Source organism: Micromonospora sp. NPDC049081 (genome assembly GCF_040648835.1).
GTDB lineage: Bacteria > Actinomycetota > Actinomycetes > Mycobacteriales > Micromonosporaceae > Micromonospora > Micromonospora antibiotica.
Window position 1 is genome coordinate 120,067 of record NZ_JBEZEK010000005.1, and the last position, 57,671, is coordinate 177,737.

Consider the following 57,671-nt stretch of genomic DNA (forward strand, 5'->3'; position numbering starts at 1 on the left):
GACTTCCGGGTCGGTGGCGGTGGTGGCGAGGGTGGTTAGGGCGGTGATGACGGGTGGGGTGAGTGCCCCGCCGTGGGCCAGCGCCGATCCCGCGCGGGCGCGGACTTCCGGGTCGGTGGCGGTGGTGGCGAGGGTGGTTAGGGCGGTGATGACGGGTGGGGTGAGTGCCCCGCCGTGGGCCAGCGCCGATCCCGCGCGGATGCGGACTTCCGGGTCGGTGGCGGTGGTGGCGAGGGTGGTTAGGGCGGTGATGACGGGTGGGGTGAGTGCCCCGCCGTCGACCAGCGCCGATCCCGCGCGGATGCGGACTTCCGGGTCGGTGGCGGTGGTGGCGAGGGTGGTCAGTGCGGTGATGACGGGTGGGGTGAGTGCCCCGCCGTCGACCAGCGCTGATACCGCGCTGATGCGGACGTACGGGTCGGTGGCGGTGGTGGCGAGGGTGGTCAGTGCGGTGATGACGGGTGGGGTGAGTGCCCCGCCTCGGGCCAGCGCCGATCCCGCGCTGATGCGGACGTACGGGTCGGTGGCGGTGGTGGCGAGGGTGGTCAGTGCGGTGATGACGGGTGGGGTGAGTGCCCCGTCTCGGACCAGCGCCGATCCCGCGCTGATGCGGACGTACGGGTCGGTGGCGGTGGTGGCGAGGGTGGTCAGTGCGGTGATGACGGGTGCGGTGAGTGCCCCGCCTCGGACCAGCGCCGATCCCGCGCTGATGCGGACGTACGGGTCGGTGGCGGTGGTGGCGAGGGTGGTCAGTGCGGTGATGACGGGTGGGGTGAGTGCCCCGCCCCGGGCCAGTACCAATCCCGCGCTGATGCGGACGTACGGGTCGGTGGCGGTGGTGGCGAGAGTGACCAGTGTGGCGGTGGTGGCTGCGGGCAGCGGACCCAGTCGGGCGGCGACGCCAGCCAGTTCGCACCAAACCCGGTGGTTGGTGGGGGTGAGTTTGGTGGCCCGGCTGTCGAGGGCAGCATGGAATCGATCAGCGGCCTTGGTACCGCTCAACGCCGCTAACCGTTCCGCCAGGGCGCTCCGATAGGCGGCGAAACGGCATCGGCTGTTCTCTTGGTCCAACCATTCGTCGACCGCCCGGGTGATCACAGCGTCGATAGTCGCGGTCCTCAGTGGTGTGTCGTCGGCCAGCACCCGGAGCATGAACAGGAAGTCCCGGCCCAGCAGTTCCTCGTACGGGCTCGGATCGCCCTCGGCCGGATAGATCGCCTTCGCCACCACGTCGTCGATCTGTTCGATGTAGTCGGTGCCGATCAGGCCGAGCGCGAGCAGGATCGGCTCCTCGTAGCGGGGGTCGTGCAACCGGCGGCGGATTTCGCTGATCCGGTCGGTGGCCGAGCCACGGAACGCCAGCGCCCGGCCGGCGTAGTACTCCTCGAAGGTCAGGTGGGCGAACCCGTACCGACCGGGGGCACGCTCGACCAGCAGGCCGGTATGGGTGTCGGCCTTGTCGACGAAGTCGAGCACCGCCAGCCCGGCGTCGGTGCGCAGCGGGTCGGCGGCTTCCAGCATGCGTCGATCCCACCCGGTGCCCTGGTGAGTTGCCCACAATGGGCCGAGGACGTCGAGTAGTTCCAGCCGGGTGGCGGCACTCTCAGGGCGGTGCTCGTGCATCCACCAGCCCAGCTCGGTCAGCCACCGGGTCAGGATCCGCTCGTCGGGCAGGTCGGCCTCGGCGACCCCCTGGGCGCTGCGCCAGGTGCGCCCGAGCGCGTTGCACACCTCCACGTACGCCTCGACCCGGCGGTGCGGGAGTCGGCCGCTGGCCCGGTGCACCAGCACCAAGGCCGTCAGCAGCAGGGGGTTGGCGGCCAGCCGTCGTACCCCGGCGTTGGTGGTGAGGGCCTGGTCGATCGCGGTGGCCTCGCGTGTGCCGGCCAGCCGGGTCGCCTCGGCGGACCGGCCCGGGGTCTCGGCACGCTCGACCTCGCGGCAGTAGACGTCGAGGAACCGGCTGATCGTCGGGTCGTCCATGTCCTGGAGCCGCACCGCGCGGAACGGCTCCGGCAGCGGGGCGGCCTGGTAGCCGGCGATCCGGCTGGTCACCACGAACCGGTTGCCCTGCCGGGCATGGGCGGTCACGAAGTTGGCCACCGCCGCGACCACGCCCCGACGTAGCTCGGCCGAGGCGATCTCGTCCAGGCCGTCCATCAGCACCAGGCAGCGGCCGGCGTCGAGCTGGCGGCGCAGCAGGTCGGCCAGCCCCGGCAGGGTGCACTCCGCGCGGCGGAGCTGACCGGGCAGGAACTCGCCGATGCCCACCTTGGAGAATCCCTGGCGGGCGTACTCGCCGATGCGGAGGTAGATCGGGAACAGCGCGTCCCGCCCCCGGACCGGCTCGCCGGCGATCAGTGCTCGGGCGTGGGTCAGGGCCAGGTAGCGCAGCAAGGTGGTCTTGCCCGTCCCCGGATCGCCCAGGACCAGCAACTGGGCGGCGTCGCGGGCCGCGTCGAGCACCGGCTGGCTGGTCGGCTGTTCGGTCTCGGCGGCGAACCGGTGGCCGTACTGCGTCTGCAGCCGGTCGAGGGCGGCCTCGAAGCCGGTGTGGTCCAGCTTTCCCTCGGCCACCAGGGCGGCCAGCCGCTCCCGCTCGCGCTCGAACCAGGCCCGCGCCCGGTCGCCGGGCTTGCGGTCCCGACGCGCCTGCAACCCGACGAACACCTCGCCCAACGGAAGTTGCACGGTGGTGTTCCGGACCACCCCCACCGTACGCAGGTAGCGGTGCTGGTCGATCAACCAGCGCAGGTAGGCGACCCGGTCGTCGTTGGTGGCGTCGACCGCGCCCAGGTGCTCGGCGATGCGGCTGGCCGCCTGGGCGGTCGACGCGGCATCGGAGCGGCCGAGCATCCCCTGGAGGGCCGCCTCGCGGCGTACCTCGGTGTCCAACCCGTCGAGCAGGGCCTTGAACGCCGGCCGCAGCAGGCCGATCCGGTCGTACCGCTCGTCGTCGGACTCGGCCCGGCCCAGCGAGTCGACGGCCCGTTCCGCCAGCCGCACCGGCGAGGTCGGCACACCGGGCACGAGCACCTTCGCCAGTTCGGGAGCGCCCTCGTGCACCCAGAAGCCGTCGTTGACGTCGAACTCGGCGAGCCGGTCACCGTACGACCGGTTCAGCTCGGTGAGGGCGCGGCGCAACGCGCGTTCCAGGGCCTTGCGTTCCGGGTCTCCCCAGACGCGGGCCTTGATTTCCTTGGCGGCGGCGGTGCCGATCTCCTTGCCGAGCTGCGCCAGGATCGACTTTGCCAGCGCCGTGGCCAGCGCGACAGGGTCCATGGCCGGGAAGTGTAGGCGTCACCGACCACAAGGGAGGGTCACATAGCCGACGGGCTCCCGGTCGGTGCGCACGTCGATACCCGGCCGGACCGGGCATCGTGACCGGACGTCGGTCGGGACGGTCGACGCGCCGGCCAGCCGCGTCAGCGGGTCAGGTCGACGGTGACGGTGACCCGGCCCCGGTCGTCCCGGCGGGCCACCGCGTGCCCGGCCCGGTCGACCCCGTCGAGGTTCAGCGAGATCGGGCCGCCCTCGCCCAGGAAGTTGCGCCACCACTGCTTGGCGTCGGGCATCGCGACCTGGATGACCACCGCGTCGCCGGTCTGTCGGTAGGCGACCGGGGTGCTGAACGTCCGCCCGGAACGGCGACCGGTGTAGGTGACCACGACCAGGTGCCGCCGGAGGAACCGCCCCCAGCGGGGCGACGACCGCAGCGCCATGACCCGGGTGTTGAACGACCGTGCCAATCCCGAGGGGAACGATCCTCGTTGACCCATCCGGGCCTCCGTCGTCGATGTGAGAGCTCCACGCCGACCGTAACACCGACCGGTCCCCCCGGAACGTGAGGGAGAACCACGATTGCCGGCCAGGACCGGGGGGAGTGACACCGGCGTACACCGATATGCCTGTCAGTCATATTTATGCCTGTCAGGCATATCGCTCTCCATACACGGTGTGGGTCGCCGGCACCGCGCCCGGAGGGGCGAGGCGCAGGTCGCCGCCGCGCCCGGAGGGGCGGTGGGTCGCCGCCGCCGCCACCGCCGGAGGGCCGGCGGTCAGGACGGGGGACGGCGGTCACGCCGGAGGGGCGGCGGGCACGGCGGAGCCGCGCGGGAGGGTCCGACCCTGCCCGCGCGGCCCCGAACGGGACGGTCAGCAGCGACCGACCATCGTCTTCACGTCGTAGGTGGTGTTGACCCAGGTGTCGGCCACGTAGCCGGTCACGCCCGTCGCCGTGTTGGTGATCCGGTCCCAGGTGGACGACGGCCAGTAGCCACCGCTGACGTACTCGCCGAAGGTGTAGCAGGCGATCTTCACGGTGGCGCCGTAGTTGACGGAACCGGCGATGCTGTAGGTGGTGCCCGGCCCGGTGCGGATGTTGAGCGACGGGTTGGCCAGGATCGTGCCCGTCACGCCGGGCGGCGGGTCGCCGGGGCCGCCGAGTCGGGCCACCGCCGCCTGCGCGGCGGACAGATAGCCGGCGTACGCCCCGTTGTTGTACGTCGACCAGGGCTGCCAGTTGCTGCCGCCGCTGGAGATGCTGTAGGCGGCGTTGGCGTTGCACTGGGCGTTGTACGCGCAACTGTCGGTGACGGTGGGGTGGTAACAGTTGTTGATCTGCCACAGGCCCCGGTCCAGCGAACCGTTCGAGCAGCCGCTGGTGGGGCCGTTGCTGCCGACCGCCGACGGGTTGCAGGAGGACTCGGCCATCGCCACGGCCACGGCCGTGACCAGCGGGTTGTTCCGGAACCCGGCGGCGTACGCCACCTGGGCACACAGGTCGATGCCGACCGCGTTGACGCCCACCCGGTTGGCCTTCGCACCGGTGGCGGGGCCACCGACGCTGGCCGGCTTGGCCTGGTCGGCCGGGCGGGACGCTGCCTTGGTCTGGTCGGCCGGGCGGGGGGCCGGCGCGGCCTGGGCGGCCGGGCCGGTGGTGGCGGGTGCGGCGGTGGCGGGGGTGGGCATGGCGCTGACGCCGACGACGGCGACCAGCGTCAGGCCGAGGGCCAGGCGCAGGGCACGTCGGGCCGCGGGGGCGGCAAGGGGGAGACGCATCGTGATCCTTTCAGCGGACGACCGGGAGGGGAGCCGGGCAGGGTGGGGGCGTCAGCGCCCGGTCCACTCCGGGTCGGCGTAGGACCAGCCGAGGTACGGCGCACCGGGCCAGGTCTGCGAGACGCGGCGGACGGTGGCCGCCGAGGTGATGTAGTTGCCGTTGCCCTCGGAGAGCATCACGTGGCCGTAGTAGCCGTTGATCGACGCGGCGGCGTAGAAGACCAGCGCGCCGGCCGGCGGGGTGCCCGTGGTGCGGATCATGCCGCGCGAGTACAGCGAGTTGTAGTGCACGATCGCCGACGCGTAGCCGCTGGCCGCCCGACCGTAGGCGTGCCCGACGAAGTTGTCGCACCAGCCGTCCCACTGGTGGTTGGAGTCACCCAGGTCCCCGTTGGTGTACGCCTGGCCGATCACCGAGCGGGCCCACGCCATGGCGCGGTCCTCGCGGGTGCCGGTGGGCGGCGGGGTGGTGGTGCACTCCGGCTCACCGGCGAGGTACTGGTTGAACCCCGGCGTGTTGGTGTAGTAGTCGCTGATCCAGCCGCTGGCCGGGGAGCTGATCCGGTGCCAGACGGTGTTGCCGGAGATGTTGCGCCCGCGTACCGCGCACTCGGCGACGAACCCGGTGCCGTCGCCCAGGAGCGCCACCGAGCCGGCGTTCGCGTCGTACGGGCTGGTGCGCACCATCAGGCCGGCGCCGCCCGTGCCGGCGACGCTGTAACCGGAGATGCCGGCGAACGACGGTGCGGCCGTGCCCACCAGGACCACCGCCGTGACGGCGCAGGCGGTGAGGATCCGCCCCACGAGTCGCGGCAGTCCCCGGCGGGGCACTGCGCCGGTGGCATTCGTACCGTTCGGCTGGTACACGCGGTTCTCCTTGTCGAGAAGTTCGGCACCGCCCCGGAATCGGCGCGGTGGGCCCGTCGGACGGTGACTCGCGCGGTCCGGTATCCCCGGGGTGAACGCGATTTCGAGCCGTTCGGATGCGTGCCGGGGCCGACACTCCCCGTGAGATCATATTCAGCGGCACCTATCCGGCGGGTGGCTGCTCCGGGGTCGATCCTGTCCTGACGCCCGCCTGTAAAGCACTGGCATGACACACGTTGACACCAGGGTTTACACGCAGGGGAGGGCCCATGACGGGGCGAAGTGGACGACTCGACGGCCAGGTTCCCGCCGACGCCGGGGACCACGACGACAACGGCCGGAATCATGCGGGCGTTGCCCGGGACCACGACGGCGAGGGCGGCGGACACGACGGCGAGAGCGGAGATCACGACGGCGAGAGCCGGCACCGCGAATTCGTCGCTGACCTGGCCCGGCTCCGGCGCGAGGCCGGGCAACCGTCGCTCCGGAAGATGTCCGCGACCGCGCACTACTCGCACACCGCGCTGGCGGGTGTGCTGTCCGGGGCCCGCCTGCCGTCGCTGGAGCTGACCATGGCGTTCGTCCGGGCCTGCGGCGGTGACGAGGCGGCCTGGCGGGCCCGCTGGCACCGGGAGGCCGGCTCGGGGCCGCAGCAGCCGGGGTCGCAGCCGGCGGGGTCGGAACCGGCGATGGCAGAGCCACCGGGGGAGTCGACACCGCGACGGCCGGTGACGCGACGGCCGGCGGTGCCCCGGTGGGCGCTGGCCGCGACGGCAGGGCTGACCGTGCTCCTCGCCGGCTCGATCGTGCCGCTGCTGGTCGACGCGCGCTCCCACCCGAACCGGCAGGCCGAGCGACCCGTGGACACGTCGCTCCCGGCACCCGCCGCCGCTCCTCCGACCGACGGGGCCGACCCGCAGGAGGAACGCTGCCAGGTCGACGCGGTCAGCGCGGAAACCGTCCCGGTCCCGGACCCCGACCCGAAACAGCCGCCCTACGGGAGCCTGACGCTGCGCTACTCGCCGCGCTGCCGGGCCGCCTGGCCGCTGTTCGTCTCCACCGAGCGGGTCCCGACCGGGGCGACAGTCCGGCTGTCGGCCACCCGCCCGTCCGACGGGGCGGTCACCCGGTTCGACTACCCGTTCATGGTCAAGCGCCAGGTGTACAGCGTGTTCGGCAACGTCCTGCGGACCACCCCGGGGTGCGTGTCCGTCACCGTCGACATCACCGCGGCGGACAACCGCAGCGTGCTGGCGAGCGCGCGGACCCCCTGCGTACGACCCGACGCCCGGACATGACACCGCCCTCCGCGCCGGGCGCGGAGGGCGGTGCTGGCTCGTCGGTCAGACGTGCTGGGTCTCGGTCGTCGAGGGGTGCAGCTCAGCGGTGGTCTCCGTGACGAACCGCCCGGTGCTCGCGCTGCGGTGGACCTCCTGGTCCCCGCCGCCACCGACCTGCTCGGTGGTGGTGTGCCGGGGGTCCCGCTCGGTGGTGCTCTCCTTGACGAACCGGCCGCTGCGAGCGCTGCGGTCGACCTCGTTCTCGTTGCCTGCCATGGGGGTTACCTCCTCGGGCCACGTCACTGTGCCCCATAGACTGCCCAGCCCACAGCGCCCGAAACACCGACGGCGGGACACGGTCCACCGTGCCCCGCCGTCGGTACGCCGTTACTGGCCGGCCGGCTTCAGGCAGAGCACCCGGTCGACCCCGCCGCCCGGCAGCACCACGTGCGGCTGGGTCGGATCGGTGCACTTCTCCTTGGCGTCCACCTTGGACACCACCGTGAAGGCACCCGGTTCGTTGCAGCCCGCCGCACTCGCGTTCTCACCGGACTGCTTGACGCAGGAGCCGACGGCCGGGTTGAAGGGAGCCGGCCCGTCGTCCGAGCCGATCTTGCCGAGGAGCATCAGCAGGCCCAACGGGACGGCCAGGATCAGCACCGCCACGATCAGCACCAGGGCGAGCACCCGTCCGTTGCGTACCTTCGGGGCGGGCTGCTCGGCCTTCTGCTCCGGCTCCGGGTCCGGCTTGAACGCGTCGAAACGCCCCTGCTCCGATTCCGCCGGCCAACTGGCGGTGCCGGCCTGCTGACCAGCCGGTGCGGACTGCTGACCGGCGGCCGGGAACTGCTGACCGGCGGGCGGGAACGGGGAGGCGTACCCGCCGTGCGCGGGGTCGTGCGCCGGGTGGCCGTACCCCGGCACGGGTGCGGCACCGGCCGGTGCGCCGCTGGTCGGGCCGGCACCGTACGGCTCGGCCGGCCGGTCCGTCGGCCCGTGCGGGCGGGTGCCGTTCATCGGCCGGTTGCTGCCGGCCGGGTCGGCGAAGGCCGGGATGCCGCCACCGAACGCGGGCGGGGCGGCCGGCGGCGCGGACGAGGACGCATCGGCACCGAAACCGTGCGCCCGGTCCTGATCGTCGAACCGGGACCGCTCCGGACCGTCGAACCGGGTCCGGTCCTGGTCGTCGAAGCGGGGGCGGTCCGGCTCGTCGAACCGGGGCTGCTCGGCACCGTCGAACCGGCTGCGGTCCTGGTCGGCGAAGCGGGGGTCGTGCTCGGGCCGGTGGTCGTCGTGCTCCGGGGTCTCCTCCGCCGGCTCCGGGCGGGCCGGTCGCCCGTACACCCGGGGCTGCGGAACCGCCGGACCACCCGGACGGGCCCCCTGGTCGCTGGGGGGGACGACCCGGCTGGCCATGGGTACCGAGGCGCTGGCGGAGGCCCGGCCGACAGCACCGGCCTCCCCGGCGTCGGCGGCCGGCACCTGGGCGCGACCGGCACCGGCGTTCTCGGCCTCGGGGGCGAGTCGCTGGGCGGGCAGTGCCGGACCGGCCGACAACTGCGGCTGCTCCGGCGCACCCCAGGCCGCTGCCTCACGGCCGTGCGGCGACTGCTCGGCGGGCCCACCGAACGCGGCCGGCGGGACGTAGTCGGCGGGCGGCGCGGCGGCCAGGCTCGCCCCGGGGACGCGCTGCTCCTGCGGCGGGAGCGGCACCGCGTTGGCCGGTGAGATGCCGGGGGCCGGCCCTGGCTGGTAGATCGGCTGGTCCTCGTTGCGTCGGGGCTCCCACGCCCCCTCGGCGGGCTGGCCGGCGGGCTCGGGGTGGCCCCACGCCTGCCCGGGCGCCCACGGCTCGGCGTCCGGCACGACCGGGCGCTCGACACCCGTCCGCTGTGGCGGGTGGTGGTCACCGGCGGCACCGCCCCAGGCGGGGGGGCCGTCGGGTGCGGACACCGACGCGGACGCCCGCCCCGGCAACTCCGGGGGCGTCCAGGCCCCGGGCTCCGGGCGGTCCTCCCGGGAGGGTACGGCGGCGGCACCCCGGGAGCCGGCCTGTGGTGCCGGCCACTCCTGGCCCGGTGCCGGGTCGTCCTGTTCGGTGCGGGGCGGGGCCCCGGCGGGCCAGGCATCGGGGGCGGGCTGCTCGCGGCGGCCCTCCCAGCGGGCCGTGGCGGGCTCTTCCGGTGCCCCCCACGACGGCTGCCGGTCCTCCTGCGAGCCGTTCGACCAGTCACCGGGACGACCGGCGTCGTCCGGTCCGGACCGGTTGGCGGACCAGCCGCCGGAGCGGGCCGGATCGTCCTCGGTGGACCAGCCCTCGGCACCCGGTGCGGTGCCCGGCGACGCGTGGCCGCCCGGGTGTCCACCGGTCTCCGGCTGCGGCCACCCCGCCTGGTTCGTGGGCTCCGGCTGGGCCGGTACGGGCACCGAGGCGCGACCGGCGGAGCGGTGCGCCTCGTCGGGGTGCGCCGGAGCACTGGTCGCCCAGCCGCCGGAGTTGCCCGGCGCGTCCTGCGGGTCGGCCGGCCAGCCACCCCGCGCCGGATCGGCCCCGGCCCGGTCCTCGGCCGGCCAGCCGTTACCCCGGGCGGCGTCGCCCGGCCAGCCGTTGGTGCCCGCCGCCTCGTCCCGCTGTGGTGCGGGCGCGGTACCCCAGCCGTTGGTGCCGGGGGCTGCTTCCTGCTGCGCGGCTTCCTGGCCCGCCCAGCCGGCGGGCGAGGTCGGGGCCGGATCGGCCGGAGTGGACCAGCCACCGCCGGCCGGCTTGTCGGGCTGCGGCACCCGGGCGGCACCCCGGGCACCGGCGTCGGACTGCGCCCAGGCCGGGGCGGGCTGCTCGGACTGCGCCCACGCGGGCTGCGGAGTGGACTCGGCGTTTCCGGCGGCCGGTGCGGGCGCGGTGGCCCAGGCGGGCTGCTCTGGCTGCCCGGCCCAGGCGGGCTGCGACGGGCCGGCCGGCGGGGTCCACGCCTCGGTGGGCGGTGACTGCCGGGCCGGCGGGGCCCACGCCTCGGTGGGTTCGGACTGCTGCGGAGCCTGCGCGCCACCCCAGGCCGCCGGTGGGGCGGGGGGTGTCCAGGACGGACCGGTCGGGTTGGCCCGGCCGGTGGGGGGTGGTGGCGCCCAGCCGAGGTCGGGCGTGGCGGGGGTGCCGTACCCGGGGTCCTGCTGCGGCTGTCGGTCGCCGTACGGCACCGGTCCGCCGGAGCCCGGCGGCACCTCGTCCGGCTCCTGGCCGGGGCGGTGCTGGCCCTCGGACGTCATGGGTGCGCCTCCTCCATCACATGTCGGCCGCCGATGCCGTCCGTCCGGTCGGCCGTGTCGCCGGTGCCCGGCGGGTCGGCCGTGCGGGCTCCCCGCACGGTATCCGGTTCGCGCGCGTGGCACCCAGGGAGCACCGGCCGTCACTCCACGTCACCGGGCGGTGTCGATCGGCATCCATCGGGCGCGATCGGTGCCCAGGTCGGCGGTTGGCGACCGGAACCACCGTACCGGGCGTCATGGCGAGGGGGAATCCCGGTCTCGGGGGGTGCGGAACGCCGACGACCCGCCCGGGGCCCGGGCGGGTCGTCGATCTGGAGGAGGGGGAGAAAAGTCGGTGTGGCGTCAGCTCAGGTGACGCTGGGCGATCGCGAGGATCTCCTCGCGGACCGCGGGCGAGTTGGCGGAGCGCAGCGCGTGCTCGATGGCACGGGCCCGACGGGTGGCGTCACGACGGGTGCGGATTCGCTCGATCATGCTCATGGTGTCTTTCCTTCGGCTATTCGGTTGTCGGCCCCTTGGTGACTCCATTGAACACCCGCTGGCCGCCGATTGCCATCGATTATTAGGTGAGCTGCAACACGGGCCTAAGGATCGTAGGTCAGGGGGCGATCTGGGCCACTGTTTCTTCCCCCAACGGCAACGGCCGGTGTGCCGGGTGTTCACCCTGGGCACACCGGCCGTGGCCGGAACGTCACCGGTCTCAGGTCCAGGCGAGCAACGCCGCCTCCGGGTCGGCGAGGAAGTCCCCGATGTCGCGCAGGAACTTCGAACCCAACTCGCCGTCGATGATCCGATGGTCGAAGGAGAGCCCCAGGGTGGTCACCTGGCGTGGCTTGACCTTGCCCTTGTGCACCCACGGCAGCTCGCGGACCGCACCGAAGGCCAGGATCGCCGACTCACCCGGAGGCAGGATCGGGGTGCCGGTGTCCACCCCGAACACCCCCACGTTGGTGATCGTCAGGGTGCCGCCGGACATGTCCGCCGGAGAGGTCCTCCCCGCCTTGGCCGTCTGCACCAGACCCGTCATCGCATCCGCCAGCTCACGCAGCGTGAGTCGACCGGCGTCCTTGATGTTCGGCACGATCAGGCCACGTTCGGTGGCCGCCGCGATACCGAGGTTGACGTACTCCTTGACGACGATCTCGTCACCGGCCCAGGTCGAATTGACCATCGGGTGCCGCCGGACCGCCAGCAACACCGCCTTGGCGACCAGCAGCAACGGCGAGACCCGGACGTCCCGCCACTCCCGCCGCCCGCGCAGCCGGTCCAGCGCCTTCATCGCCCGGGTCACGTCCACGGTCAGGAACTCCGTGACGTGCGGTGCGGTGAACGCCGAGCGGGACATGTTCTCGGCGGTGAGCCGACGTACCCCCTTGACCGGGATGCGCTGCTCGCGGTCCGCGCCGAAGCTCGCGGCCGAGGTGGCCGACGACGTCGCGGCCAGCGGCTCGGCCACCGCCGTGCTCCCGTCCACCGCCGTGCTCCCGTCCACCGCCCGCTGTACGTCCGCACGGGTGATCGACCCGAGCGGACCCGACCCGGTCACCGTGGCCAGATCGACCCCGAGGTCCTTGGCGAACTTGCGCACCGGCGGCTTCGCCAGCACCGGGCCGGCGACCCGGCCGTTGCCGTTCACCGTCGGCGCGACCGGAGCCGCAGCCACCGGCGCGGCCGGAGCCGGCGTCGTGACCTGGGCCGGCCCGGTCGGCCGGGGGCTGGTGTCAGGTTGCCGGGGCGGGCCGTCCCTGCGCTGCCGACGCTTGGCCGGCGCGTTGCGCGGGCCGTAACCGACCAGCACGGCGGTACGCCCACCCGGGGCGACCCCACCGATCAGACCCGGCTCGACCATGCCCTCGGCGGGCGCGACCTGCACCGCCGCCAGCGAAGCGGCCGACGGGGTGGGCAGGTCCGCCGACGCGGCGGCGGTCGTCGACTCCGGCACCGGCCCGGCACCCGGGTCGGTGTCGATCGCGATGATCGGGGTGCCGACCTCGACCGTGCTCCCCTCCGGGTGGAAGATCGACCGCACCTCACCGGCCCACTTCGCCGGGATCTCCACGGCCGCCTTGGCCGTCTCCACCTCGACGATCGGCTGGTTCAGCTCGATGACGTCGCCCACCTTGACCAGCCAGGCGAGGATCTCCCCCTCGGTCAGACCCTCACCCAGGTCGGGCAGGTTGAACTCCTTGATCCGGGACATCGCGCTCACCAGCCGAAGGTGCGGTCGACGGCGTCGAGCACCCGGTCGAGGTCGGGCAGGTACTCCTCCTCCACCCGGCTCGCCGGGTAGGGGGTGTCGAAACCGGTGACCCGCAGCACCGGCGACTCCAGGGAGTAGAAACACTCCTCGGTGACCCGGGCCGCGATCTCCGAGCCCAGCCCCAGGTTGCCCGGGGCCTCGTGGACGACCACGCACCGGCCGGTGCGCCGCACCGACTCGTAGACGGCGGTCAGGTCCAGCGGCGAGAGCGTACGCAGGTCGACGACCTCCAGCTCCCGGCCGTCCTCGGCGGCGGCGGTCGCCGCGTCCAGCGCGGTACGCACCATCGGCCCGTACGCCAACACGGTCGCGTCGGTGCCCGGCCGCACCACCCGGGCGGAGTGCAGCGGGTACGCCCCGGACAACGGGGCGTCCAGGTCGACCGGACCCTTCTCCCAGTAGCGCCGCTTCGGCTCCAGGAAGACGATCGGGTCGTCCGAGGCGATCGCCTGCTGGATCATCACGTACGCGTCCTGCGGATTGGCGCAGGTCACCACCTTCAACCCGGCGGTGTGCGCGAAGTACGCCTCCGGCGACTCGGAGTGGTGCTCCACCGCGCCGATGCCCCCGCCGTAGGGGATCCGGATCACCATCGGGATGGTGACCTTGCCCTGCGAGCGGTAGTGCATCTTGGCCACCTGCGACACGATCTGGTCGTACGCCGGGTAGACGAAGCCGTCGAACTGGATCTCGCAGATCGGCCGGAAACCCCTGATGGCCAGGCCGACGGCGGTGCCGATGATGCCGGACTCGGCCAGCGGGGTGTCGATCACCCGCTGGTCGCCGAAGTCCTTCTGCAACCCGTCGGTGATCCGGAAGACGCCGCCGAGCTTGCCGACGTCCTCGCCCATGATGACGACCTTCGGGTCGTTCTCCAGGGCGCGACGCAGACCGGTGTTGAGGGCCTTGCCGAGGGTGAGCGTCTCCGTGGCCATCAGTGCGCGCTCCCCTCGAACGACTCCAGGTAGGTGCTGAACCGGGCCCGCTGGGCGTCCAACTCGGGCGAGCCGTGCGGGTAGACGTGGTCGAACATCGACACCGGGGCCGGGTCGGGCAGTTCGAGCACCCGTTCGCGCAGGTGCACCGCCTCGGCACGGGCCTGCTCGTCGACCTCGGCGAAGAACGCGTCGTCGGCGATCTGCTGCTTGTCGAGGAACGCCTTCATCCGGGCGATCGGGTCCTTGGCCTGCCAGGCCTCGACCTCACTGGCGATCCGGTAACGGGTCGGGTCGTCCGAGGTGGTGTGCGCGCCCATCCGGTAGGTGTACGCCTCGATCAGGCTGGGGCCCTGGCCGAGCCGGGCATTGTCCAGCGCATGCCGGGTCACCGCGTACGACGCGAGCACGTCGTTGCCGTCGACCCGGACACCGGGGAAGCCGAAACCGCCGGCCCGCCGGTAGAGCGGCACCCGGGTCTGGCGTTCCAGCGGCTCGGAGATGGCGTACTGGTTGTTCTGGCAGAAGAAGACCAGCGGGGCGTTGAAGACGCTGGCCCAGACGAACGCCTCGTTGACGTCGCCCTGACTGGTGGCGCCGTCGCCGAAGTAGGCGATCACCGCCTCGCCGTCCTCGGTGCCGGTCTTGCCGTCCATGTGGACGCCCATCGCGTACCCGGTCGCGTGCAGGGTCTGCGCCCCGATGACGATCGTGTACATGTTGAACTTGAACTCGTTCGGGTCCCAGCCGCCCTGGTCGACGCCACGGAACAGGCCGAGCGGCATGATCGGGTCGATGCCCCGGCAGTAGAGGACGCCGTGCTCCCGGTAGGTCGGGAAGGCCATGTCCTGGCTGCGCAGAGCCCGTCCGGAGCCGACCTGAGCCGCCTCCTGACCGAGCAGCGAGGCCCACAGGCCCAGCTCGCCCTGCCGCTGCAACGCGGTCGCCTCGGCGTCGAGCTTGCGGACCAGCACGAGGTCGCGGTAGAGGCCGCGGTACTCCTCGTCGGTGAAGTCGACGCGGTACTCGGTGCCGTCCGGGCCGGTCGCGCTCTCGATCCGCTCCCCGGTGGGGGTGAGCAGCTGTACGAGTTCCGGCTCAGCGGTCGCGGCGGCTCGCCGGGACCGGGGTGCGGCTCGCCGGCCGCGGCTGGAGACCGCAGGGTCGCCCTTTGCCATCCGTCTCTCCCTGTCGTGTCTGTGCCCGAGCCGGGGGGTCACCCGTCCGCGCACAACGTGCGCCGGCCCGGCTGTTGCCGGACTGGTTCCTGGCGGCCGTGCCTAGCCCCGGTGGGGGTTGCCGCACGACCTGAGCCGGATCCATGGGTCGAACCCGGTTCGGGAGCGTCGGCGAGCAGCCATGCCTGCCACGGGGTACGCGGAGGTGCGGCTGCGTTGCCGTCGTGCCTGAATGATTGCAGAGGAGGTGAGCGGCCCCACAGTATGGCCCTCCCGCCGGTGGCGACATGTCCGCTTGGTGACCCGTGGACTTTTTTGTCGCCGCGCCGGCCGCGCTGCGCCTGCGCCGGCCGCGCCGCGCCGTGCCGGCCGCGCCGCGCCGTGCCGGCCGCGCTGCCGTCGGGCGATCGTCGCCGGACCGGCCGGGTGACGGACTTTTTGTGTGTCGACACGCTGTGGTGCCTGGTGAACTGGGCGTCACTGGGTCAAGCTGACCGGTATTGGTGGGCGTTTAGCGCATAATGTCCGTTCTGATCCGTGCTGCCCACCGGCGAACACGTCCAGGTCGACGAGGGAGTGTGCGGTGTCCGAGCCAGGTGACGGTCCTCCGGTCCCCCTCCTCGGCCGACACCGGGCCGGCGGCGGCAGCTACCGGCGGATGATCGGCGTCCACCGGGCACCCGGCGTCGGTGCGCCGCACCGGGGCTACCTGTTCACCGTCGCCCTGCTCGCCGGGGCCGCCTCGATGCCGGTGCTCGCCGCGATCAGCGCCGGCTCGGCCACCGTGGGCAGCACCGCGTTGCCGGACGACGGCACCCCGTTCCTGCCCACCCCGTCGGTCGGGCCGGTCGTCGTCCCGGTGCCCGCCACCGGTCAACCGGCCCTCCCACCGGCCACCGCACCGGCACCGCCCGCCACCGCCCCGGCTCCCGCCACCACCGGCCCCGTCCACCGTCGGGCTGTGCCCGCCGCCACGCCCCGGCCGATCCGCCGGACGTCGGCACCCAACGCACCGTCCCACCCCATCCCCACCCCCCACCCGACCCCCACCGCCACACCCCACCCCACGCCGAGCCCGAGTCCGGACCCGGACCCGGACGTCGAGCCGACCGCCACCCTCTCCGAGCCACCGCCGGACCCGTCGCCGACCTCGGCACCCTCCGACACCGCCACGCCCACCTCCGCACCCCCGCCCACCCCCACGTCGCCCCCGGAGCCCACCCCGACGCCCGGGTCCACGTCGCCCCCCGCGCCCACCCCGACGCCAGGCCAGACCGCCTCCCCCGAGCCCCGACCCACCGTCACGGTCACGCTGGTCCCCACCGCGCGGCCCCGACCCACCGCGACGGCGATCCCGGCCGGCACGACCCACCCCACGCGTCCACGGTCGCAGACCCGGCCCGTACCGCGCGTCGGACCAACCGCCGGTCGCCCGGCGATCCCGGTCGCCCGCCCGTCGGCGACCCCGGTCCCCGCACCGCAGGCACCCGCCGTACCCGTGTCGCAGACCTCCGCCGGGTCCGCGTCGACCCTCCACGACACCACCGACCCGGACGGTACGGTGACGAACGAAGCCGCAGGCTGAGCCGCAGCGGCCCGGATGCCGTCGGTCGACCCGTCGACCACTGCGGCGTGCCGGATCGGGCACCACGGATGCGGGGGCGGAACGCTGAGTACGCGCGACGAGGGCGGCGACCGGGCCGCCCCCGACCTGGCCGACCCTGCTCCGTTCGGAGGGTCACCTGCCGCTGCCGAGCCGGTCGGGTCGGGGGCGGTGGCGACCCGGGTGGCCCGGCTGGTGACCGAGGTGACCGCGCCGGCCGTGCTGGTCACCGCGCTGACCGTGGCGATCGGCTGGCACGGTGCGGGTGGGGCGCGCGGACTGGCCTGGGGGCTGCTCGCCACGGTCTTCGCCGCCGGTATCCCGTTCGCGTACATCCTGGGTGGGGTGCGGCGGGGTCGACTCACCGATCATCACATCGGTCGCCGTGAGCAGCGTCGGGTGCCGTTGCTGCTCGGGCTCGCCTCGGCGGCCACCGGGCTGGCCCTGCTCGCGGCGCTCGGTGCACCGCGCCCGGTGCTGGCCCTGGTCGCGGCCGGGGTGGTCGGCCTGGTGGTCGCGGTGGCGGTCAGTCACTGGTGGAAGATGTCCATCCACTCGGCGGTGGCCGCCGGCACGCTGGTGGTGCTGGTGCTCACCTTCGGCCCCCGGCTGCTGCCGGCCGTGCCGCTGCTCGCCCTGGTCGGCTGGTCCCGGGTGCGGCTGCGCGACCACACGGTCGCGCAGGTCGTGGTGGGCGCGCTGGTCGGCGGCCTGGTGGCCGGGCTGGTCTACGCGCCGCTCTCCTGAGCCCCCGTGCCGCCGGGCAGACCTGGCGCAGCGCCCCAGACCGGTCGCAGCGCCCGGCGACCGGTGCCGGTGGGACGGGTGCCGGTGGGATCGGTGCCGGGTGGTCGGTCCGGGCGGTGACGAGGTCGGGGGCGGTGATCCGGTCCGGGCAGTGCCCCGGTCCGGGCAGTGACGAGGTCCGGGCGTCGGGCCCGGCGGGCGGTTCAGGGTTCGGGGCGGAGCATGGGCGGGTGGAGCCGGGTGGCCGGGCCCCGGCGGAACAGTTGGGCAGGTCGCCCCCGGTCGCCCTCGGTGGCCCGGCCGGCGGGGCTGACGAAGCCGGGGGTGCCGGTGACCTTGCGGTGGAAGTTGCGCGGGTCCAGCCGGGTGCCCCAGACCGTCTCGTAGACGGCCCGCAGTTGGGCCACGGTGAACTCGGGCGGGCAGAAGGCGCTGGCCAGCGGCGTGTACTCCAGCTTCGCGCGGGCCCGTTCCAGGCCGTCGGCGACGATCCGGTCGTGGTCGAAGGCGAGCTGGCCGGGGGTGAGCCGGTCGACCGGCACCCACTCCGCCGAGGCGGCGTCCGAGCCGGCCACCGGGGTGGGCAGGTCGGGCAGCAGGGCCAGCCAGGCGACGGTGACCACCCGTCCGCGCGGGTCGCGGTCCGGCCGGCCGTACGTGCCGAGCTGCTCCAGGTGGCCCGCCGGCTCGGGGAGCCCGGTCTCCTCGGTCAGCTCCCGGACGGCGGCGTCGGGCAGATCCTCGTCGATGCCGACGAAGCCGCCGGGCAGCGCCCACCGGCCCTCGTCCGGTGGGATGCCCCGGCGGACCAGCAGCAGGTGCAGCGCGTCGGCGCGCACGGTGAGGACCACCAGGTCCACCGTCACGGCGAAGGGCGGGTAGTCGGTCATCTCTTTATCACCACCTTGACGATAACCTATCAGAGTGGTTATCGTCGGGTGGACGAAAAAGAGGAAGGTGTGAGACATGGCCGACGTGACGAGGCGACTCTTCCTGCGCCACCTGCGCGGGACACCGACCAACTGGGTGCGGCTGCACGTCGACGGGCGGGTCCGGCGGGAAGGGACCGGCCAGTCGTTCTGGTACCGACCGCTGACCGCCGTGCTGAGCGAGGTGCCGGTCGACGACCGGGAGCTGCCGCTGCTCTTCCACGCGCGTACCGGCGACTTCGCCGACATCACCGTCCAGGCCACCGTGACCTACCGGGTGGCCGACCCGACGCTGGCCGCCGCCCGGCTCGACTTCTCGATCGACCCGCGCACCGGTAAGGCCCGGTCCCGACCGCTCGACCAGGTGGCCACCCTGCTGGCCGAGCTGGCCCAGCAGCCCGCCCTGGACCTGCTCGCCCGGGTCCCGCTGGCCGAGGCGCTGACCACGATCGCGCCCATCCGGGAGGCGGTCTCCGCAGCGCTCGACACCGAGCCCCGGCTCGCCGACATCGGGGTGGCCGTGGTCAGCGCCCGGGTGGTCGCCGTCCGGCCCGAACCCGAGCTGGAACGCGCCCTGCAGACCCCCACCCGGGAGGCCGTGCAGGTGCAGGCCGACCGGGCCACCTACGCCCGCCGGGCCCAGGCCGTCGAGCAGGAACGCGGCATCGCCGAGAACGAACTCCAGAACAAGATCGAGCTGGCCCGCCGGGAACAGCAGCTCGTCGAGCAGCACGGCGCGAACACCCGCCGCCGGGTCGAACTCGACGCCGCCGCCGAGCTGGCCACCGCCCAGGGCAAGGCGGAGCGGGAACAGGTCGCCAACGCCGCCGCCGCCGAACGGGCCCGGGTGTCCGCCACCGCCGAGGCGGACAAGGAACGGCTGCTCGCCGCCGGTGCCGCCGACAGGGAACGGGTGCTCGCCGTGGCCAAAGCCGAGACGGTACGCGCCGTCGGCGCCGCCGAGGCCGAGGCGGAGGCGGCGAAGCTGGCCACGTACGCCACCCTGCCGCCCGGGGTGCTGCAAGCCCTCACCGTCCGGGAACTCGCCGGCCAGCTCCCGCCGATCGGCCAGCTCACCGTCACCCCGGACCTGCTGGCCGACCTGCTCGGCCGGCTCACCGGCCCGACCGGAACGGTGGACCGGTGAGCGGCACACTGACCCCCCGGGTGGTGGTGGTCCGCCGCCGCAGCGAGCTGGAGGAGTTGCTCGCCCGGCACGGCACCCGGGCGGCGGCCCAGTGGTACCTGCGCGCCCGGGGCCGGGACCTGGCCGAGGTGGTGGACCGGCACGAGGCCCTCCAGACGGCGCTGACCGCCGTCGGGGCCGCCGTACCGGCCGACTGGCGGCGTGGCACGGTCGACCGGGACGACCTGCCCCGGTTCCTGTTCGGCCCGGAGGACGTGATCGTCGCCGTCGGCCCGGACGGCCTCGTCGCCAACGTGGCGAAGTACCTCACCGGGCAACCCGTCGTCGGCGTCGACCCGGAACCGGGCCGCAACGCCGGGGTGCTGGTCCGCTGCACCGGCGACCAGGTGGCCGCCCTGCTGCCGGCGGTGGCCGCCGGGACCGCGCCGCTGCGCCACCGGGCCATGGTCCGGGCCACCCTCGACGACGGACAGGAACTGGTCGGCCTCAACGAGGTGTACGTCGGGCACTCCTCCCACCAGTCGGCCCGCTACCTGCTCGACGTCGGCGGGGACGGCCGGCCCCGGCAGGAACGGCAGTCGTCCTCCGGGGTGGTCGTCGGCACCGGCACCGGGGCCACCGGCTGGTGCGCCTCGATCGCCCGGGACCGGTCGGCAGCCGTCCCGCCGCCCGCCCCGCAGGAGCCGGCCCTGTGCTGGTACGTGCGGGAGGCGTGGCCCTCACCGGTCACCGGGGTCGAGCTGGTCGCCGGCCGGCTCGACGGCACCGACGCGCTGGAACTGACCGCCGAGTCCGACGGTCTGGTGGCGTTCGCCGACGGGCTGGAGGCCGACCGGCTGACCCTGCGGTGGGGCCAGCGGGTACGCCTCGACGTCGCCCCCGGCCGGCTGGCCCTGGTCGAGCCGTAGACCGGCCGGGGACGTCACGGGGCCACCCCGGTGCGTCGCCGGCCACCGCGTCGCCAGGCCCGCAGCGCGTCGCCGGACGGTCAGGGGGTGTCGTCCCCCAGCCGTTGCCGGTTGGCCTCGATCCAGGCGTCCAGGGCGACCGGGTCGTCGGGGTCGATGCCGTCGGCCATCAGCTGGGCCACCGCCGCCGTCGCCGGGCTGCGCCGCTCGCCTGTCGAATAGAGCCGGGCGAACTCCGGCACCAACTCCTCGATCGCCTCGTCGGTCTGGGTGCCGGCCCGCTCGGGCAGCCCCCGCCGCCGGGCCGCGAACGCCGCCCAGGCCCGCAGCACCCGGGGCAGCAACGCCGCGTCGTCCATGTCCAGCACGGCCCGCCGGTGCACCCAGTCGAGCAGGAACAACCCGGCCACCGCCGGGCTCCAGCGCAACGGGTCGGCGTCCGGGAAGCTCGCCGAGTGGTCGAAGAGCAGCCCCAGGCAGAAGTGCAGCGAGGCCAGCTCGGCGTCGCTGTCGAGGGTGTTCAGCCCGTGGCGGGCCGCCTCGGGAGAGGACAGGAAAGCCCGGACCAGCGTGGTGCGCTCGTCGGCGCTGAGCGGCTGCGCGTCCCAGCCGGTGGTGCCGGCGCTCGGCTCGGGCAGCACCGCCAGCCGTGCCCCGACCAACGCCCGGTCGGTGGCGAGCGAACCCTCGGCGGGCAGGTCACCCAGGTCGTCGGTGATCGTCAGGTGACGACCCACCTCGCCGTGCATCCGGGCCGGGTCCTCCTCCCGGAACCACGTCAGGTCGTCGTCGGCGCACATCTGCCGGACCTGCTCCAGGATCCGTTCGGCCGGCCCGCCGACGAAGACGTCCTTGGTGATGCCGATGTTGTGGTCGACCAGTGCCACCAGGGCGTGCTCCGGCCCGCCCGACTCGTCGTCGTAGGCGAAGGTGGCCAGGTAGGAGGTCTGGTCGCCGTACACGTCGCCGTACGACCAGGTGCCGGTGAGGTGGACCCGGCCGAGCTGACCGGCCCAGGCCGGAGCCTGCGCGCCGGGGCGGACCTTCGCCGCGCCCTCGGCATCGGGCACCAGCGCGGCGAAGACCTGACGGATGGTGGTGGCGGCGGCCGTCCGGCGGCGGGAGGTGGCGGCGAGGAAACCGGAGACGAATTCCCGGACCGCCGTTTCCCGGTCGGTCTCGGCGATCGCGTAGACGCTGCCCAGCAGCGCCGTGCCGAGCATCTCGGCGTCGAGCGCGCAGTCCAGCCTGGTCACGTCGCGGGCCGCGGAGAGCACCGCGTCGTAGGGGGTCTTTGGCGTGGCCATGGCACGACCCTACGCCGCCGCGCAGCCCCGGACACCTGTGCCGGCGGCGGCGTTCACCGGGTGGCGTCCTGCCAGGCGCAGCGGGCGAGGGCGTACCGGTCGAGGAGGGCCCGGACGGGGATGAGGACGTACTCCGCGCCGACCCGGGAGACCGCCTCGGTGAGCCGCTGCTCGGCCCGCTGTCGGGCCCGTCGGGCCGCCCAGCGGATCACCGGCCGGGTCACCGCGGCCACCAGCAGACCGGCGAGCAGCCCGCCGAGCAGGAGCACGGTCGGCAACGGTGCCTCCCCCACCCGGGGGTAGTCCAGCGCCGGCAGACCCAGGGCCCGCAGCGCGTAGCCGAGCACCAGCCAGCCGAGCCCGGCCACGGCGGCGAGGGTGACCAGCCACTGGAGGGCGCCGACCAGCCGCCACCAGAACGGCCGGCGGTCCATGCCCAGGTCGGTGCCGGCGACCGCGCCGTCCAGCGCGTCCGGCAGGTCGGCCAGCCGGGACCGGGCGGCGGCGGTCACCGCGGCCGGCCAGGGTGCCGGGAGTTTCTCGCCGGACCGGTCGCCGACGGCGCGGATGGCCAGCCCGAGGGCGGACTGCTGGGCGGCTGTCGGGTCGGGCACGGAGGTGGCCGCGAGCACGGGCTCCGCCGGGCGCTGCGGATCGGTGGTCGGGCCGGGCAGGTGCAGCCGGTGCAGCGGGTCGGGGCGCAGTTTGCGCCAGCCGCGTACCAACGGCCAGCCGGTGGCCCCGCCGGCCCGGTGCCGGTACGCCCCCTCGACCGCGGCGGCCACCGCCGGCACCCCGGCCGACTCGGCCAACGCCCGGTCCAGGGCGCGGACCGTCGCGGCGTCCGGGACGTGCCCCGGGGCTTCGACGGCGACCAGTTCGCCCAGGGCCGCCGCCACCGTGTCGGCGTCGCCGGAGAGCCGGCGCAGCGCGGCCTGCCGGTCCGAAACCGCCCGTTCCAGCGCCTCCCGTAGCCCGGTCATCCCGTCCGGCTCGACCGCCGTGGTGGCCAGCAGCGGCACCCCGTCGAGCCCGTCGACGTCGAGCAGCCGGCGCAGGTCGGCCAGCACCCGGGGCAGCTCGGCCGGGGGCAGCCGGTCGGCCTGGTTGAGCACCACCACCGTCACCTCCCGGTGCCGGTGGAACTCGCGCAGGTAGCTGTTGTGGATCACCCGGTCGGCGTACTTCTGCGGGTCGACCACCCAGACCACCAGGTCGACCAGGCCGAGCAGCCGGTCCACCTCCAGCCGGTGGGACCGCTGCACCGAGTCGAAGTCGGGCAGGTCGAGCAGGATCAGACCGTGCAGGGCGGACTCGTCGTCGCCGTCGAGCGCGCTCTCCCGGACGAACCGGTGCCGGGGCAGCACCCCGACCCAGTCGAGCAGCCGGTTGCCGCCGTCCAGCGGCCCCCAGACGCAGGCGTGCGCGACACCGGTGGTGGGCCGGCGCACCCCGACCGGGGAGAGTTCCATCCCGGCCAGGGAGTTGAACAGGCTGGACTTGCCGCTGCCGGTGGCGCCGGCCAACGCCACGACGGTGTGGTCCCGGGACAGCGACAACCGGGTGCCGGCCCGCTCGACCAGGGTGTGCGCGCCGACCAGCCGGGTGTCGGGCACCTCGCCGTCGACCGCGTCGAGGAACCGGCGGATCGCGTCGAGGCGGGCCACCAGCGCGTCGGCGTCGACCCGCTGGTCACCCCGGAGCGCCTCGCGCATCCGACCGACGATGTTGGTCACCGGGTGCCGTCCTCGGAGGTCGGGGTCGGGATCGGTAGGGCCTGGCCGGTCTGGCCGGCGAGGCCGCTGTGGTGCCGGGCCAGCTCGACCCGGCCGCCGGCCCGGCGCAGCGCCGCGCCGACCTCCGCACCGGGTCGGGCCCCGTCGGTGCGGGCCAGGTAGCGGGCCGCCTCCTCGTCCAGCAGCGCGCGGACCCGTTCCAGCAGGTCACCCCGGGCCTTCGCGGCGAGGGTACGCACCGCCTGGTCGCCGAAGATCGCCTGGAGTACGGCCTGCGCGGCGACGGTGGTGCCGGCCCCGGTGGCCACCTCCAGCCCGGTCGGGATGAACGCGGTGGAGGCGAAGACGGCGATCATCACGGCCAGCCCGGTGGCGTTGACCGCGTACGCGGCCGTCCGGGCCACGAACCGCCGGTCGCCGCCCTCCTCCCGGACCAGCTCCAGCACCCCGCGCTGCCAGTCCCGGACCAGCCGCTCGGCCCGCTCGGGCAGGTCGGCCGACGGGTGCGCCAGCGGCGGGTCGAGCAGCGCGGCCCCGGCCGGGTTCGCCTTCCAGGCGGTGTACGCGTTCTCCGCCGCCTCGGAGGCGACCCCGCGCAGCAGGGTGACCAACTGTGACTCGATGGCGTTGCGCAGGTCGGTGGCGGGGGTGGCGGGCCGGCCGGTGACCGCGGCGACGACCCGGTCGCGCAGCCGGCCGATCCGGGCCTCCAGTGTCCGGAAGAACTCGCCGGTGCCGACGAACTCCTGCCAGCGGGCGAGGACCTCGCCGCGGAGCAGCCGGCCGTCCTTCAGCCCTTCGGTGACGGTCCGGTGCGCGCCCTGGTAGGCGGCCCGGACCCGGTCGTCGAGGGCGTCGGCGGCGACCATCTGCTCGTCGGCCGCGTCGGCGAGCATCTCCACCGTCGGGTGCAGTGAGGCGAGTGCGCCGTCGAGGGTCTGCCGGACCACGGCGGCCCGGGCCTCGGCGTCGGCGGCGAGCCGGGCGAACCAGGTGCCCAGCGGTGCGGTGACCCGGTCGGGCAGCAGGCCCTGGCCGTCGACCCAGGTCTCCGGCAGGACGAACAGCGGTGCCGCGCCCAACTCCTGGGCGGCGAGCATCTCGGACAGGTGGGCGGCGATCTCGTCGGCGGCCTCGGGGGGCACCCGGTCCAGCACCATGGCGATCGCGGCACCCCGGGAGCGGGCGGTACGCAGCAGCTCCCACGGGACGGCGTCGGCGTACCGGGCGGCGGTGGTGACGAAGAGCCAGAGATCGGCGGCGGCGGGCAGTTGGCCGGCGAGGGCCCGGTTGGCGTCGACCACCGAGTCGATGTCGGGGGCGTCGAGGAAGGCCAGCCCCGGGGGGAGCGCGGGGGCGGTGACCAGGTGCAGGGTGCCCGGGTCCTCGCTGGGTTCGTTGGTGCGGGTCAGGCCGGGCAGCAGCTCACCCTGGCGGAACCAGGCGGCGTCGGCGGGGTTGCAGACCAGCACCGGGGAACGGGTGGTGGGGCGGAGCACGCCGGCGGCGCTCACCCGGGCCTGGACCAGACTGTTGACCAGGGTCGACTTGCCCGCGCCGGTGGAGCCGCCGACGACCACGAGCAGCGGGGCGTCGAGTCGGGCCAGCCGGGGCAGCAGGTAGTCGTCGAGCTGGTCGGTCAGCGCCCGGCCGGTGTGCCGGGCCGGCTCGGCCGAGGGCAGCGCGAGCGGAAACCGGGCCGCGCCGATCGCGGCCCGCAGGCCGGTGAGGGCGGCGGGTAGGCCGTCTCCGGTGGGGCCGGGCGGCGTCTCGTCGGTCTCCGACGGCCCGGTGCGGGCGGCGACGGTGGGCGCGCCGGACCGGGTGGCGGGATCGCCGTGCGTCGTCACCGCTAAAGCGTGCCCGACCGATGCAACAGAGACAACCGGAGGGTAGTAACGGTCGGGTTGCGTCGGGTCGACTCAAGTCGACTTGCGCTTTGGCGATCGCGTGGCACTATTGAGTCAAGTTCACTCAAGTGTGGTGTGGTCGCTGCGGGCGGCCCTCCCGGGCAGGCCCTCCGACCTGCCCACCCGTAACGAAGCGAGGAAGCGAAGATGGCACGTGCGGTCGGTATCGACCTCGGCACGACGAACTCCTGCGTCAGCGTTCTCGAGGGCGGTGAGCCCACCGTCATCGCCAACGCTGAAGGCTCGCGGACGACCCCGTCGATCGTCGCGTTCGCCCGTAACGGCGAGGTGCTCGTCGGTGAGGTCGCCAAGCGCCAGGCGGTGACCAACCCGGACCGGACCATCCGCTCGGTCAAGCGGGAGATCGGCACCAACTGGACCGTCGACATCGACGGCAAGAAGTACACCCCGCAGGAGATCTCGGCGCGCACGCTGATGAAGCTCAAGCGGGACGCCGAGGCGTACCTGGGTGAGCAGATCACCGACGCGGTGATCACCGTTCCCGCCTACTTCAACGACGGGCAGCGGCAGTCCACCAAGGAGGCCGGTGAGATCGCCGGGTTCAACGTGCTGCGGATCGTCAACGAGCCGACCGCGGCGGCCCTGGCGTACGGGCTGGACAAGGGCTCCAAGGAGCAGACCGTCCTCGTCTTCGACCTGGGCGGCGGCACCTTCGACGTGTCCCTGCTGGAGCTGGCCGAGGGCGTCGTCGAGGTCAAGTCGACCAGCGGTGACAACCAGCTCGGCGGTGACGACTGGGACCAGCGGATCATCGACCACCTGGTGAAGACGTTCCGTGGTGAGCACGGCATCGACCTGGGCCAGGACAAGATGGCCCTCCAGCGGCTCCGCGAGGCGGCCGAGAAGGCCAAGATCGAGCTGTCGGCGGCCACCACCACCAACATCAACCTGCCGTACATCACCGCCGGCTCGGCCGGCCCGCTGCACCTGGACGTGACGCTCAGCCGCGCCGAGTTCCAGCGGATGACGCAGGACCTGCTGGACCGCTGCAAGGGCCCGTTCGAGCAGGCCGTGAAGGACGCCGGCATCAAGATCGCCGACGTCGAGCACGTGATCCTGGTCGGCGGCTCCACCCGGATGCCGGCCGTCACCGACCTGGTCAAGCAGCTCACCGGTCGCGACCCCAACAAGGGCGTCAACCCGGACGAGGTCGTCGCCGTCGGCGCCGCCCTCCAGGCTGGCGTGCTCAAGGGTGAGGTCAAGGACGTCCTGCTGCTCGACGTGACCCCGCTGAGCCTGGGCATCGAGACCAAGGGCGGCATCTTCACCAAGCTCATCGAGCGCAACACCACCATTCCGACCAGGCGCTCCGAGGTCTTCACCACGGCCGACGACAACCAGCCGTCGGTGCTGATCCAGGTGTTCCAGGGCGAGCGCGAGATCGCGGCGTACAACAAGAAGCTCGGCACCTTCGAGCTGACCGGCCTCCCGCCGGCGCCGCGCGGCGTGCCGCAGGTCGAGGTCGCCTTCGACATCGACGCCAACGGCATCGTCAACGTGCACGCCAAGGACCTGGGCACCGGCAAGGAACAGAAGATGACGATCACCGGCGGCTCCTCGCTGCCGAAGGACGACATCGAGCGGATGCGCCGCGACGCCGAGGAGCACGCCGACGACGACAAGCGTCGCCGTGAGGAGGCGGAGGCCCGCAACGTGGCCGAGGCGCTCCAGTGGCAGACCGAGAAGTTCCTCGCCGAGAGCGGCGACAAGCTGCCGACGGAGAACCGGGAGCAGCTCAACGAGGCCCTTGGCGAGCTGCGCGGCGCGCTCGGCGGTCAGGACATCGAGAAGATCAAGGCGGCCCACGAGCGGCTCGCCCAGGTCTCCCAGCAGGCCGGTTCGCTGCTCTACGCGCAGCAGGCCGAGCAGGGGGAGCAGCCGGGCGCGGCTGGTCCGGGTGCCGGTGCGGGCGCGGGTGCCGGTGCGGCCGGAGCCCCGAAGGCGGGCGGCCCGGACGACGTGGTCGACGCGGAGATCGTGGACGAGGACAAGAAGTGACGGTCCGCGCCGGACACGAACTCACCGCACAGGGATCGAGGTAGTCGTATGACGGAGAAGCCACGAGCCGCCGACCCGGGCGCCTCCGGGTCGACGCCGGGTGGCTCCGAGCCCGCCGACGACGGGCCGCGGGTCGTCATCCGGAACAACCGCAAGCTCGGCAGGACCGAGGAGTCGCCCGCCGCCGCCGACGCCGGGGCGGACGCCCCGGCCGAGGGGCTGGTCGAGGAGGCCGAGGTGATGGTCGACGAGATCGAGGCCGAGGCGACCGCGCTCGACGGGCCGGCACCGACCGGTCCGCCGGTGGTGGACGCCCCCGCGCAACCGGTCGACGGCAGCCCGACCGGCTCGCCGCTCGGCGCGGAGCTGGAAGCCCTCCGGGCCGAGCTGGACGAACGGACCCGGGACCTGCAACGGGTGTCGGCGGAGTACGCCAACTACCGCAAGCGGGTGGACCGGGACCGGGGCGTGGTCCAGGAGCAGGCGACCGGCGCGGTGCTCGCCGCGCTGCTGCCCATCCTGGACGACCTGGACCGGGCCCGGGAGCACGGCGACCTGGTGGGGCCGTTCGGCACGGTGGCCGAGCAGCTCACCACGGCGCTGGGCAAGTTCGGCCTGACGCCCTTCGGCGAGAAGGGCGACCCGTTCGACCCGACCCGGCACGAGGCGGTCGCGCACCAGACCTCGCCGGACGTGGACGAGCCCACCTGCGTCCAGGTGATGCGTCGGGGCTACCTGCTCGGTGAGCGGCTGCTGCGGCCGGCCATGGTCGCGGTCGCCGACCCGGAATAGTGCACGGCCATCCGGTCGCCCCGCCCACCCGCACCCGGTGGGCGGGGCGACCGGGCCACATCTCACGGAAGGGGGTGGACCGGTGAGTTCCAAGGACTGGATCGAGAAGGACTTCTACGCCACGTTGGGCGTGGAGAAGTCCGCCTCCTCAGACGAGATCAAGAAGTCGTACCGGAAACTGGCCCGGGAATCGCACCCGGACCACAACCCCGGTGACCCGAAAGCCGAGGAACGGTTCAAGGGCGTCTCCGAGGCGTACGCGGTGCTCGGCGACGACGCCAAACGCCGCGAGTACGACGAGATGCGCTCGCTGTTCGGCTCGGGCGCGTTCCGTCGGGGCGCGCCCGGCACGGGTCAGCCCGGCGGTGTCCCGTTCGACGTCTCCGACCTGTTCGGCGGCGGTGGCGGGGACACCCGGTTCGGTGGTGGCGGCTTCACCGACCTGTTCAGCTCGATCTTCTCCGGCGGTGGTGCCGGTGGTGCCGGTCCGACGCGGGCACGTGGCCCCGCCCGGGGCCGGGACGTGGAGACCGAGGTGGCCCTCGACTTCGACGACGCGGTGCGGGGTGTCACCCTGCCGTTGACGCTGCGCGCGCCCGGGGTCTGCGACACCTGCCACGGCAACGGCGCGAAGCCCGGCACCCAGCCCACCACCTGCCCGGTCTGTCATGGTGCCGGGGTGACCACCCGCGACCAGGGGTCGTTCAGCTTCTCCGAGCCGTGCCGCAACTGCCAGGGCGTCGGCACGGTCGTCGAGGAGAAGTGCCCCGAGTGCCACGGCACCGGCGGGGTCACCAAGACCCGCACGTTGAACGTCCGGTTCCCCGCCGGGGTGGCCGACGGGCAGCGGATCAGGTTGGCCGGGCGGGGCGAGCCGGGTCAGCGGGGTGGGCCGGCGGGCGACCTGTTCGTCCAGGTCAAGGTACGCCCGGACGACCTGTTCGGGCGTACCGGTGACGACCTGACGCTGGCCGTGCCGATCACCTTCGCCGAGGCGGTGCTCGGCACCGACCTGCGGGTGCCCACCCTGGACGGCGCGGTGACCCTGCGCGTACCCCCGGGGACGCCGTCCGGGCGGGTGCTGCGGGCCCGGGGCAAGGGTGTGGTGCGCCGCGACGGTCAGGCCGGTGACCTGCTGGTCACGTTGGACGTGGTGGTGCCGGCGACGGTGTCGGACGAGGCCCGGGCGGCGTTGGAGTCGTTCGCCGACGCGACGCCGCCGGCGGCCCGGGAACATCTCGACGCGCGGGTGCGTCGGGTCGGTTGACCGGTTGACGGGTGCGGAGGTGAGTGGAGATGTCGGACGGGTTCGTCGGTTCGGGTGACGCCGCCTACGAGGCCAAGGTGCTGATGATCTCGGTCGCGGCACGGATGGCGGGGATGCACCCGCAGACGTTGCGTCAGTACGACCGGCTCGGCCTGGTGCAGGCCGGTCGGGCGGCCGGTGGTGGGCGACGCTACAGCGTGCGGGACGTGGTCCTGCTGCGTGAGGTCCAGCGGCTCAGCCAGGACGAGGGTGTCAACCTGGCCGGGGTGAAACGGATCATCGGGCTGGAAGGCCTGGTGGAGCAGGCCCAGCAGCGGGTGGCCCGACTGGAGGCGGAGTTGGACGCCGCCTACCGCCGGATCGCCGAGCTGGAGACGCTGGCCAGCGGTTTCTCCCGGGGTGACCTGGTGCCGACCAGTCGCACCTCCACGGCGCTGGTGGTCTGGCGTCCCCGCCGCACCCCCGACCGTTGACCCTGGCCCGGCCCGCCGGGCCGGCGGTGGTCTGCGGTCGGGGTTTTCCGGCGGTGGGTGGTCGTTCCGGCTAGCCTGTTGTCAGGTCCAACCAGGTCAATTCGGACTCCGACGGCGGGGGGAACCGTGGCGGAATCGGCGAAGAAAGTGGCCCGGCAGGCGGAGGAGCGGCTCAACAAGGTGGCCGAGAACGTCCGGGAGAAGTTCGACCGGGTCACCGAGGGCAAGTTCTCCGACACGGTGAAGAACGGCAGGTTCGCCGAAGAGGCCGACCCCGGGGCGGACCGGGAGCGGACCGGGGAGAAACGCCGCAACCAGGGCGGATCGGCACGCTGACGATCCATCGACGTGCGGGCCGGGACCCACGGGGGGTCCCGGCCCGTTCGCCGTCCGGCTGTGGGTGCTGCGGGTGCGCCGCCGGTCAGCCGAGCCGGCGGTTGTCCCGGACCAGGCCGCCCTCGCACCAGTCGTGGTAGGTGAAGAGTTCCTGCCGGGCCAGCAGCGCCCGACTGTTGTACGCCCAGTTGCGCAGCAACTCGTCGCCGTCGCGCTCGGCCTGCTCCACCAGTTTGCGGAAGCGACGCCTGGGGTGGGCGCGGAAGTTCGTCCGGATGCCGTCGGCCGCGTAGATGTAGAGGCAGTGCAGGGCGAAGCGGCGCGCGGGGCAGGCCGGGTCCAACGCCAACTCGAACAGGGTGAGCACCAGGTGGTCGCCGGAGACCAGCAGGTCCCAGTCTTGTGGCAGCGAGGTCAGCGGCACCGAGTCCGGCTGGTACGCCCAGGCCCGTAGCTCCCCCGGCGACGGATCGACGGGGTTGGCGAAGCCGTGGAACGGCGGATCCTGCACGCTCACCGGCAACCTTCCGCTCACATCCACGGGGTGCCTCCGTCCGCCCGCGGGACCCTGTCCTGCTGGGGCGCAACGCTAGCCGCCGCTGCCCGGCCGGCGGAAGACCCCGCCGGGAGCAATTCGGCAACGGAGGCCCTGGCCAGGCCACCTGTGTGAGGGGCCTGGCCGGGCGGTTCTCAGTCCGTGGCGGGTACCGGCTGGGGCTGTCGGGCGGCGATCCGTCGACGCAGCCGCTGCTTGAACCAGCGCATGTCGGGCAGGCGGGCGAGCATCGGACCGGTGATCACGGTGATCAGCACGTACGCCGTGGCGAGCGCCGCCAGTTTGGGTTCGACGGTGCCGGCGGCGACGGCCAGACCGGCGATGACGATGGAGAACTCGCCGCGCGGCATCAACGCGAAGCCGGCCCGCCAACGGCCCGGTTCGGCGATGCCGGCCCGGCGGGCCGCCAGGTAGCCGGTGAGCAACTTGGTCCCCATGGTGACCACGGCCAGCACGATCGCGGGCAGCAGTACCGGCGGCATGTCCCGGGGGTCGGTGACCAGGCCGAAGAAGACGAAGAAGACCGCGGCGAAGAGGTCCCGCAGCGGGGAGAGCAGTTCGGTGGCGTGGTGCGCCACCGGCCCGGACAGGGCGATGCCGACCAGGAACGCCCCGACGGCGGCGGAGACCTGGAGCCGGGCGGCGATGCCGGCGACCAGCAGGGTCAGGCCGAGCACCCCGAGCAGCAACGCCTCCGGGTCCTTCGCCGACAGGGCGGCGGAGATCAGGTGGCCGAAGCGGATGGCGACGACCAGCACGAGCACCACGGTGAACACCGCGACACCCAGCGCGATCCCACCCTTGACCAGGCCCACGCCGGCCAGCAGCGCGGTCACCAGCGGCAGGTAGAGCGCCATCGCCAGGTCCTCGATGACCAGCACGGAGAGGATGACCGGGGTTTCCCGGTTACCGACCCGGCCGAGGTCGCCGAGCACCTTGGCGATCACCCCGGACGACGAGATCCAGGTGATGCCGCCGAGCACCACGGCGGCCACCCAGCCCCAGCCGAGCAGCAACGCGAAGCCGAAACCGGGCAGGGCGTTGAGCGCCGCGTCGATCAGGCCGGCCGGGGCCGCCGAGCGCAGGTTGCCGACCAGCTCGTTGGCGCTGTATTCCAGGCCGAGCATGACGAGCAGCAGGATGACGCCGATCTCGGCGCCGACGGCGAAGAACTCTTCGCTCGCGGCCAGCGGGAGCAGGCCACCGTGACCGAAGGCGAGCCCGGCGAGCAGGTAGAGGGGGATGGGGGAGACGCCGAACCGGCGGCTGAGCCGGCCGAGCAGCCCGAGCAGAAGCAGGAGCGCGCCGACCTCGATGAGCAGTGTGGTGGTTTCGTGCATACGCCTCAGCCGTCCGGGTCACTGTCGGCGAGGATGGCTGTCACCCCGTCGAGACCCTGCCGGGTCCCGACCACGACCACCACGTCACCGGCCGCGAAGCGGAAGGTGGGATCGGGCGAGACGTTGACCTCGCCCTGCCGGAGCACCGCCACGATGGAGGCGCTGGTGCGGGTACGCGCCTTGGTGTCACCGAGCCGCTTGTTGACGTACTTCGACCCGGCCGGAATGGCGATCTGCTCGGTGAGCAGCCCGGCCGCCTGCTCGCGCAGGCCGGAGAGCTGACCCAGCATCAGCGACGCGCCGAGGATGTCGGCCAACGCCTCGGCCTCGTCGTCGGTCAGCGGGATGTCATGCTGGCAGGAGTCGGGATCGTCCGGGTCGTAGAGGACCAGGTCGCGGCGGCCATTGCGGTGGGAGACCACGCCGAGCCGGCGACCGGACTCCGTCATCAGATCATGACGCACGCCGATTCCGGGTAGGGCGGTCTGTTCGACACGTACTCGCACGGACGAGAGGCTATACCCTGCGCCCAAGCTGGGCCCGTTGGACGTCTGTGCTGCTGGCGAGCGCTTTCCGGCCGGCACCGGCTGTGCTCGCCGGCTCGCCGGTCGGTAACCCCGACCCGCGCTGCGGGATCAGGGGGAGGCTCTGCGCGGTGTGACATAGGTTCCCTTGCCCTGGTGGCCTTCGACGAGGCCCTCCGCCTGAAGGATCAGCAGTGCGGAGCGCACGGGTTCGGCGGAAACCTCGTAGTGCGCGATCAACTCACGCAGGGATGGCAACTTGTCGCCCGGCGAGTACTCGCCGGAGGCGATCTTGTTGCGGATGTCCTGGGCGATGCGCTGACGGTCGGAAACTCGGGGCATGGCGGCAACTCCTGGTAGGCCCCAAGATCCTCCCATGGCAGCACGCGACCCGCCAAGACTTTGCGTGCTTTGCATGGTGAGTGGTTGTCTTCCAATGGTTTGCATTGTATGTTGCTTCGGCGGGGCCTTCAGCGGAAAGCCTGGTAGGCAAACCGGCCTCCGGTTGGCATCCGTGGGCTGGCACGACTGGGCCAGAAGGTGCGTCAGTCGTGCCAGCCCTGAGATCGGCATGGACCGCGTCCGGTGGCGGCCATGCGAAGCGGCCCTGTCGTCGTACCGCCGAGGTGGGCTGCGACGGCAGGGCGGGCAGCCCGGCCGGACCAGCAGCTCGGCCGGGCTGCCCTTCCAGCACCGCGCCACCGAGCCGTCCCACGAAGGAGCGCCATGGTGTACGAGTCGCCGCACCCACCGTCGAAGCTCGACCCTGGTCAACTCGGTTGGGTCGATACTGCGGTGTCCGAGCCGTCGCGATACCGGCTTCGGCGCGAGATCGCCCCGGGTCAGCTGGGCGGGGCGCGATGACCGGGCGGTACGTCGTACATCTGCCGGTCAGTGCTGCGGACCTGGCGCGGGCCAAGATGCTCGCCCGGACGGCGGCCCGCTCGCTGGCCTTCCTCGCCCACGTCGACCCGGGCGAGACCACCGTCTCCGCCGAGGATGACCAGGGGGTACGCCACCGGGTCTTCTGCGACAACCGGCTGGACAGTGGCCGGCGGTGCGTGCTCCGGGCCGACCACGAGACCCCCTGCACCGCCCGCCTGCCCCGCTGACTCCTGAGCGGAGGTGGGCGAGGTGGGATGGAGTGCGGCAGGGTGCGGTGGGTCAACTGAGGTGGGCCGGAGTTCGTCGGCTGACCTCGAACGACAATCTGTGACGCGAGTCACATAGCGAGAGTTGAGCGGAATAGGCTCAACTCTGGTGGTGTCTCTTACTAGTGGACACGCCGATCCCGGGGGAGCCCATGAACACGGAACGACTCACCACCAAGAGCCGCGAAACCATCACCGGTGCCGTCGCGCTGGCCAACCAGCGTGGTCACGCCACCGTGGAACCCTGGCACCTGCTGTCGGCACTGCTCGACACCGACGGTTCCACCGCTGCCGGCCTGCTGCGCGCTGCGGGTGCCGACCCCGCCGAGCTGCGCCGGGCCGCCCAGCGCGCGGTCGACGCGCTGCCCGCCGCCCGTGGGTCCAGCATCGCCGAGCCCACCCTCGCCCGCGAGTTCGTCAACGCCATCGGCGCCGCCGAGCAGATCGCCCGGCCGCTCGGCGACGAGTACACCTCCACCGAGCACCTGCTGGCCGGCCTGGCCCGGGTGGGTGGCGCGGTGTCCAATGCGCTGAAGTCCGCCGGGGCCACCGAGGAGAACCTGGTCGCCGCGTTCCCGACCGTGCGGGGCGGGGACCGGCGGGTCACCACCGCCGACCCGGAGCAGACCTACCAGGCGCTCACCAAGTACGGCGTCGACCTGACCGCCAGCGCCCGCGACGGCAAGATCGACCCGGTGATCGGCCGGGATTCCGAGATCCGCCGGGTGATCCAGGTGCTCTCCCGGCGTACCAAGAACAACCCGGTGCTGATCGGCGAGCCCGGCGTCGGTAAGACCGCGATCGTCGAGGGCCTGGCCCAGCGGATCGTGGCCGGCGACGTGCCCGAGTCGCTGCGCGACAAGAAGCTGGTCTCGCTCGACCTCGGCGCGATGGTCGCCGGGGCGCAGTACCGGGGGCAGTTCGAGGAGCGGCTCAAGTCCGTCCTGGAGGAGATCAAGAACTCCAACGGGCAGGTCATCACCTTCCTCGACGAGCTGCACACCGTGGTCGGCGCGGGCAAGGGCGAGGGCTCGATGGACGCCGGCAACATGCTCAAGCCGATGCTCGCCCGGGGTGAGCTGCGGATGGTCGGCGCGACCACCCTCGACGAGTACCGCGAGCACATCGAGAAGGACCCGGCGCTGGAGCGCCGGTTCCAGCCGGTGCTGGTCGGCGAGCCCACCATCGAGGACACCATCGGCATCCTGCGTGGCCTCAAGGAGCGCTACGAGGTGCACCACGGCGTCCGGATCACCGACGCCGCCCTGGTCGCCGCCGCGTCGCTGTCCGACCGGTACATCACCGACCGGTTCCTGCCCGACAAGGCGATCGACCTGGTCGACGAGTCCGCGTCCCGACTCCGCATGGAGATCGACTCCCGGCCGGTCGAGGTGGACGAGATCGAACGGGCGGTCCGCCGGCTGGAGATCGAGGAGATGGCGCTGGCCAAGGAGCCCGACGCCGCCTCCGCCGAGCGGCTGGAGCGGCTGCGTAAGGAGCTGGCCGACAAGCGCGAGCAGCTCACCGCCCTGTCCGAACGCTGGCAGACCGAGAAGAGCCACATCACCAAGCTCTCCACCGCCAAGGAGGAGCTGGAACGCCTCGGCGGCGAAGCCGAACGGGCCGAACGCGACGGCGAGCTGGAACGCGCCGCCGAGCTGCGCTACGGCCGCATCCCGGCGCTCAAGGCCGACCTGGCGCGGGCCGAGGAGGAACTCGCCCGGCTCCAGGCCGACGGCGCGATGCTCAAGGAGGAGGTCGGCGCGGACGACATCGCCTCCGTCGTCGCCTCCTGGACGGGCATCCCGGCCGGCCGGCTGCTGGAAGGCGAGACCGCCAAGCTGCTGCGGATGGAGGAGTCGCTGGGCGGCCGGGTCGTCGGCCAGGCCGAGGCCGTCGGTGCCGTCTCCGACGCGGTACGCCGGGCACGGGCCGGCGTCGCCGACCCGGACCGCCCCACCGGCAGCTTCCTGTTCCTCGGCCCCACCGGCGTCGGCAAGACCGAGCTGGCCAAGGCGCTCGCCGAGTTCCTCTTCGACGACGAGCGGGCCATGGTCCGCATCGACATGAGCGAGTACGGCGAGAAGCACTCCGTCGCCCGCCTGGTCGGTGCCCCGCCCGGCTACGTCGGCTACGAGGAGGGCGGGCAGCTCACCGAGGCGGTGCGCCGCCGCCCCTACTCGGTGATCCTGCTGGACGAGGTGGAGAAGGCCCACCCGGACGTCTTCGACATCCTGCTCCAGGTGCTCGACGACGGTCGGCTCACCGACGGTCAGGGCCGTACCGTCGACTTCCGCAACGCGATCCTGATCCTCACCTCCAACCTGGGATCGTCGGTGATCAGCGACCTGACGCTCGCCGACGAGCAGCGCCGGGAGGGGGTGCTCGCGGTGGTCCGCTCACACTTCAAGCCGGAGTTCCTCAACCGGCTCGACGACATCGTGGTCTTCGCCGCGCTGCGCGGGGACGACCTGCGGTCGATCGTCGACATCCAGCTCACCCGGCTGCGTCGGCGCCTCGGCGACCGCCGGCTGGCGTTGGACGTCAGCGACGCCGCCCGGACCTGGCTCGCCGAGCACGGGTACGACCCGATCTACGGTGCCCGCCCGCTGCGCCGCCTGGTCCAGTCGGCCATCGGCGACCAGCTCGCCAAGGCCCTGCTGGGTGGCGTGATCCGGGACGGCGACACGGTACGGGTCGACCTGTCCGACGACAAGAACGCCCTCACCGTCACCTCCACCTGACCCCCGCCCCGCCGCCCCGCCCCCTGCCGGGGCGGCGGGTTCACTCCGCCCACCGCCGCCCCGCCCTCCCGCCGCCCTCGCCCTCCCGCCGCCCTCGCCCTCCCGCCGCCCTCGCCCTCCCGCCGCCCCGCCCACCTCGCTCTTGCCCCGCCCCGCCCCTCCCGCCTCGCCAAGTGCCGCCCCGCCCCGGTGATCAAGAGGTTTACGTCACGAGAGCGCTTTCCCTCGACGTAAACCTCTTGATCACCCCCCGCCCCGGCCTTCCTGCGCCGGTGATCAAGAGGTTTACGTCACTGGGAGCGCTCTCTGGTGACGCAAACCTCTTGATCACCGCGGTCGGGCGAGGGCGGCGTGCGGTCGGGCGGAGGCTGAGTGCGGTTGGGCGAGAGTTGCGTGCGATCGGGCGAGAGCTGAGTGCGGTTGGGCGGAGGCTGAGCGCGGTGGGCGGGAGCTGAGTGGGGAGGGGCGAGCGGGGGCGGGTTGGGTGGGGGTGGGGTGGGTGGTCAGGGGTGGGGCGGGGAAAGGAGAGGGGCATGTTCGGGATGCGGAAGAAGAGCGGCGACCCGGAGCTGGACGCCGCCGTGCGGGAACTCGCCGGGGCGGACACTGTCGCCTTCGGCGGGGTGGGGTTCGCCGGCACGCTGCTGCCGGTGACCGAGGCGTACCGGCGGGTGGGGGAAGCGTTCGCGCAGCGCCCCCGGCAGGCCCGTGAGCAGGTCGACTGGCTGCTGCGGCACGGCTCGCCGGCCGGCCGGGCGTACGCGGCGACGCTGTTGGAGGAGGTCGATCCGGCGGCGGCCCGGGATGCCTGGGCGGCCCTACGCGGCATCGACGACGAGTTCACCACCTTTACCGGCTGCACGATGGGCAGCACCACGCTGGGCGGGTACGCGGCGGACCGGTTGGCTGGTCAGCACACCGACGATGACACTCGGTAGCTGACTGTTCACTCAGAATCCGCTGAGTTTCCCCAGGTGCGCGGGGTGCGCGGGGTTGTTACCGTCTCCGCCGATGCACTTGGGGAGGTGGTCGGGGTGAACGGTTCGGTCGCGTACGTCGTGGCAACGTTGGGATGTCTGATCGGGGTCGCCGGGATCGTTGTGGCGGCGGTGGCTTTCAGTCGGAGTCGGAAGCCGAACCGGCCGACACCGGCGAAGGACCCGTTCCGCGACACCGACTCCGACGCGTTGCGCGGGGACCCCCGCAAGCTCAAGCCCGGCGACATCGTCGAGATCCGTGGGGTGTCCTACGCGGTTCGTGGCTCGGTGCACCTGGTCGAGGGCGGCTGGAGCTGGGCCGAGCACCTGCTGGACACCGTCGAGGGCGACAAGCGCTGGCTCTCCGTCGAGGAGGACCCGGACCTGGAGCTGGTGCTCTGGACGGCCGAGCCGGCCGCCACGATCACCCCGGGCGCACCCACCCTCGACTTCGCCGGCCGCCGCTACTCCTGGGAGGAGTCCGGCCAGGCCCGCTACTCGGCCTCCGGCAGCACCGGCCTCGACCCGTACGGCACCGTCCGCTACCAGGACTACCGGGGCCAGGGCGGCGAGCGGCTCTCCTTCGAGGCGTACGGGGACGCCGGCTGGGAGGTGGGCCGGGGCGAGCGGCTGCACCGCGCGGACGTGATGGTGTACCCGCAGTCCGGCCCGGAAGGGTCCTGATCGTGCTGGTCAGCCTGGACACCCCGTACGTCGACACCTGCGCCGCCGACCTGAGCCTGGCGCTCGGTGGCCCGGAACGCCCCGCCCTGCACATCCGTGACGTGACCCTGCCCGGCGGTGTACGGCTGCGGCTGCGCCTGCTCGGCGCGTCCCACCAGGTCGTCCTCACCACCCCGACCGGGTTCACCACCCCGGCCGCTCCGACCGGGCTCGCCGACGCGGACATCCCGACCGCGCTCGGCGCCCCGGCCGCCTCGGCCGGGCTCGGCACCCCGGCCGCTTCGACCGGGCCCGGCGACGCGGACACCTCGGCCGGGTGGGCGGACGCGACGGGTCCGGCAGCGGCGGGTGGGCTGGTCGAGACGGTCGCCTGCCTGCCCGGTCGGCCCCCGCACCTGCCCGGCGACCTGCACGACGAGGCGGGTGGCTACCGGTTCACCGCGACCGTGCTGCGCCCCGCGGAGGGGGAGCTGCACACCCGGATCGCCGCGCTCCGCGCCGACCTGGCCGACGACCCCTACGCCCTGGTCGGGGTCTTTCCGGGGGACCCGGACGCGGTCACCGCGCTGGCCGTACGCCCCGACGCGCCGGACGGCACGGTGGGCTGGCGCACCTGGCACGCGTACCCCCAGACCAACGAACTGGTCCTGACCGAGACGGTGGTGGACCTTCTGCGAGCCCCGCAGTCGCGAACGAGGGAGACACCGTGAGCGCGAGGAGTGAGCCGGTTCTGCGAGCCCCGCAGTCGCGAACGAAGGAGACACCGTGAGCGCGAGGAGTGAGCCGGTTCTGCGAGCCCCGCAGTCGCGAACGAGGGAGACACCGTGACGTACCGACGTTGGTTCGTGGTGGGGGTGGCCTTCGCGGTCGTCGGCGCGTTGGTCGCCGCCTTCGCGATCTTCTACGGCAACTTCTCGCCCCGGGGCTACATCGAGGACCGCTACACCCGGGCGGCGGCCCGGGACATCGGGCGGGACGCCGTCGCGTACACCTCGAACCGGACCCCGAGCCAGGTGGCGGACGACGTCACCGGTGCCTGGAAGCCGGCCGACCAGTACGTCGACGGCAGCGGCGTCTACCTGCGCTACGACGACGACTCGCTGGTGATCCTGCCGATCGCCGCCGGCTCGCTGATCCTGCTGGAGCGGATGCGCACCGCCTACCCGCGGTACCACTCGACGGTGGGCAGCCACTGGGGTTGGGGTCGGGGCAGCACCGTGCGTGGTGGCGGCCCCGGCTCCGGCAAGTGACGCGTACCGATCCCGACCGAACGAACCCCTGGAGCACGCTGTGCAGAACCTGGTCACCGACCTGCTGGTCACCCTCGCCTACGGGGTGGTCGGTGTCGTCCTGATGGCCGTCGGCTACGTGCTGGTGGACGTGGCCACCCCGGGCAAGCTCCACGAGCTTATCTGGACCGAACGCAACCGTAACGCCGCGTTGCTGCTCACCTCGAACCTGGCCGGCGTCGGCATCATCGTGGTGGCCGCGATCGCCGCCAGTGAGGACGACTTCCTGCTCGGCCTGGTCGGTTCCGCCGCGTACGGGATCGTCGGCCTGGTCATCATGGCCCTGGCGTTCGTGCTGCTCGACGCGTTGACCCCGGGCAAGCTGGGCACGCTGCTGGTCGACCAGCAGCCGCACCCGGCGGTCTGGGTGTCGGCGATGGTGCACCTCGCCACCGGCGCGATCATCGCCGCCGCCATCAGCTGATGACCACGGCGAAGCAGCCGGCGAAGCCGAAACAGAACGTGGGTGCCTGGGTCGTCTGGATCGTCGTCGGCCTGGTCGTGGTGGTCTGCGTGGGCAGTAGCCTCTTCAACCGGGACTCCGGGGGCACCACCGTGCCCGCCCCGGCGGCCGACGAGCGCGCCGACACCGTGCCGCTGCTCGCCCAGGCGACCGCCAGCCAGGGCATCTGCTACGGCTGGCGGCTGGAGGAGTCGTTCCTCTCGCCGGTGAGCGTCGGCTCCAACCTCGGTGACGGGGTGGCGGTGGAGGAGGACGACCGCTGCCCGCGCTGGGTGCAGGTCCGGGCCCGGATCATGTACACCGCGGAGAGCAGCGAGAGCAGCGACTCGGCGACCATCACCGTGACCGGCTCGGGCGACTTCTCCCGGGCCGACCTCTACGCCGTGCAGACCGGTCTGACCCGGTTCGGCCTGCACGAGGACGTCTTCGTGGACGATCCGGGCTGGGCGATCTGCCGCGCCGCCGTGGCGTTGCCGCTGCTGGTCGCCGAGACGGGTGCGGCACCACCGGCGGCCACGCCGACCGCCGACCCGGGCGCGGTGGCGGCCCCGCTGCCGGACACCGGCAGCGACTTCTGGCGGGACCGCTGGGGTACGGTGCTGGCCGCCGCCGGCCTGCTGCTGGTCGCCGTCCTGCTGATCACCGTCGGGTTCGTCCAGCGTGGGCGGCAGCGGGCGGCGACGCCGGCCGGGCGTTTCCGGGGGGCGCGGTGACCACGGTCGACGACACCCCGGCGGTCCGGCCGCGCTGGCGGTGGGCCCGCGCGTCGGTGCTGCTCGCGGTCTTCGTCTGCGCCGCCTGCGGCCTGGTGTACGAGTTGGCCCTGGTCGCGCTCGGCAGCTACCTGATCGGTGACACGGTCGGGCAGGCGTCGATCGTGCTCGGCGTGATGGTCTTCGCGATGGGGATCGGGGCGTTGGTCGCCAAGCCGTTGCAGCCCCGGGCCGCCGCCGCGTTCGCGGTGATCGAGCTGACCCTGGCCCTGCTCGGCGGTCTGTCGGTGCTCGGTCTCTACGCCGCGTTCGCCTGGCTCGACCTGTACGGCCCGGCGCTGGTCGGCACCGCGTTCGTGCTGGGGCTGCTGATCGGCGCGGAGATCCCGCTGCTGATGGTGATGCTGCAACGCATCCGGGAGCAGGCCGCCGGCAGCGCGGTCGCCGACCTGTTCGCCGCCGACTACGTCGGCGCGCTGCTCGGCGGGCTCGCCTTCCCGTTCCTGCTGATCCCGGTCTTCGGTCAGCTCAAGGGCGCGTTGGTGGTCGGCGCGGTGAACGCGGTGGCGGGCCTGGCCCTGGTCTGCACGGTGTTCCGCGCCGAGCTGAGCCGCCGGGCCCGGCTCGTGCTGGGCGCCGGTTCCGTGGTGGTCGCCCTCTGCCTGGGGTACGCCTGGGTCACCGCCGCCGACTTCGAGGTGACCAGCCGTCAGCAGCTCTACCGCGACCCGGTGGTGCACGCCGAACGCTCCCGCTACCAGGAGATCGTGCTGACCCGGTCGGTTCGCGAGGTCGGCCACTCCGTCACCGACCTGCGGCTGTTCCTCAACGGCGACCTCCAGTTCAGCTCGATCGATGAATATCGCTACCACGAGGCGCTGGTGCACCCGGCGATGCGTGGCCCGCGCGGTGAGGTGCTGGTCCTCGGTGCCGGCGACGGCCTCGCGGTCCGCGAGATCCTGCGTTATCCGGACGTGCGCCGGGTGACCGTGGTCGACCTCGACCCGGCGGTGGTGGCGCTGGCCCGGTCCGAGCCGCAGTTGCGCGCGCTCAACGGCGGTTCCCTCGACGACCCCCGGGTCCGGGTGCTCAACACCGACGCGTTCGGTTGGCTGCGTACCGCCGCCGAACGCTTCGACGTGGTCGTCGCCGACCTGCCCGACCCGGACGAGACGGCCACCGCCAAGCTCTACACCGTCGAGTTCTACGCCCTGATCCGTTCGGTGCTCTCCGAGGGCGCCCGGCTGGTGGTGCAGTCCGGGTCGCCGTACTTCGCGCCCCGGTCGTACTGGTCGATCGAGGCGTCGATCCGCGAGGCCGGCTTCGCCACCGTGCCGTACCACGTCGACGTGCCGTCGTTCGGTGACTGGGGGTTCGTGCTCGCCGCGCCGGGCGGGACCCCGCCGCCCCTGGAGTTGCCGGCCGACGCGCCCCGGCTGCGTTTCCTCGACCCGGGGGTGCTGCGGGCGGCGGCGGCCTTCCCCGCCGACCGGGGCCGCCTGGACGTGCCCTCCTCCACCCTGTTGCGGCCCAGGGTGCTCGACTACGCCCGCAGCGAGTGGCGCGGCTACTAGCCTCGGAGACGATGTCACCGTCGCTGCGCCGCCGGCTGCCACCGCGTGCGGTGGACGCTGCGGCGTACCTGCAGGCGTTCGTGCTGTCCGGGGTGGCGACGGTGCTGGTCACCCGGGCGTTCCTGCACGCCACCGGCTACCCGCAGCTCGGCGGCGGCGGCCTGCACATCGCGCACGTGCTCTGGGGTGGCCTGCTGATGACCGTCGGCCTGGGCGTCGCGCTGGTCTTCCTCGGTGGGGCCGCCCGGGTGGCCGGCGCGGTGCTCGCCGGGGTCGGTTTCGGGCTGTTCATCGACGAGGTCGGCAAGTTCGTCACCGCCGGCACCGACTACTTCTACCGGCCGGCCGCCGGCATCATCTACGCCGTGTTCGCCCTGCTGGTGGTGATCACCCAGGCGCTGCGCGAACGGATCCGGCTGACCCCCGGCGAACGGGTGGCGAACGCGTTGGACGTGATCGTCGGCGGGGTCGGCCGGGGGTTGACCGACCGGCGCAGGGTGGCCACCCTGCGGCTGGTCCGGGGTGCCGGCCCGGAGGTCGAGTCGGCGGTCTCCGCGCTGCTGGACGTGGTGCCGCGCCGGGAACCACCGCCACGGCGGTTCTGGCAGCCCTGGGTGGCCCGGCTGCGCGACGCGCTGCTGCGGCTGACCGCCCAGCGTTGGGTGGTCCTGCTGGTGGTGGCCTACCTGGTCATCGAGCCGGTGGCGACGGTGGTGGCGGTCACCACCGAGGGGGTGACCGGCGAGCTGGACCAGCTCGGCGAGTGGGGCGCGGTGCTCGGGGTGTCGGCCTCGGCGGTGCTCGCCGGGGTGCTGAGCATCCGCGCCGCGTTCCTGCTCCGCAACGACCGGCGGGCCGCGTTCCGGCTGTTCAAGCTGGCCCTCCTGGTCGACCTGCTGTTCGGGCAGATCTTCAACTTCACGGTCAACCAGTTCGGCGCGGTGACCGGGCTGGCGGTGGACCTGCTCCTGCTCGGTGTGGTGACCGCCGAACACCGCCGGTTGGTGCGCGAGTCGTGACGCCGGGGGAGCGCCCGTCTGATCCGCTTCGGTCGCGGCCCCGCGCCCGGCCGATGGATGATTCGGCAGGTCGATCATCGGGTACGGCTCCGTCGTAGCCGGTACGACGGGACTCCGGACGTTACCGTGGTGCGGTGATCTAGGAAGGAGAATCATGGTCGATTCCCACAGCACGCCCGCCCGGACCCGTCCGGGTCTGGTGACGCTCTCCAGCTATCTGCTGATGTTCTTTGCGGCGCTCCAACTGATCGGGCTGATCCTCACCCTCGCGATCAGCGGCAAGCTCCGCCAGGCGTTCGAGGACGCGTTCGAGGGGACCGCGAGCGAGGTCGAGGGGCTCGGCACCGCCGTCGTGGTCTTCGCCGTCGCCGCGTCCGCCATTCTGCTGCTGATCGCGCTGGCCCTCGTCGTCCTGGCGATCTTCAACAACCGGGGCAAGAACGGCAGCCGGATCGCCACCTGGGTGGTCGGCGGCATCATGGTCTGCTGCGTCGGTGGTGGACTGGTCAACGGTTCCGCCGGTTTCAGCGGTTCCGCCGGCTCCGGCTCCGGCAACGCGCCGAGCGCCGAGGAGTTGGAGCGCAGCATGAACGCCGTGCTGCCCTCCTGGTACAACCCGGTCAGCACCCTGCTCGGCGTGCTCAGCCTGTTGGCCCTGCTGGCGGCGCTGATCCTGCTCGCCCTGCCGAAGTCCAACGAGTTCTTCCGCAAGCCCAAGGGCGGCTGGGAGCCGCCGGTTCCCGGTGCCGCCTACCCGGCCACCCCGGGCTACCCGGCGACCCCCGGTTACCCGGCCACCCCGGGCTACCCGGCCACCCCCGACTACCCGCAGCCCGGCACCCCCGGCCAGCCCGGCACCCCCGGCCAGCCCGGCACCCCCGGCCAGCCCGGTGCCCCCGGACCGTCGTCGACCCCGGGTCAGCCCGGCCCGTCGGCGTCCACCCCGGGCGTGCCGGACCAGCCGCAGCCGTCCGACGGCCAGTCCTGGCAGCCGCCGTCGGGTGGGGAGCCGGACCGGCCCGCCGGAGGCAGCGGCCCGGACGACCCGCAACGCCCCGCCGGCAGCTGACGGGCGCGTAACAGCGACACCGACGATTCCCTCCGAGTAGGTTGCACACCGACGCCTACCGGAGGGAATCGTCGTGTCGTACCCGGATCAGGTGCCGGCCCGCCGGCCGGTCGTCGTCACCACGGCGGCGGCGCTGCTCGGGCTGATGGCGCTCGCCGCCGGGGTCTACGCCGTGACCACCCTGCTCGCCCTGCGCGGCACCGTCGACCGGTTCCGGGTGGCCGCCGCCGACACCGCCGCCGACCCGGGCGACGTCGACGGCGTGGTCCGACTGCTGCGGCTCGGCACGGTCGGCGCGGCGGTGCTGACGGTGCTGGTGGGGCTGCTGCTGGTCGGCCTCGCCGGTGGGTTGCTCGCCCGTCGTCGGGCGGCCCGGATCGGCGTCTGGGTGGTCTGCGGGCTGGGCCTGCTCGCCGGTGGGTGCGCGCTCGCGGCGCTGGTCGGCCAGCGGGTCAGACCGCTGCGGCTGGGCAGCGGGGACCAGGGCGTCGCCGACCTGTTCGGCACCCTCGACGACGCCTACCCGTCCTGGTGGGTGCCGGTGAACGCGGGGGTTTCGGTGGGCCAGGCCCTCGGCTACCTTGTGGTGGCCGTGCTGCTGGTGCTGCCGGCGGCGAGCACCTGGTTCGCCACCCGCCGCCCGGTGGGCCCCGGGTCCGGGCCGCCCCCGTTCACCCCGGCGTCCGAGCCTGACCCCGGTGCCGTTCCGCCGGTGCCGCCGCCCCGTTGAGGAGCAACCGTGACCGCCGACCGACCGGCTCCGGGCCGCCGCGCGCTGATCACCGGTGCCACCGCCGGCATCGGTGAGTCGTTCGCCCGCCAACTCGCCGCCGAGGGCTGGGACCTGATCCTGGTGGCCCGGGACGCCACCCGGCTCGACGCGACCGCCGCCGAACTGACCGGCCGGTACGGCAACCAGGTCCAGGTCGTACCGGCCGATCTGTCCACCGACGACGGTTGCGCCCGGGTGGAACGGCGACTGACCACGGGCGACCCGGTGCACCTGTTGGTCAACAATGCCGGGCTCAGCCTCAGTCGGCCGTTTCTGCGTTCCACCGTCGCCGACGAGACCCAATTGCTCCGGTTGAATGTGCACGCGGTACTCCGGCTCACTCTCGCCGCGCTCGGGCCAATGATCGAACGCGGCGATGGGGCAGTGATAAATGTCTCTTCGGTTGCCGGGTTCGGCCCGGTGATGCCGGGCTCCACCTATCCAGCCAGCAAGGCATGGGTCACCAGCTTCAGCGAGTCGATCGGGCAATCCACCCGGGTGGCGGGCGTGCACGTGATGGCGCTCTGCCCCGGCTACACCCGCACCGGCTATCACGAGCGCACCGGCATCGACATGTCCGGCATGCCACGGTGGATCTGGCTGCAGGCCGACGACGTGGTCGCCGAAGCCCTGCGTGACCTGCGGAAAGGCAAAACGGTCAGCGTGCCGGACTGGAAGTACAAGCTGGCCGTCGCGAGCCTTCGACACGTACCGCGGCGGTTGTTGCGGGGTGCCTTCCGGGACCGGCGGGGGCAGCTCGATCCGGCCGGGGAGTGAGCGGGCGTCGGCGCGGTACGGCGCGCGGGCCGCCCGCTGGCCTGCGACAACTCTGCCCGTGCGATCGCGCAGCGTAGCCGTCCATCGCCAGTCATCGGTCGATCGGGTGACCGATCCGGGTGGGCCGCACACACGACCCACAGACTTGCGCAGTACCCTCTATCGGCATGGGGGACCACGACGACCTGCGTAAATTCATCACTGACCTGGCTGTGGTCCATGGCCGGGTCGTGCTCTCCTCGGGGCGGGAGGCGGAGTGGTACGTCGATCTGCGTCGCGTGACTCTCCATCACCGGGCCGCTCCCCTGGTCGGTCGGGTGATGCGGGAGCTGACCGCCGACTGGAATTACGACGCGGTCGGTGGGTTGACCCTGGGTGCCGATCCGATCGGCATCTCGATGTTGCACGCCGCCGCGGAGACCGATCGACCCCTGGACGCCTTCGTGGTCCGCAAGGCCGGCAAGGCGCATGGTCTCCAACGGCGGATCGAGGGTCCTGAGGTGGCCGGCCGGCGGGTACTGGCGGTGGAGGACACCTCGACGACGGGCGGCAGCGTGTTGACGGCCGTCGAAGCACTACGCGAGGCCGGGGCGGAGGTCGTGGGCGTGGCGGTTATCGTCGATCGTGGCGCCAGCGACGTCGTACGCGCCGCCGGACTGCCGTATCGGGCGGCCTTTACGTTGGCTGACCTCGGCCTTGTGGCGTGAAAATTTGCCGATTCGGATCTGCTGATATGCAGGCGGATCGATGCTGCTGGTGGAAGGATGGAATACGTGGGAACTGCGTTGGCTGAAATGACCATGCCTCAGATCTCGCCGCTTGCCGGCGAGCCGATCGAACGTGCCGATGCCGAGCGGCTGGCGGGGGTCCTCAAGGCCCTCGCCGACCCCGCTCGGCTGCGGCTGCTCAGCCTGATCCAGTCGGCGCCCGAGGGCGAAGCGTGCGTGTGTGACCTCACCGCGCCGCTCGGCCTCTCGCAGCCGACGGTCAGCCACCACCTCCGCATCCTCACCGAGGCCGGCTTGCTGGAGCGGGAGAAGCGTGGTGTGTGGGCCTACTACCGGCTGGTGCCGTCGGCGATCGCTACGATCGCCGACCTCCTCACGCCGCCGCGCAAGCGGGCCACCAAGAAGGCCCGCTGACTGCACCCGTCGCCCCCACCAGGGGGTGACGTCCGATGGCGTACCAGGGGTGGCGTCATCGGGTGGTGACGGTTGTCCGTCACCGGTCAGTTTGCTGATCCACCACCGTGCCCGCGGTGGCGTACGCGTATGCAACGGCCGGTCCTCTCCCCGAGGGCCGGCCGTTCGTCGTTCCGGCGTTCAGCGGCCCTGACCGTGCTCCGGGTACCGTCCACCGTCCTGCGGCGGCTGGGGCTGACCGTAGGTCTGCGGCGGGAACTGCTGGTCGCGGCCGTGCGGCTGGCCGGGCTGCCCACCGCCGTGGGGCTGCTGCTGCCCGTGCTGCTGCGGGTCACCGTGCTGCTGCCCGTGGTGCGGGTGGTGGTGCTCGACGGCGTCCCGGACGGCCTCGACCGCCCCCACCGCGCTCGCGGCGGCGACCACCGCGACGGCCTCACCGCGCCGACGGGCCTTACGGTCGCGCAGGAACTCGAAGAAGATCGGCAGCACCGAGATCAGGATGATCAGCGCGACCACCGGCAGGATGTACCGGTCGATCTTGTCGCCGATGGCGTTGTAGATCTGGTCGGCGAGCAGGTAGCCGATCAGCAGGATGCCGTCGACCCAGAGGATCGCCCCGACGACGTTCCACAGGAGGAACTGCTTCGCCGGCATGCCGAGCGCACCCGCCACCGGGTTGAGGAACGTCCGCACGATCGGGATGAACCGGGCCAGTACCACGGCCTTGGCCGGGCCGAACTTCTGGAAGTAGAACTCCGCCTTCTCCACGTACTCCTTCTTGAAGAGTCGGGAGTTGGGGCGCTCGAACATCCGGCGGCCGTAGCGGGCCCCGAGCCAGTGCCCGAGCTGGGCCCCGACGATCGCGCAGACCGGCCCACCGATCAGCAGCCCGACCAGGGAGAGCCGGGTGCCGTCGCCGAACATCGCGTCGGCCACCGGCGAGGCGGCGACCCCGGCCAGGAAGAGCAGCGAGTCGCCGGGGAAGAAGAACCCCACCAGCAGACCGGTCTCGGCGAAGAGGATCACCCACACGCCGACCAGTCCGAAGGTCTGGAGCAGATCCTTGGGGTCGAGCGGATTCAGCGCGACCGTCTCGGCGACCACCCGCGTCTTCTCACCTGTGTCCACGGCCACACACCATACCGAGCCCGCGAAGCGTCGGTCGCGGCACGCGCCCCTTCGACCGGCATCTCACCCCGGACGGGCCGCGACGCGGCCCCACCCAGGCCACGACGCGCCCCGGTCGGGGAAACCCCCACCTGCTGGAGGACGGGCGGTCTAGAGGCGGGGGTCGACCGGCTCCGACTCGCAGGCGAGGATCGCGAAGACCAGCGCGTGCCGACGCCACAGCGGGACGTCGGCGGCGTACCCGTCCAGGGCGGCCAGGCCGAGCGCGTGCTCGCGCAGCGCCAGCCCCCGCTTACGGCCCAGCGAGCGGCGACGCAACGCGGCGAGCTGGGCGGGATCGGTGTAGCCGGGGCCGTAGATGATCCGCAGGTACTCCCGGCCCCGGCACTTGATCCCCGGCTGGAGCAGCGAACCGCGTGCCGACCGGGCCGCCGGACCGGCGTACGGCTTGACCACCATCCCCTCGCCACCGGCCCCGGTCAGCGCCGACCACCACTCGGTGGCCTCCGCCACCGCCGCCTCGTCGGCCAGCTCCACCACCTGCCGTCGGGTCGGGGTGAAGAACTCCGGGTCGGCCGCGCAGAGCCGGTCGGCCAACGCCAGGTGCCAGCCGTGGTCCCGGTCGGTGAAGGTCACCTTCGCCCCGGCCAGCACCGCGAACGGCGCCAGGGTCACCCCGCGTAGCCCGTCGGTGGGGGCCACGTACGCCCGGTAGGCCGCCGAGTAACCCTCGATCTCCACCCGGCGGGCCGCCATCCGGTCCCGCAGCGTGTCCACCGGCAACCCGCGGGCGCTCGCGGCCTCCAGTGCGGCCAACGCCGCCGGCACCGCCGCCCGGCCGGCCGCCCCGACCCCGGCGTACTGCTCGCGGATCAGCCCGCCCGCCTTCGCCGACCAGGGCAGCAACTCACAGTCCAGCAGCAGCCGGTCGGTGCCCAGCTCGTCCCACAGCCCGGCCGTGCCGACCGCCGCCCGGACCCGGTCCAGCAACTCCCCGTCCAGCGGGGGGCCGAAGAACGGTCGGCCGGTGCGGGTGTGCACCACCCCGCCGCCGAACGGACCCGGTTCCCGTTCGACCAGCACCACCGCCCGGGAACCCATGTGCTTCTCCTCGCACACCACCTGCTCCACCCCGGCCGACCGGTAATCCTCGAACGCCTGCGCCGGGTGCTCCAGGAACCCCTCCACCGTCGACGTCGAACACGGGGCCATGGTCGGCGGCAACCAGACCAGCCGGCCCGGGTCCACCGCGAACCGGCTCATCACCTCCAGCGCGGCGGCGGCGTTCTCCGCCGGCACGGTCAGCGTGCCGTAGGCGTGCTCCAGGTGCCGACGCCCGGTCACGTCGGCCAGGTCGAGCACCGTGTCCGGGCGGGTCGGCGGGCTGACCAGCGGCCGGGCCGGGGCGTACCACTCCCGCCGGGCGTCGACCGAGACCAGCTCCCGTTCCGGGTAGCGCAGCGCGGTGAGCTTCCCGCCGAAGACGCAACCGGTGTCCACGCAGATCGTGTTGTTGACCCATTCCGGGGTCGGGGTCGGGGTGTGCCCGTACACGACCGTCGCCGCACCCCGGTAGTCGCGCGCCCACGGGTAACGCACCGGGAGGCCGTACTCGTCGGTCTCGCCGGTGGTCTCGCCCCAGAGCGCGAATGAACGGACCCGGCCCGACGCGCGGCCGTGGTAGGCCTCCTTCAGGCCGGCGTGCGCCACCACCAGCCGGCCGCCGTCCAGCACGAAGTGGCTGACCAGGCCGTCGATGAAGGTCGCCACCCCGGCCACGAACGTCGGGTCCTCGGCGGCGAGCTGGTCCATCGTCTCGGCCAGGCCGTGGGTGAGTTTGACGTCCTGGCCCCGCAGCTTGCGCAGCAGCTTGTGCTCGTGGTTGCCCGGCACGCAGATCGCGTGCCCGGCCGCCACCATGCCCATCACCAGGCGCAGCACGCCGGGGGAGTCCGGGCCGCGGTCCACCAGGTCACCCACGAAGACGGCGGTACGACCTGCCGGGGGCACCGCGTCCACCGGGCGACCCGCGTCGTCGCGGTGCAGCAGGTAACCCAGCCGCGTCAACAACGACTCCAGCTCCGCCCGGCACCCGTGCACGTCACCGACGATGTCGAACGGCCCGGTCAGCTCCCGCCGGTCGTTGAACAGCTTCTCCAGCCGGATCCGCGCGGCGTCGATCTCCTCGACCCCGCGCAGCACGTGCACCCTGCGGAACCCCTCCCGGGCCAACTGCCCGGACGACCGGCGCAGGTCACGTTGCATCCGGGCCAGCACCTGCCGGCCGTGCGTGCGGTCGGTGCGGGCCTCGGTCCGTTCCCAGGCCAGCGCCTCCGGCACGTCCAGCACGATCGCCACCGGCAGCACGTCGTGCTCCCGGGCCACCGCGACCAGCCCGGCGCGGGCGTGCGGCTGAAGGTTCGTCGCGTCGACCACGGTGAGCCGGCCCCGCCGCAGCCGCACCCCCGCCACGTGGTGCAGCGCCCCGAACGCGTCGGCGGAGGCGGACTGGTCGTTCTCGTCGTCGGCGACCATCGCCCGGAACGCGTCCGAGGCGAGCACCTGGCTGGGCGCGAAGTGCCGGGCGGCGAAGGTGGACTTGCCCGAGCCGGAGACACCGACCAACGCCACCAGGGCCAGCTCGGGAATGTCGAGAGTGGTCATCGGGTCGCCTCCTGGCTGCCCACGGCGGTGAGGACGGCGAGCTGGGTGGGGTGGCCCAGCTCGGGGTCGTGGTCACCGACCCCGCTGATCGTGGCCGTGTAACCGTGGTCGGCGGCCACCCGGTCGATCCACGCCGCGAACTCGGCACGGGTCCACTCGAACCGGTGGTCGGGGTGCCGGAACCGTCCCGCCGGTAGCCCCTCGTACCGCACGTTGTACTCAGCGTTCGGGGTGGTCACCACGAGCGTGCCCGGTCGGGCGTGACCCAGCACGGCATCCTCCAACGCGGGCAGCCGCGCCGGGTCCAGGTGCTCGACGACCTCCATCAGCACCGCCGCGTCATAGCCGCGCAACCGGTCGTCCCGGTAGGTCAACGCCGACTGCCACAGCCGGACCCGGTCCTGCTGCCGCTGGGGCAGCCGGTCCAGCCGCAGCCGACGGGCGGCCACGGTCAGCGCCTGGGGAGCGACGTCCACGCCCACCACCTCGGTGTAACGCCGGTCGGCGAGCAACGCGGTGAGCAGCGCACCGCCGCCGCACCCCAGGTCCACCACCCGGCTCGCGCCGCTGGCCGCCAGCGCGGCGAGCACCGCCTCGCGCCGCCGCACCGCCAGGGACGCCCGCCCAGGGTCGGCGTCCGCCGGGCCGGTGGCCTCGTCGACACTGTCGTCCGGCACGGGTACGTCGGCCAGCCGCAACTCGGCCAGCCGGGCCATCGCCTGCCCGGCCAACGCCCGCCGGTGCGCCAGGTAACGCCGGATGATCAACGCCCGGTCCGGGTGGTCGGCCAACCAGCCCGCCCCGGCCCGCAGCAGCTTGTCGATCTCGTCCGGGGCGACCCAGTAGTGCTTGGCGTCGTCCAGCACCGGCAGCAGGACGTACAGGTGGTTGAGGGCGTCGGCGAGGCGGACCGTGCCGGTCAGGCAGAGGTCGACGTACCGGCTGTCACCCCATTCGGGGTGCTGTTCGTCGAGCGGGAGCGGGGCTGCGGTGACCGCCCAGCCGAGCGGGGCGAACAGCCGTACCGCCAGCTCCGCACCGCCCCGGCAACGCAGCACCGGCACCCGGATGCTCAGCGGGATCGCCGTGCCGGCCAACTCCGGGCGGTCCCGGGACACCCCGCGCAGCGCGGAGCGGAACACCGTGGACAGCGCGGAGGACAGCAGGCTCGACGCGGCGTAGGCACGGTCGTTGACGTACTGCCCCAGGGTGAAGTGCTCCGGGGTGGACGCCGCCCGCCGCCGCCCCACTCCGAGGCGCTGCGGATCGACCTCGACCAGCAGGGCGGCCGTGCACCGCTGCTCCGTCGCCTCCGGGTAGAACACGTGCGCGGTGCCCGCCGGCAGGTCGAACTCCTGCACCCGGTCGGGGTGCTTGACCAGCAGGAAACCGAGATCCGTCGCCGGCTGGTGGGTGGTGGTCAGGGTGAGCAGCACACGCCCATGATCCCAGCGTGGCCGATCCGGCGTCGTCCTCATTTCCCCGGGGCCCGCCGCTCCCCGGCCCGCCGCCGCCCGGCCCGCCGCTCCCCGGGGCCTCAGCGGTCCGGGCCCCCGCTTCCCGGGGCCTTAGCGGTCCGGGGCCCCCGCTCCCCAGAGCCCCAGGGCCTTAGCGGTCCGGGGTGCGCGGGCGGCGAGGCGCAACGCCCGGCGGGCCGGCCCGGTCGGGTGCGCAGGCGGTGGAACGCGACGCCCCGCCGACCCGGGTGGGTCGACGGGGCGTCGGAGGTGCGGCGGAGGTCAGGCCACGAAGCGGGTCCGGCGGCGGCGGGCCACCAGGTAGCCGGCGGCACCGGCGACGAGCAGCAGTGCGCCGACCCCACCGACCAGGGCCGTCGAGCTGCCGGTGATCGGGAGCGGGCCACCGTCACCGGCGCCCGCGCCCCCGTCACCCCCGCCGGGGCCGTCCGTGCCGCCGTCGGGGCCGGTCGCGTTGACGAGCAGCTTCGTGACGTCGTTGGCCGCGTTGGTGTCCTCGGTGAACCCTTCACACTCGCACTTGGCGTTGATCGTCACGGTGCCTGCGGCGTCCGGGACCACCTTGTCGATCCGCAGGTCGAACGAGAAGGTCTGCTTCTCGTTCACGGCGAGGTAGATGTCCGGGAGGCAGCGGTACGCCTTGGCGCCGGGCGTGCCGGCCTCCGACCAGTCCGCGTCGCCATCGGCGAAGGGCATGCAGGTGTCGGGCACCTCGACGGCGGTGGTGCCGGTCGGCACGACGACGTCCACCTTCGTGACGGGGCTGCCGCTACGGCTGAAGTCCAGCGACGCCGGTCCGTCGTTACGGACGCCGATGGTGGCATTGACCACCTGACCGGCCTTGCCCTTCACCGAGTTGCCGATCGCGGCCAGGTCCGTCCCGTTCTTACCGGTGGCCTTGACCACCACGCTGGACCAGTTGTTGTAGGGGTCGGTGTCGGACTGGAGACCCCGCCGGTTGCCACCCTTGCCCAGGCTGAGTTCACCGCCGTCGCCGGGCTTGCCGATCGAGACGCCCAGATGCGCCAGGTACGTCGTGAAGTCCTCGAACTCCGCCACCGTCATCCAGTTGTGGTAGCCGTAGCTGCGGCCCGGGGCGTAGGCGTCCTTGCCGAGCAGGTACGGGGCGTCAGCGGTCCAGCTCTCACCGGGAGCCGCGACGAGGTCGGTGAAGCTGCACGTGCGCAGCTGGTCACCCTCGTAGGTGCAGTTGCTGTACTTCTTGCCGGGGCGGATGGCCCGGTCGTGGTCGAAGACCGCCACGGCACCCTTGACGGTGCTCTGCCCGACGTTCTGCACCGTGAGCGGGGCGGTGAAACTCCCACCGGGGGCCGTGGACCGCGTCACCTCGGTGCCGCCGGCGAGGTCGACACCCTCGCCGACCCGGACCTTGGCGGTGTGGCTGGCCGACTTGGCACCGTCCGCGCTGACCGTCACCTTGAGGTCGCCGCTGTCGCCGTCCTGGGCGTCGGCGGTCGGTGCGATGACGACGTTGAAGTAGCCGCCGATGCCCCACTCCTCGAGCTCGACCTCGAACGGGTCGGTGCAGACCAGGACGCCCTGCTGCGGCGAGGTGCAGTCACCGCTGCCCACGCTCTCCGGCTTGACCGTCACCTTTCCGCTGAGCCCGGCGAAGTCGTAGCGCACGCTCAGGCCGCGCAGGACGGCCGGCACGGAGCTGTGCAGCGTGGGCGAGTTCGTCTTGCCTTCGGAGCCGAGTGCGACGGTCGTGTCATCGAAGTAGATGCCAAGATTGACCTTTGCGCTCTCGGCCGACGCCGGGGTGGCCGAGGCGGCGACGAATGCTCCGGCCACGCTCAGCCCGGCGAGCCAGCGCCGGGTCGAGTGCTTGAGCATCATGGATTTCCTCCCGTGGGTGAGCAGCGAAGCCTGCGAATCCTATGGATCTCGCGCTTCCCGTGCTGCCCGTGATGCCGCGCGGGTCCAGAGATGGGCCGAACGGGCCGGCTGAACCGACACAACGGCCGGGTCGGGTCCGTGGACGGTTGCGGCGACCCGCCGGACCGGGTCGCCGACGGGACTCGGATGGTGGAGGAGGATCAGGCGACGAAGCGGGTCCTGTGACGGCGGGCCACCAGGTAGCCGCCGAGGCCGGCAACGAGCAGCCCCCCACCCAGTGCGGCGAGAGATGCGGCGGCGCCGCCGGTGATCGGCAGTGAACCGTCCCCGTCCGGTTCCCCACCGGCACTGCCGTCGGCGGCCGGCAGGAACACGATCTCCGCCCGGTCGTTGCGGTGATCGGTGTCACCGTCGAGGGTGGTGGTCACCGCCCCGGCGGTCCGTCGGGTCAGCCGGTCGACGCGCAGCGTCAATGCGTAGGAGAAGGTCTCCCCGGCATCGGCGAAGTCCCCGGGACCACCGCACCCGTAGGACGGTGCACCAGGCTCGCCTATGTCGCCACCGTTCCACTTCCCGTCGGTGACCGGGTAGCAGTTCCAGACGATGTCGACCACCGTCAGGCCGTCCGGGATGTCGACCTGCACCAGGGGTTGTTCCCGCCACGTCTCCACGGTCGTCGGCCCCAGGTTGCGGAAGCCGATCGTCATCTTCACCCGGTCACCGACCCGCACCCGGGCCTCGTCGCCCACGGCGGCGGCGTCCGCCGTCCGGTCGCCGGTGATGGTCACCCGGACGTCGGTCCAGCTGTTCCGGACAGCGGGATCGGTCCGTGCCGCGGACGGCTGGGCGACCAGGCGCAGCTCGATGCCGTTACCGGGAGTGTCGGGCGGTTTCGGGGCGGTCGGGTCGTTCTCGACCAGCGCCCAGTCGTCGGTGGTCCACCACTGGAGCCGGTTGGTCAGCACCAGGCCGCTGCGGGCGATCCGGTTCACCCTGAACGGCAGCGGATCCGAGAGGCGGTAGGTGACGCCCGGTTCGAGTTCCGTGTCGAAACGGCAGACGAGCGGGGTGCCCTCCCTCCACCGGCAGTTGCGGAAGTTGTCGCGGTACGTCAACAGCCAGTCCGGATCCATGGTGAGCACGACACCGCGTTCGGGTCCGGGGCCGGCGTTGCGCACGGTGCCGGTGACGTCGAGCAGGTCGCCGGGTTCGACGCTCAGCTCCGCCTTCGGTGCGGTCTGCAGGTCGACCCCCTCGACGACGGTCACCGTGGTGGTCCGGGTGCCGCTGGCCGCGGACGACGTCACGTCGAAGCGAAGCTCGACCCGGGTGTCCAACGGCGCGTCGGACCGGGCGTCGATCTGGAAGAACAGGGTGGGAAACTCGTTCGACATGGCCGCCTTGCCTTTTTTGGCGGTGCAGCGCAGGCGCCTGTCGGGTTGGGCGCAACTCCAGCCGTCGCCCGAGGTGGTGAGGCGGCCGACCTTGTCCAGCTCGGACAGGTCCAGGCCGAGGTGGAAGGGCTCGCCTTCGGCGAGGTGGGTGATGTCGATGCGGACCTGACCCGAGGTGCCGTGCCCGGGGGCGACCAGCAGGTTCCGCGATTCGATCTTCACCGCGCCGGCTGCGGTCGGCGCGGCGGCGGCGGAGACGAACGTGCCAACGGCCAGGGCGGGGGTGGCGGCCGTGCCGACGAACACGCCGACGGCGACGAATGTGGCGAACCAGCGCCGTAGGTGGTGCCGAAGCATGAGGACTACCTCCCGGCGGGTGACGGAAAGTGGTCAGCCTCTCACGCAGGTCACACTCCGCGTTGCCCCGCCACGCCGGGACGACGTCGGTCGGCCCGCACCGTCAGCGGTAGTCGTCCTCGTCGGCGGTGACCACCCGGGCCTGCTCCATCGCGTCCCAGTCGTCGACCTCCAGGCCCCGGTGCGGCTCCGCGTCGGTCTCGTCCGGACCGACCACGGCGGCCTGCTCGACCGCGTCGGCCGGCTCGGCCTCCGGGTCGCGTTCCTGCGGGTCGAGGTGGTCGCTCGGGGTGAAGTCCTCGTGGGGCTGACCCATCGTCCCTCCCTGGTGCCGGCGGCCTGTCCACCCCACCGTACGGGCTGGTGGCGGAGGTCGCCCGGTGGGCGCGGGAACGCGGGAACGTCCCACCGGGGACGTCGGGTGGTGTCAGGATGGGTCGGTGGGCTTCCTGATCCGACTGGTGATCACGGCGATCGCGCTGTGGGTCACCACGCTGATCGTGCCCGGGGTCGACGTCACCGGGCGCAACGGCGCGAACACCGCGCTCACCCTGCTGGTGGTGGCGCTGATCTTCGGCGTCGTCAACGCGGTCCTCAAGCCGGTGATCAAGGTGGTCGGCTGCGTGTTCTACCTGCTCACCCTCGGGTTGTTCGCGCTGGTGGTGAACGCCCTGCTGTTCATGCTGACCGATTGGCTCGCGCGCGCCCTCGACCTGCCGTTCCGGGTGGACGGTTTCTGGGCCGCCTTCTGGGGGGCCATCGTGATGGCCGTGGTGACCTGGTTGATCAGTGTCGCCGTACCGGACCGGTGGGAGCGCCGGTGAGCCGACCGGTGGACGGCCACCGGGGCGGTGGTGCCCGCCGTCGCCTCCTGCGGGATACTGCCGACGGTGGACAGCGCGGTCCGGCGCACCGATGGAAGTCAGCGGCCAGCGCGGCCGAGAGCGGTAAGTAAGGAGCTTTTCACATGCCCATCGCTTCCCCCGAGGCTTACGCGGAGATGCTGGACCGGGCCAAGGCCGGCCGGTACGCGTACCCCGCGATCAACGTGACCTCGTCGCAGACCCTGAACGCGGCGCTGAAGGGCTTCGCCGACGCGGAGAGCGACGGCATCATCCAGGTCTCCACCGGTGGTGCCGAGTACCTGTCCGGCCCGTCCGTCAAGGACATGGTGACCGGTGCGGTGGCGTTCGCCGCGTACGCGCACGAGGTGGCCAAGAAGTACCCGGTCAACATCGCGCTGCACACCGACCACTGCCCGAAGGACAAGCTGGACGGTTTCGTCCGGCCACTGATGGCCATCTCCCAGGAGCGGGTGAAGGGCGGCCAGGAGCCGCTGTTCCAGTCGCACATGTGGGACGGCTCGGCCGTGCCGGTGGCGGAGAACCTGCAGATCGCCGCCCAGCTCCTCGACGAGGCCGCCAAGGGCAAGATCGTCCTGGAGATCGAGGTCGGCGTCGTCGGTGGCGAGGAGGACGGCGTCGAGAACGCCATCAACGACAAGCTCTACACCACCGTCGAGGACGGCCTGGCCATGGTCGAGGCGCTCGGCCTGGGCGAGAAGGGCCGCTACATGGCGGCGCTGACCTTCGGCAACGTGCACGGCGTCTACAAGCCGGGCAACGTCAAGCTCCGGCCGGAGATCCTCAACCAGATCCAGGAGGCGGTCGGCGCCAAGTACGGCAAGGACAAGCCGCTCAGCCTGGTCTTCCACGGCGGCTCCGGCTCGCTGCTGGAGGAGATCCGGGAGGCGCTCGACTACGGCGTGGTGAAGATGAACATCGACACCGACACCCAGTACGCGTTCACCCGGCCGGTCGCGGACCACATGCTCCGCAACTACGACGGCGTCCTCAAGATCGACGGCGAGGTCGGCAACAAGAAGCAGTACGACCCGCGTACCTGGGGCAAGCTGGCCGAGGCCGGTCTCGCCGCCCGGGTCATCGAGGCGTGCGAGCACCTGCGCTCCACCGGCAC

The 57,671-nt window shown here is 72.9% G+C and carries 50 protein-coding genes and 1 pseudogene (1 of these 51 running past the window's edge); 27 read left to right on the forward strand and 24 right to left on the reverse strand.

Annotated elements, in window-relative coordinates; genetic code table 11:
- From AB0B63_RS10625 to AB0B63_RS10640, 4 genes are all read right to left on the reverse strand, one after another.
- Nucleotides 1–3,282, reverse strand: a 3,282-nt coding sequence (locus AB0B63_RS10625) for a HEAT repeat domain-containing protein (protein WP_357016770.1), incomplete at its 3' end; no start/stop codon positions are given.
- Nucleotides 3,283–3,425: 143 nt separating this feature from the next.
- Nucleotides 3,426–3,779, reverse strand: coding sequence for a nitroreductase/quinone reductase family protein (locus AB0B63_RS10630; RefSeq protein ID WP_357016772.1), 354 nt, complete (start codon nt 3,777–3,779; stop codon nt 3,426–3,428).
- 376 nt (nt 3,780–4,155) lie between these two features.
- Nucleotides 4,156–5,061, reverse strand: coding sequence for a hypothetical protein (locus AB0B63_RS10635; RefSeq protein WP_357016775.1), 906 nt, complete (start codon nt 5,059–5,061; stop codon nt 4,156–4,158).
- A gap of 51 nt (nt 5,062–5,112) precedes the next feature.
- The gene (locus AB0B63_RS10640; protein ID WP_357016777.1) at nt 5,113–5,928 is read right to left on the reverse strand and encodes a hypothetical protein; all 816 of its coding nucleotides are present in this window, start codon (nt 5,926–5,928) and stop codon (nt 5,113–5,115) included.
- A 269-nt stretch (nt 5,929–6,197) separates the two neighbouring features.
- Here AB0B63_RS10640 and AB0B63_RS10645 point away from each other — a divergent pair, with 269 nt between their 5' ends.
- Complete coding sequence (locus AB0B63_RS10645) at nt 6,198–7,226, forward strand: DUF2690 domain-containing protein (RefSeq protein ID WP_357016780.1); 1,029 nt, start codon at nt 6,198–6,200, stop codon at nt 7,224–7,226.
- Between the two features lie 45 nt (nt 7,227–7,271).
- Here the strand turns inward: AB0B63_RS10645 and AB0B63_RS10650 are convergent, their stop codons facing one another.
- From AB0B63_RS10650 to pdhA, 6 genes are all read right to left on the reverse strand, one after another.
- On the reverse strand, nt 7,272–7,484 hold the full coding sequence (locus AB0B63_RS10650; RefSeq protein WP_208565277.1) for a hypothetical protein: 213 nt from the start codon (nt 7,482–7,484) through the stop codon (nt 7,272–7,274).
- 111 nt (nt 7,485–7,595) lie between these two features.
- Nucleotides 7,596–10,472, reverse strand: a complete 2,877-nt coding sequence (locus AB0B63_RS10655) for a hypothetical protein (RefSeq protein WP_357016784.1) — start codon at nt 10,470–10,472, stop codon at nt 7,596–7,598.
- Nucleotides 10,473–10,814: 342 nt separating this feature from the next.
- Nucleotides 10,815–10,952, reverse strand: coding sequence for a hypothetical protein (locus AB0B63_RS10660; protein WP_208565279.1), 138 nt, complete (start codon nt 10,950–10,952; stop codon nt 10,815–10,817).
- 220 nt (nt 10,953–11,172) lie between these two features.
- Nucleotides 11,173–12,672: a 2-oxo acid dehydrogenase subunit E2 gene (locus tag AB0B63_RS10665; RefSeq protein WP_357017109.1), complete on the reverse strand. Its 1,500-nt coding sequence runs from the start codon at nt 12,670–12,672 to the stop codon at nt 11,173–11,175.
- A gap of 5 nt (nt 12,673–12,677) precedes the next feature.
- Nucleotides 12,678–13,667 (reverse strand): alpha-ketoacid dehydrogenase subunit beta, encoded by a 990-nt coding sequence (locus tag AB0B63_RS10670; RefSeq protein WP_208565280.1) that lies wholly within the window; start codon nt 13,665–13,667, stop codon nt 12,678–12,680.
- Nucleotides 13,667–14,845, reverse strand: coding sequence for a pyruvate dehydrogenase (acetyl-transferring) E1 component subunit alpha (gene pdhA / locus AB0B63_RS10675; RefSeq protein WP_208565281.1), 1,179 nt, complete (start codon nt 14,843–14,845; stop codon nt 13,667–13,669). The genes AB0B63_RS10670 and pdhA overlap by 1 nt, the downstream gene beginning before the upstream one ends.
- Before the next feature lie 583 nt (nt 14,846–15,428).
- On the opposite strand from pdhA, the gene AB0B63_RS10680 reads away from it, so the two are divergent.
- Both AB0B63_RS10680 and AB0B63_RS10685 read left to right on the forward strand, forming a co-directional pair.
- On the forward strand, nt 15,429–16,430 hold the full coding sequence (locus AB0B63_RS10680; RefSeq protein ID WP_357016789.1) for a hypothetical protein: 1,002 nt from the start codon (nt 15,429–15,431) through the stop codon (nt 16,428–16,430).
- A 189-nt stretch (nt 16,431–16,619) separates the two neighbouring features.
- Entirely contained in the window at nt 16,620–17,195 is a 576-nt protein-coding gene (locus tag AB0B63_RS10685) for a phosphatase PAP2 family protein (protein ID WP_307798952.1), read from the forward strand.
- 203 nt (nt 17,196–17,398) lie between these two features.
- Here AB0B63_RS10685 and AB0B63_RS10690 read toward each other — a convergent pair whose 3' ends face one another.
- Nucleotides 17,399–18,085, reverse strand: a complete 687-nt coding sequence (locus AB0B63_RS10690) for an NUDIX domain-containing protein (RefSeq protein WP_219465507.1) — start codon at nt 18,083–18,085, stop codon at nt 17,399–17,401.
- Nucleotides 18,086–18,161: 76 nt separating this feature from the next.
- On the opposite strand from AB0B63_RS10690, the gene AB0B63_RS10695 reads away from it, so the two are divergent.
- Together AB0B63_RS10695 and AB0B63_RS10700 are read left to right on the forward strand one after the other, a co-directional pair.
- The gene (locus tag AB0B63_RS10695; RefSeq protein ID WP_208565285.1) at nt 18,162–19,271 is read left to right on the forward strand and encodes an SPFH domain-containing protein; all 1,110 of its coding nucleotides are present in this window, start codon (nt 18,162–18,164) and stop codon (nt 19,269–19,271) included.
- Nucleotides 19,268–20,179 carry an NAD(+)/NADH kinase gene (locus AB0B63_RS10700; RefSeq protein WP_208565286.1) on the forward strand — a complete coding sequence of 304 codons (912 nt, stop codon included), beginning with the start codon at nt 19,268–19,270 and terminating at the stop codon, nt 20,177–20,179. Before AB0B63_RS10695 ends, AB0B63_RS10700 begins: the two co-directional genes overlap by 4 nt.
- Before the next feature lie 80 nt (nt 20,180–20,259).
- Here AB0B63_RS10700 and AB0B63_RS10705 read toward each other — a convergent pair whose 3' ends face one another.
- The 3 genes from AB0B63_RS10705 to AB0B63_RS10715 are packed head-to-tail and all read right to left on the reverse strand — an operon-like array spanning nt 20,260 to nt 25,072.
- Nucleotides 20,260–21,486, reverse strand: coding sequence for a hypothetical protein (locus AB0B63_RS10705; RefSeq protein ID WP_219465514.1), 1,227 nt, complete (start codon nt 21,484–21,486; stop codon nt 20,260–20,262).
- Between the two features lie 53 nt (nt 21,487–21,539).
- Nucleotides 21,540–23,222 carry a GTPase gene (locus AB0B63_RS10710; protein WP_357016795.1) on the reverse strand — a complete coding sequence of 561 codons (1,683 nt, stop codon included), beginning with the start codon at nt 23,220–23,222 and terminating at the stop codon, nt 21,540–21,542.
- Nucleotides 23,219–25,072: an ABC transporter gene (locus tag AB0B63_RS10715; protein ID WP_357016798.1), complete on the reverse strand. Its 1,854-nt coding sequence runs from the start codon at nt 25,070–25,072 to the stop codon at nt 23,219–23,221. Before AB0B63_RS10715 ends, AB0B63_RS10710 begins: the two co-directional genes overlap by 4 nt.
- Before the next feature lie 207 nt (nt 25,073–25,279).
- Between AB0B63_RS10715 and dnaK the strand changes: the two genes are divergently transcribed.
- From dnaK to AB0B63_RS10740, 5 genes are all read left to right on the forward strand, one after another.
- Nucleotides 25,280–27,151, forward strand: coding sequence for a molecular chaperone DnaK (gene dnaK, locus AB0B63_RS10720; RefSeq protein WP_208565289.1), 1,872 nt, complete (start codon nt 25,280–25,282; stop codon nt 27,149–27,151).
- Between the two features lie 48 nt (nt 27,152–27,199).
- Nucleotides 27,200–27,943, forward strand: a complete 744-nt coding sequence (grpE, locus tag AB0B63_RS10725) for a nucleotide exchange factor GrpE (protein ID WP_357016801.1) — start codon at nt 27,200–27,202, stop codon at nt 27,941–27,943.
- Nucleotides 27,944–28,025: 82 nt separating this feature from the next.
- Nucleotides 28,026–29,210: a molecular chaperone DnaJ gene (dnaJ, locus tag AB0B63_RS10730; RefSeq protein WP_208565291.1), complete on the forward strand. Its 1,185-nt coding sequence runs from the start codon at nt 28,026–28,028 to the stop codon at nt 29,208–29,210.
- A gap of 29 nt (nt 29,211–29,239) precedes the next feature.
- Entirely contained in the window at nt 29,240–29,683 is a 444-nt protein-coding gene (locus tag AB0B63_RS10735) for a MerR family transcriptional regulator (RefSeq protein ID WP_208565292.1), read from the forward strand.
- Nucleotides 29,684–29,809: 126 nt separating this feature from the next.
- Nucleotides 29,810–30,019, forward strand: a complete 210-nt coding sequence (locus tag AB0B63_RS10740) for a hypothetical protein (protein WP_357016806.1) — start codon at nt 29,810–29,812, stop codon at nt 30,017–30,019.
- A gap of 85 nt (nt 30,020–30,104) precedes the next feature.
- On the opposite strand, the gene AB0B63_RS10745 is transcribed toward AB0B63_RS10740, so the two are convergent.
- From AB0B63_RS10745 to AB0B63_RS10760, 4 genes are all read right to left on the reverse strand, one after another.
- Nucleotides 30,105–30,536 carry a hypothetical protein gene (locus AB0B63_RS10745; protein WP_208565294.1) on the reverse strand — a complete coding sequence of 144 codons (432 nt, stop codon included), beginning with the start codon at nt 30,534–30,536 and terminating at the stop codon, nt 30,105–30,107.
- Between the two features lie 173 nt (nt 30,537–30,709).
- Nucleotides 30,710–31,915 (reverse strand): cation:proton antiporter, encoded by a 1,206-nt coding sequence (locus AB0B63_RS10750; RefSeq protein WP_208565295.1) that lies wholly within the window; start codon nt 31,913–31,915, stop codon nt 30,710–30,712.
- A gap of 5 nt (nt 31,916–31,920) precedes the next feature.
- Nucleotides 31,921–32,421, reverse strand: a complete 501-nt coding sequence (locus tag AB0B63_RS10755) for a TrkA C-terminal domain-containing protein (protein WP_088641912.1) — start codon at nt 32,419–32,421, stop codon at nt 31,921–31,923.
- Between the two features lie 129 nt (nt 32,422–32,550).
- Entirely contained in the window at nt 32,551–32,781 is a 231-nt protein-coding gene (locus tag AB0B63_RS10760) for a winged helix-turn-helix domain-containing protein (protein WP_357016810.1), read from the reverse strand.
- Nucleotides 32,782–33,299: 518 nt separating this feature from the next.
- Here AB0B63_RS10760 and AB0B63_RS10765 point away from each other — a divergent pair.
- The 15 genes from AB0B63_RS10765 to AB0B63_RS10835 all read left to right on the forward strand — a co-directional run bounded on the left by AB0B63_RS10765 (nt 33,300) and on the right by AB0B63_RS10835 (nt 46,813).
- Nucleotides 33,300–33,551 (forward strand): hypothetical protein, encoded by a 252-nt coding sequence (locus tag AB0B63_RS10765; RefSeq protein ID WP_208565297.1) that lies wholly within the window; start codon nt 33,300–33,302, stop codon nt 33,549–33,551.
- Nucleotides 33,552–33,742: 191 nt separating this feature from the next.
- Nucleotides 33,743–36,334 (forward strand): ATP-dependent chaperone ClpB, encoded by a 2,592-nt coding sequence (gene clpB / locus AB0B63_RS10770; protein ID WP_208565299.1) that lies wholly within the window; start codon nt 33,743–33,745, stop codon nt 36,332–36,334.
- A gap of 533 nt (nt 36,335–36,867) precedes the next feature.
- On the forward strand, nt 36,868–37,272 hold the full coding sequence (locus AB0B63_RS10775; protein ID WP_208565300.1) for a hypothetical protein: 405 nt from the start codon (nt 36,868–36,870) through the stop codon (nt 37,270–37,272).
- A gap of 96 nt (nt 37,273–37,368) precedes the next feature.
- Entirely contained in the window at nt 37,369–37,995 is a 627-nt protein-coding gene (locus AB0B63_RS10780; protein ID WP_357016815.1) for a DUF4178 domain-containing protein, read from the forward strand.
- Between the two features lie 2 nt (nt 37,996–37,997).
- Nucleotides 37,998–38,705, forward strand: coding sequence for a DUF2617 family protein (locus AB0B63_RS10785; protein WP_357016818.1), 708 nt, complete (start codon nt 37,998–38,000; stop codon nt 38,703–38,705).
- 114 nt (nt 38,706–38,819) lie between these two features.
- Complete coding sequence (locus AB0B63_RS10790; RefSeq protein ID WP_208565302.1) at nt 38,820–39,245, forward strand: DUF4247 domain-containing protein; 426 nt, start codon at nt 38,820–38,822, stop codon at nt 39,243–39,245.
- 40 nt (nt 39,246–39,285) lie between these two features.
- The gene (locus AB0B63_RS10795) at nt 39,286–39,708 is read left to right on the forward strand and encodes a DUF350 domain-containing protein (RefSeq protein ID WP_219465535.1); all 423 of its coding nucleotides are present in this window, start codon (nt 39,286–39,288) and stop codon (nt 39,706–39,708) included.
- On the forward strand, nt 39,708–40,460 hold the full coding sequence (locus tag AB0B63_RS10800; protein ID WP_357016822.1) for a hypothetical protein: 753 nt from the start codon (nt 39,708–39,710) through the stop codon (nt 40,458–40,460). The genes AB0B63_RS10795 and AB0B63_RS10800 overlap by 1 nt, the downstream gene beginning before the upstream one ends.
- The gene (locus tag AB0B63_RS10805; protein ID WP_357016824.1) at nt 40,457–42,034 is read left to right on the forward strand and encodes a polyamine aminopropyltransferase; all 1,578 of its coding nucleotides are present in this window, start codon (nt 40,457–40,459) and stop codon (nt 42,032–42,034) included. Before AB0B63_RS10800 ends, AB0B63_RS10805 begins: the two co-directional genes overlap by 4 nt.
- A 35-nt stretch (nt 42,035–42,069) precedes the next feature.
- The gene (locus tag AB0B63_RS10810; protein WP_357017112.1) at nt 42,070–43,053 is read left to right on the forward strand and encodes a hypothetical protein; all 984 of its coding nucleotides are present in this window, start codon (nt 42,070–42,072) and stop codon (nt 43,051–43,053) included.
- A 154-nt stretch (nt 43,054–43,207) separates the two neighbouring features.
- Nucleotides 43,208–44,122 carry a hypothetical protein gene (locus AB0B63_RS10815; protein WP_357016827.1) on the forward strand — a complete coding sequence of 305 codons (915 nt, stop codon included), beginning with the start codon at nt 43,208–43,210 and terminating at the stop codon, nt 44,120–44,122.
- A gap of 73 nt (nt 44,123–44,195) precedes the next feature.
- Nucleotides 44,196–44,852 (forward strand): hypothetical protein, encoded by a 657-nt coding sequence (locus AB0B63_RS10820; RefSeq protein ID WP_357016830.1) that lies wholly within the window; start codon nt 44,196–44,198, stop codon nt 44,850–44,852.
- Nucleotides 44,853–44,861: 9 nt separating this feature from the next.
- Complete coding sequence (locus AB0B63_RS10825; RefSeq protein ID WP_208565308.1) at nt 44,862–45,671, forward strand: SDR family oxidoreductase; 810 nt, start codon at nt 44,862–44,864, stop codon at nt 45,669–45,671.
- 167 nt (nt 45,672–45,838) lie between these two features.
- A complete protein-coding gene (gene pyrE / locus AB0B63_RS10830) occupies nt 45,839–46,378 on the forward strand; it encodes an orotate phosphoribosyltransferase (protein WP_091252187.1) in 540 nt (179 codons plus the stop codon).
- Nucleotides 46,379–46,435: 57 nt separating this feature from the next.
- Nucleotides 46,436–46,813, forward strand: coding sequence for a metalloregulator ArsR/SmtB family transcription factor (locus AB0B63_RS10835; protein ID WP_007454255.1), 378 nt, complete (start codon nt 46,436–46,438; stop codon nt 46,811–46,813).
- Nucleotides 46,814–47,158: 345 nt separating this feature from the next.
- On the opposite strand, the pseudogene AB0B63_RS10840 reads toward AB0B63_RS10835, so the two are convergent.
- The 6 genes and pseudogenes from AB0B63_RS10840 to AB0B63_RS10865 form a co-directional block, all read right to left on the reverse strand.
- Nucleotides 47,159–47,947: pseudogene (locus AB0B63_RS10840) on the reverse strand (DedA family protein); the annotation flags it as partial.
- Between the two features lie 144 nt (nt 47,948–48,091).
- Nucleotides 48,092–50,605, reverse strand: coding sequence for a polynucleotide kinase-phosphatase (locus AB0B63_RS10845; RefSeq protein ID WP_357016835.1), 2,514 nt, complete (start codon nt 50,603–50,605; stop codon nt 48,092–48,094).
- Nucleotides 50,602–52,041: a 3' terminal RNA ribose 2'-O-methyltransferase Hen1 gene (locus AB0B63_RS10850; protein WP_357016838.1), complete on the reverse strand. Its 1,440-nt coding sequence runs from the start codon at nt 52,039–52,041 to the stop codon at nt 50,602–50,604. The genes AB0B63_RS10845 and AB0B63_RS10850 overlap by 4 nt, the downstream gene beginning before the upstream one ends.
- 303 nt (nt 52,042–52,344) lie before the next feature.
- On the reverse strand, nt 52,345–53,943 hold the full coding sequence (locus AB0B63_RS10855) for an LPXTG cell wall anchor domain-containing protein (RefSeq protein ID WP_357016841.1): 1,599 nt from the start codon (nt 53,941–53,943) through the stop codon (nt 52,345–52,347).
- A gap of 200 nt (nt 53,944–54,143) precedes the next feature.
- Nucleotides 54,144–55,694 (reverse strand): LPXTG cell wall anchor domain-containing protein, encoded by a 1,551-nt coding sequence (locus AB0B63_RS10860; protein ID WP_357016844.1) that lies wholly within the window; start codon nt 55,692–55,694, stop codon nt 54,144–54,146.
- 103 nt (nt 55,695–55,797) lie between these two features.
- A complete protein-coding gene (locus tag AB0B63_RS10865; protein ID WP_208565314.1) occupies nt 55,798–56,010 on the reverse strand; it encodes a hypothetical protein in 213 nt (70 codons plus the stop codon).
- Nucleotides 56,011–56,134: 124 nt separating this feature from the next.
- On the opposite strand from AB0B63_RS10865, the gene AB0B63_RS10870 reads away from it, so the two are divergent.
- Together AB0B63_RS10870 and fbaA are read left to right on the forward strand one after the other, a co-directional pair.
- Nucleotides 56,135–56,518, forward strand: coding sequence for a phage holin family protein (locus tag AB0B63_RS10870; RefSeq protein WP_208565315.1), 384 nt, complete (start codon nt 56,135–56,137; stop codon nt 56,516–56,518).
- 143 nt (nt 56,519–56,661) lie between these two features.
- Nucleotides 56,662–57,671, forward strand: the 5' portion of a protein-coding gene (fbaA, locus tag AB0B63_RS10875) for a class II fructose-bisphosphate aldolase (protein ID WP_208565316.1). The gene runs 13 nt beyond the window's last position; only the first 1,010 of its 1,023 coding nucleotides appear in the window; its start codon is at nt 56,662–56,664; the stop codon falls past the right edge of the window.

Excerpts from the sequence above, each read along its gene's own strand:
- AB0B63_RS10630 (WP_357016772.1), bottom strand. The coding sequence starts at position 3,779 with ATGGGTCAACGAGGATCGTTCCCCTCGGGATTGGCACGGTCGTTCAAC.
- AB0B63_RS10635 (WP_357016775.1), bottom strand. The coding sequence starts at position 5,061 with ATGCGTCTCCCCCTTGCCGCCCCCGCGGCCCGACGTGCCCTGCGCCTG.
- AB0B63_RS10645 (WP_357016780.1), top strand. The coding sequence starts at position 6,198 with ATGACGGGGCGAAGTGGACGACTCGACGGCCAGGTTCCCGCCGACGCC.
- AB0B63_RS10650 (WP_208565277.1), bottom strand. The coding sequence starts at position 7,484 with ATGGCAGGCAACGAGAACGAGGTCGACCGCAGCGCTCGCAGCGGCCGG.
- AB0B63_RS10655 (WP_357016784.1), bottom strand. The coding sequence starts at position 10,472 with ATGACGTCCGAGGGCCAGCACCGCCCCGGCCAGGAGCCGGACGAGGTG.
- AB0B63_RS10660 (WP_208565279.1), bottom strand. The coding sequence starts at position 10,952 with ATGAGCATGATCGAGCGAATCCGCACCCGTCGTGACGCCACCCGTCGG.
- AB0B63_RS10665 (WP_357017109.1), bottom strand. The coding sequence starts at position 12,672 with ATGTCCCGGATCAAGGAGTTCAACCTGCCCGACCTGGGTGAGGGTCTG.
- AB0B63_RS10670 (WP_208565280.1), bottom strand. The coding sequence starts at position 13,667 with ATGGCCACGGAGACGCTCACCCTCGGCAAGGCCCTCAACACCGGTCTG.
- pdhA (WP_208565281.1), bottom strand. The coding sequence starts at position 14,845 with ATGGCAAAGGGCGACCCTGCGGTCTCCAGCCGCGGCCGGCGAGCCGCA.
- AB0B63_RS10690 (WP_219465507.1), bottom strand. The coding sequence starts at position 18,085 with ATGACCGACTACCCGCCCTTCGCCGTGACGGTGGACCTGGTGGTCCTC.
- AB0B63_RS10695 (WP_208565285.1), top strand. The coding sequence starts at position 18,162 with ATGGCCGACGTGACGAGGCGACTCTTCCTGCGCCACCTGCGCGGGACA.
- AB0B63_RS10705 (WP_219465514.1), bottom strand. The coding sequence starts at position 21,486 with ATGGCCACGCCAAAGACCCCCTACGACGCGGTGCTCTCCGCGGCCCGC.
- dnaK (WP_208565289.1), top strand. The coding sequence starts at position 25,280 with ATGGCACGTGCGGTCGGTATCGACCTCGGCACGACGAACTCCTGCGTC.
- grpE (WP_357016801.1), top strand. The coding sequence starts at position 27,200 with ATGACGGAGAAGCCACGAGCCGCCGACCCGGGCGCCTCCGGGTCGACG.
- AB0B63_RS10735 (WP_208565292.1), top strand. The coding sequence starts at position 29,240 with ATGTCGGACGGGTTCGTCGGTTCGGGTGACGCCGCCTACGAGGCCAAG.
- AB0B63_RS10750 (WP_208565295.1), bottom strand. The coding sequence starts at position 31,915 with ATGCACGAAACCACCACACTGCTCATCGAGGTCGGCGCGCTCCTGCTT.
- AB0B63_RS10760 (WP_357016810.1), bottom strand. The coding sequence starts at position 32,781 with ATGCCCCGAGTTTCCGACCGTCAGCGCATCGCCCAGGACATCCGCAAC.
- AB0B63_RS10765 (WP_208565297.1), top strand. The coding sequence starts at position 33,300 with ATGACCGGGCGGTACGTCGTACATCTGCCGGTCAGTGCTGCGGACCTG.
- clpB (WP_208565299.1), top strand. The coding sequence starts at position 33,743 with ATGAACACGGAACGACTCACCACCAAGAGCCGCGAAACCATCACCGGT.
- AB0B63_RS10775 (WP_208565300.1), top strand. The coding sequence starts at position 36,868 with ATGTTCGGGATGCGGAAGAAGAGCGGCGACCCGGAGCTGGACGCCGCC.
- AB0B63_RS10800 (WP_357016822.1), top strand. The coding sequence starts at position 39,708 with ATGACCACGGCGAAGCAGCCGGCGAAGCCGAAACAGAACGTGGGTGCC.
- AB0B63_RS10815 (WP_357016827.1), top strand. The coding sequence starts at position 43,208 with ATGGTCGATTCCCACAGCACGCCCGCCCGGACCCGTCCGGGTCTGGTG.
- pyrE (WP_091252187.1), top strand. The coding sequence starts at position 45,839 with ATGGGGGACCACGACGACCTGCGTAAATTCATCACTGACCTGGCTGTG.
- AB0B63_RS10835 (WP_007454255.1), top strand. The coding sequence starts at position 46,436 with ATGGAATACGTGGGAACTGCGTTGGCTGAAATGACCATGCCTCAGATC.
- AB0B63_RS10845 (WP_357016835.1), bottom strand. The coding sequence starts at position 50,605 with ATGACCACTCTCGACATTCCCGAGCTGGCCCTGGTGGCGTTGGTCGGT.
- AB0B63_RS10855 (WP_357016841.1), bottom strand. The coding sequence starts at position 53,943 with ATGATGCTCAAGCACTCGACCCGGCGCTGGCTCGCCGGGCTGAGCGTG.
- AB0B63_RS10860 (WP_357016844.1), bottom strand. The coding sequence starts at position 55,694 with ATGCTTCGGCACCACCTACGGCGCTGGTTCGCCACATTCGTCGCCGTC.
- AB0B63_RS10865 (WP_208565314.1), bottom strand. The coding sequence starts at position 56,010 with ATGGGTCAGCCCCACGAGGACTTCACCCCGAGCGACCACCTCGACCCG.